Origin of the sequence: Microbispora sitophila (assembly GCF_014892245.1) — a bacterium.
GTDB lineage: Bacteria > Actinomycetota > Actinomycetes > Streptosporangiales > Streptosporangiaceae > Microbispora > Microbispora siamensis.
The window spans coordinates 1-55,177 of the sequence record NZ_JADBGC010000020.1 but is presented as its reverse complement, the minus strand read 5'-3'; the positions used below and the strand labels follow the sequence as shown (position 1 = coordinate 55,177).

The following is a 55,177-nucleotide window of genomic DNA, read 5'->3' as shown; positions in this document are numbered from 1 at the left end:
TACGCCGCGCACGAGGCCGCGTCGTAGCCCGTCAGCCCGGCGGCGAGCAGTGCGCCCGCGATGCCCGACAGGACGTCGCCCGTGCCGCCCGTGGCCAGCCAGGGCGTGCCCGTGGTGTTGACCCGCACCGGCCTGTCCTCCTCCGCCACGAGCGTGGTCGAGCCCTTGAGCAGCACCGTCGCCCCCAGCTCGGCGGCGGCCCTGCGTACGTGTTCGAGCCGCCCTGCCTCGATGCGCTCGCGCGGCACGCCGAGCAGCCGCGACAGCTCCCCCGCGTGCGGTGTGAGCACGGTGGGGGCGGCCCGGCGCAGCAGCGTGCGGTCCTTGGCGACCAGCGTCAGCCCGTCGGCGTCCACCAGTACGGGCACCCCGGTGGACAGCACCGCGCGGGCCACCGCGTGGGCCTCAGGGCCCGTGCCGAGCCCGGGGCCGAGCACCCACGCCTGCACCCGCCCGACCTCGTCCAGCGAGCTCTTCAGCACCAGCGACGGGTCGAGCACGGTCGTGACGGCCTCCGGCCAGCGGGCCCTGACCAGCCGCACCGGCTCGGCGGAGCTCGCGAAGCGGACCATCCCCGCACCGGCGCGCACCGCGCCGCCGACCGAGAGCACGGCGGCTCCGGTGTACCTGTCGCTGCCCGCGGCGATCCCGACCACGCCCCGCCGGTACTTGTCGCTCTCCGCGCCCGGCCGGGGCAGCAGGTCGGCCACGTCGTCGCCGGTCAGCGCGGCCACCTCGGGGTCCGGCAGGAAGGGCCCGAGGCCGATGTCCACCAGCTCGACCGAACCCGCGCGGGCGGCGCCGGGATCGACAAGCAGACCGGCCTTGTACGCGCCGAACGTCACCGTCAGGTGCGCGCGGACCGCCGGTCCCTCGACCCGTCCGCTGCTCGCGTCCACCCCGCTCGGCACGTCGACGGCGACGACCAGGCCGCCGGTCTCGGCGGTCAGCTCCGCGAGCGTCGCGTACGGCTCCCGCAACGCCCCGCTGCCCCCGATGCCGACGAGGCCGTCCATGACGAGGTCGGCGTCGGCCAGCACTGCACGTGCCCGCGCGGCGTCGTACGGATGCGCCCGGCCGCCCGCCTGCCGCAACGCGGCCAGTCCGCCCTCGTGGGTGCGTGAACCGGCGAGGACCGCCTCCACCCGCGCTCCCCTGCGGGCCAGGCGGGCTCCGGCGTACAGGGCGTCGCCGCCGTTGTCGCCACTGCCGATGAGCAGCGCCACGCGCGAGCCGTACACCCTGCCGCAGGAGCCGGCGAGCAGATGCGCGCAGACCGCGGCGAGCCCGGCGGCGGCCCTGTCCATCAGCGTCCCCTCGGGGAGCCTCGCCATCAGCGCCAGCTCGGCGGAGCGGATCTGGTCGGAGGTGTAGGCGGTCCGCATGCGTCCGACGGTAGCCTGCCGCGTCGGCGATGGCGATCACCGGACACCGGGCATCGGCGGGGAAATACCGCCGCGGCACAATCGGCGGTCTTTCCCACTGTCAGGCCATGCCGCCCGGGGCTTACAGGCCGTGCCGCCCAGCCCATGCGGTGATCGCCGCGGCGATGGCCTCGGGCCGGTCCTCCGGCGCGTGGTGGCCGGCCGGGCCGCAGTGCTCGACCTCCAGGCCCGCGATGTTCGCCGCGCACCAGGCGGCCATCTCCGGCCCGATGAGCAGGGTCGGCGAGGAGTCGAAGGTGAGCAGCAGCTTGGGAACGTCGTGGCTGCTCGCGAGCCATCCTCCGTACGCGCCGACGCGCTCGGCGACGTCGGCGGGCTCACTGTCGAGCGGCATCGAACGCGCCCACTCCAGCAGCGGGCGGCGGCTCTCGCGGGTGGGGTACGGCTCCAGGTAGGGCCGCATGTCCTCCTCGCCGAGCGGCGTCAGCACACCTCCGGTGAAGGCGGTCTCCACCATGAAGTTCCGGTCGAGCACGAGCGGCTCGCCCTCGGGACCCCGGATGGTCTCCGCGCGGGTGCGCGGCGCCTCGCCGAGCTCGCTCCACGACATCGTACGGACGATCGTCTCGAAGAAGGCGATGCCGCGGACGCGGCCGGGGTGGCGGGCCGCCCAGTCGAAGGCGAGCGCCCCGCCCCAGTCGTGCCCGACGAGCACCACGTCCTCCAGCCCCAGCCGGTCGAACCAGGCGTCGAGATAACGGGCGTGGTCGGCGAACCGGTACGGCACGCCGGGCTTGCCCGAGCGGCCCATGCCGATGAGGTCGGGGGCGAGCAGGCGGGCGCCGGCGCGGATCCCGGGCAGGACCTTGCGCCACAGATGGGACGAGGCGGGGTTGCCGTGCAGGAAGACGAAGGGAGCACCGCTGCCGGTCTCCTCGTAGTACATGGCCGAGTCGAGCACGTCGATCGAAGGCATGGAGAGCCCTTTCGTTCGTCAGACTAACGTTAGTGGCACGAACAGATTAAAACGTTAGTTGGACTAACGCAATCGGTAGGATGGCGGCATGAGCAGCAGCGAGCCCGGCATGGCCTCTCCCTCGGCCCCCCACATGGACGGGAGGACCGGAGCCGCCCGGTTGCGGAGCCTGCCGACCCGGCTTCTGTCACTGGCGGCGACGCACTCCGACCGCCTCGTCAACGAGGGGCTCGCCGCCGCCGACGCCCGCAAGTGGCACTACGCGGTGCTCGCGACGCTGGAGGAGTCGGGCCCGGCCAGCCAGGCGGAACTGAGCCGCCGCACCGGCATCTACCGCAGCGACCTGGTCTCCGTCATCAACGAGCTGACCGATCGGGGTCTGGTGGAGCGCGCGCCCGACCCCGCCGACCGGCGCCGCAACGTCATCACGATGACCGAGCGGGGGCGCGCTCGCTTCGCCCGGCTCGACGAACTGCTCACCGGGCTCGAAGACGAGGTGCTGGCGCCGCTGAGCCGGGCCGAGCGCGACCAGCTCGCCGGGCTGCTCGCCCGCCTCGTGGACCACCACGCGCGCCGGGACGGGTGACTCCCCGGGACCCCCGTTGAGGGCTCCCGCTCAGGACTCGGCGACGACGTAGGCGACGGCCATGCCGCCGTCGTGCGACAGGGAGACGTGCCATCTGCGTACACCGAGGTCGCGGGCCACTTCGGCGGCCCGGCCCGTGATCCTCAGCTCGGGCCGGCCGTGTCCGCCGCGCACGACCTCCGCGTCGAGGTGCCGCAGGCCCGGTGGAGCTCCGAGGGCCTTGGCCACGGCCTCCTTCGCGGCGAACCGCGCGGCCAGCGACTCCAGCGACAGCGCGCACTCGGCATCGGTGAACAGGCGCCTGCGCAGCGCGGGCGTGCGCTCCAGGGCCGCGCCCAGGCGCGCCACCTCGACCACGTCCACCCCGATGCCCACGATCACACCGCCAGCGTACGGCGCGACCAGGGACATGAAGCCAACGTTCTTCCCCGTCGCACACCGAAGTAATCCATCGATTTTTGTCCACAGGCTGTGCACGACCCCGGGTGGGGGCGCGGAAACGCCATGGCTACGCTTGCCGTCGTGGCAGATGGGGACGCGTACGTCGAGCTGAGCCGGGAGCAGTGGCGTGACCTGCGCAAGAACACACCGCTCACGCTCACCGAGGCGGAGCTGGAGGAACTGCGCGGCGTCCACGATCCGATCGACCTGTCCGAGGTCACCGACATCTACCTGCCACTCACCCGGCTGCTGAACCTGCACTTCACCGGTTCGCGGCAGCGCGGCGCGGCCGTCGGCGCGTTCCTCGGGGAGCAGGACGCGCCCCCGCCGTACGTGCTGGGCATCGCGGGCAGCGTCGCGGTCGGCAAGTCGACCACGGCGCGGCTGCTGCACACGCTGCTCGCCCGCTGGCCCGAGCACCCCCGGGTCGACCTGATCACCACCGACAGCTTCCTGTACCCCAACAAGGTGCTGGAAGAGCGCGGGATCATGCATCGCAAGGGCTTCCCGGAGAGCTACGACCGGCGGGCGCTGGTGAGTTTCGTGGCCGACGTGAAGGCGGGCCGCCCCGCGGTCGAGGCGCCGGTCTACAGCCACCTGGAGTACGACATCGTACCGGGCGCGGCGCAGACGGTGGACCGGCCGGACATCCTCATCGTCGAGGGGCTCAACGTCCTGCAGCCCGCGCCGCCGGACGCCCTGGCGGTCTACGACTACTTCGACTTCTCCATCTACGTGGACGCCCGGATGGAGGACATCCGCACCTGGTACGTGGAGCGCTTCCACAAGCTGCGCCGTACGGCCTTCTCCGACCCGAAGTCCTACTTCCGGCACATCGCGGCGCTGTCGGACGAGGAGGCGACCACGTTCGCCGAGAACGTGTGGCGCGAGATCAACGAACGCAACCTGGTGGAGAACATCGCCCCCACCCGCCGCCGGGCCGGCCTGATCCTGCACAAGGGCTCCGACCACTCCGTCAGACGGGTGCGGCTGCGCAGAACCTAGGATGCAGCCGTGCTGCATCTGCGGGTCATCGCCCCGTTCCGGCGGACCGACCAGGTCATCGAGGTGCTCGACCGTACGCCGGGGGTCACGAACGTCGTGCTCCTGGCCAAGGCGGCCAGGCGGCCGGAGGGCGACGTCGTGCTCGCCGACGTCGCCAGGGAGGCGGCCAACACGGTCATCGGCCAACTCAAGGCGCTCGGCCTGGAGCGGGACGGCTCGATCACGGCCGAGGAGATCGAGCTGTCGATCTCCCGAGGCGCAACCGAGGCGGAGGAACGGGCGCCCGGCGAGGGCGACGACGCGGTGGTGTGGGACCACTTCGAACAGCGTGTGGCCCTCGACAGCCGCATCACGTGGGCGTTCCTGGCGTTCCTCGCCATCGCCACGCAGATCGCCGCGATCGGCGTGCTCATCCCCTCGCAGATCCTGATCGTCGGCGCGATGGTCCTCGGGCCGGAGTTCGGCGCGGTGGCGGCCGTCTCGTTCGGCCTGCTCCGCCGCCGGTGGCCGCTCGTCGGCGCCGCGGCCCGCACGCTCGCCGTGGGCTTCGCGTCCGCGATCGCCGTCACCCTGGCCTGTGCCCTCGTCTCGCGCGGCCTCGGCTGGATCTCCCCCGACAGCCTGCGGCACCACGACGAGGTGCGCTTCATCGTGACGCCCGACCGGTGGTCGTTCATCGTGGCGCTGCTCGCCGGCGCGGCCGGGGTGCTGTCGATCACGGCGGGCAAGTCCTCCGCGCTGGTGGGCGTCTTCATCTCCGTCACCACCGTCCCCGCGGCCGGCTACATGGCCGTGGCCCTGGCGCTGTGGCGCTGGGACGAGGTCGGCGGCTCTGCGCTGCAACTTCTCGTCAACATCGCCGGGATGGTCGTCGCCGGCACGCTGACGCTGTTCCTCCAGCGCTCGCTGTGGTCCCGGTACGGCGGCGGTCGGCGACGGGCGTGACGAGGCATACCTGAGGCGTAGGCGGGTTCCTCCATCAGACGGAGGCCCGGCGAACGTCCCGCCCAGTAGGGTCGGATCATGACAGCGAGCGCGACCCCATGCTTCGCGACCGAGGGGCTGACCAAGCGCTTCCCCCGCGTCACGGCGCTCGACGACCTCACGGTCGCGGCCGGAACCGGCGTGACCGGCCTGGTGGGCGCCAACGGCGCGGGCAAGTCGACGCTAATCAAGATCCTGCTCGGCCTGCTCCCCACGACCTCCGGACGCGCCTCGGTGCTCGGCCTCGACACGGCCACCCAGGGTCCGGAGATCCGGCGCGTCGTCGGCTACATGCCGGAGCACGACTGCCTGCCCCCGGACATGTCCGCGACCGAGTTCGTGGTGCACATGGCCCAGATGTCCGGGCTGCCGCGTACGGCCGCCCGCGAGCGCGCCGCCGACACCCTGCGCCACGTCGGGCTGGACGAGGAGCGCTACCGCCCGATGGGCGGCTACTCCACCGGCATGCGGCAGCGGGTCAAGCTCGCCCAGGCCCTCGTCCACGACCCGAAGCTGGTCTTCCTCGACGAGCCCACCAACGGACTCGACCCGCAGGGCCGCGACGACATGCTCGCGCTGATCCGGCGCGTCGGCACCGAGTTCGGCATCAACGTGCTGGTCACCTCCCACCTGCTCGGCGAGCTCGAGCGGGTGTGCGACCACGTCATCGTCATCGACGGCGGGCGCCTGCTGCGCTCCTCCGCGATCCGGGAGTTCACCCGGGCCGAGCAGACCATCGCGGTGGAGGTCGAGGAGGGGCAGCAGCGGCTGGCCGAACGCCTCACCGCCGGCGGCGAGACGGTCGCGGCGCAGGGCAGGCTGCTGACGGTCCAGGTGTCCGGGGACGACCCCGGCCGCACCTACGACGCCGTACGCGACGCCGTCTGCGACCTCGGCCTCAGCCTTCTGCGGCTGGAACAGCGCCGGGGCCGCATCGAGGACGTATTCAAGGAGTCCACAGCCAAGGAGCCGGTGGCATGACCCCAGAGCCGACCGCGGTCATCCACGACATCGGATACCGCCACTACGACGGCGTACGGCTGGGACGCGGGCGGGCGACGCTCGCCCTCGGCGTGCAGAGCCTGCGCGGCGTGTTCGGGCTCGGCCGCACGGTCCGCGCCAAGATCATGCCGCTGCTGCTGGCCGCGATCATGCTGATGCCGACGGTCGTGTCGATCGGCGTGATGGCCCTGGCCAAGCAGTTCATCATGCCCTATCCGGGATACGCCGTCTTCATGCAGGCGGTGATCGCGATCTTCCTGGCCGCCCAGTCGCCGTACCTGGTCGCGCCGGACCTGCGCTTCCGCGTGCTGCCGCTGTACCTGTCCCGCCCGCTGACCGTGACCGACTACGTCCTGGCGAAGCTGACCGCGCTCGCGATCGCACTATTCGGCCTGCTGGCGGTGCCGCTCACGATCCAGTTCGTCGGCGAACTGCTGGTGGACCTGCCCGGGCCGCCGCACACCGCCGACTACCTCGGCGCGCTGGGCGGCGCGGTCCTCTACGCGGTGCTGCTGTCCTCGGTGGGCATCGCCCTGGCGTCGTTCACCCCGCGCCGCGGTCTCGGCGTCGCCTCGGTGATCGCTTTCTACATGTTCACCGCCGCCGTCTCCGGCCTCTTCTACGCCGTGCTGACGGTGTCCGGCCGTGACTCCGTCGCGCCGTGGGCGCTGCTCCTCAACCCGTTCTTCCTCGTCGACAGCGTCCAGTCGGCGCTGTTCGGCACCGAGCCGTCCACCGGCGAGGGATACCCGCCGGGCATCGCGTCGTGCCTGATCCTGCTGGCCGTGATCGCCCTGGCCGTGACCGGCGTTCTCCTGCGCTACCGGAAGGCGGCGTCGTGACCACCACAAGCTCCCCCGTGACCACCCGCCAGGGCGTGCTCGAACTCGCCCAGGTGTCCCGCTGGTACGGCAACGTCGTGGCGGTCAACGACGTCACGATGACGATCGGGCCCGGCGTCACCGGCCTGCTCGGGCCGAACGGCGCGGGCAAGTCGACGCTGCTGCACATGATGGCCGGGTTCCTCGCGCCGTCCACCGGCACGGCGACCCTCGACGGCCTGCCCATCTGGCACAACCACGAGATCTATCGGCGGATCGGCCTGGTCCCCGAGAAGGAGGCCGTGTACGGCTTCCTCACCGGCTGGCAGTTCGTGCTGTCGTCGGCCCGGCTGCACGGCCTGCCCTCGCCCGACGACGCGGCCCGGCGAGCCCTCGACCTGGTGGAGATGACGGACGCCTCAGGCCGCCGCATCGAGACGTACTCGAAGGGCATGCGGCAGCGCGTCAAGGTCGCCGCCGCCCTCGTCCACGACCCTCAGGTGCTGCTCCTGGACGAGCCGTTCAACGGCATGGACCCCCGGCAGCGGCTCCACCTCATGGACCTCGTCCGCCGCATGGGCGACGACGGCCGGACCATCCTGTTCAGCTCGCACATCCTCGAAGAGGTCGAGCGGGTCGCCCACCACATCGAGGTGCTCGTCGCCGGGCGGCACGCCGCGTCGGGCGACTACCGCGAGATCCGGCGCCGCATGGCCGACCGGCCGCACCTGTTCCGGGTCAGGTCGAGCGACGACCGGCGCCTGGCCGCCGCCCTCATCGCCGACCCCTCCTCCAGCGCGGTCTCGCTGACCGAGCAGGGCGTGGAGGTCCAGGTGACCGACTACGCGCGCTTCACCGCGCTGCTGCCCCGGATGGCGCGCGACCTCGCCGTACACCTGTGGCAGGTCTCCCCCACCGACGAGGACCTGGAAAGCGTCTTCTCCTACCTGATCTCCCGGAGCGCGCGATGAACACGGTGGTGGCGGACATCACCTACCGGGCCATGCTCGGCCGCAAGCGGATCTGGCTGCTGGTGCTGCTGCCGGTGGCGCTGGTCGTGATCGCCGCGCTGCTGAGGCTGATCAACGGCCACGACGAGCAGACCGCCGTGACGCTGATGAAGAGCTTCGCGATCGGCACGATGCTGCCGCTGCTCGGGCTGATCGCCGGGACGGGCGTCATCGCCCCGGAGATCGAGGACGGCACGATCATCCACCTGCTGTCCAAGCCGATCTCGCGCCCGGTCATCGCGGTGACGAAGTTCGTGGTCGCGGCCTCCCTCGTCGCGGTGCTCGCGGCCGTCTCGACCTACGCCGCCGCCTACCTCCTGGCCGGCTCGGAGTCGGGCGTCGCGACCGGCTTCACTTTCGGGGCGCTGTTCGGCGGCGTCGCGTACGCCGCGGTGTTCCTGCTGCTGGGCGTGCTCACCCGCCACGCGGTCGCGGTCGGCGTCATCTACGCCCTCGTGTGGGAGGGCGTGATCGGCGGCTACGTGCCCGGCGCCCGGAAGTTCTCCATCCAGCAGTGGGCCCAATCGCTCGCCGACCAGGTCTCCTCCTCGCCCTTCTTCTCCACCGAGGTGACGCTCGGCTTCGCCGTGCCGGCGATGGTCATCGTCACGGTCGGCGCCGTCATCTGGACCGGCCAGCGCCTGCGCTCCCTCTCCCTGACCGGCGACGACTAGTTCTGGACGTTCTAGAGGTTGAAGCCGCCCGACACCTCGATGTCCTGAGCGGTGACCCAGCGGCTCTCGTCGGAGACCAGCGTGGCGATCAGCGCGCCGACGTCGCCGGGTTCGCCGACCCGGCCGAGCGCGGTCCTCGCGGCGAGGGCCGGGACGACCTCGGGGAACCGGGTGAAGGCGTCGTCGCCGAGGCGGGTGCGCGTCGGACCCGGTGAGACGGCGTTGACGCGGATGCCCCGCGTGCTGAACTCCTTGGCCATGTACCGGGTCAGCACAACCAGGCCGCCCTTCATCGACGCGTAGGCCGAGTAGCCGGGCTCCAGCCCGGCCTTCGCCACCGAGCTGCTGCTCGTGTTGACGATGGCCCCGCCGTCCGCCATCAGGGGCAGCAGCCGCTGCGTGAGGAAGTACGGTCCCTTGAGCAGGACCCGCATGAGCCTGTCGAACGTCTCCTCGGTCGTGTCCTCGATCAACGACGCCGCTGCGGCGCCGGCGTTGTTCACCAGGTAGTCGAAGGTGTCGCGCTGCCACGTGTCGCGCAGCACGTCGGCCACCGTGTCGCGGAAGGCCGCGAAGGTGCCGGTCTCTCCGACGTCCAGCGGCAGTGCGACGGCGCTGCCGCCCTCCTTCTCGATGGCGGCGACCGTCTCCAGTCCTCCTCGCGAATTGTTGCCGTAGGTCAGGATGACTCCGGTTCCGCGTTTGGCGATCTCGATGGCGGCGCTCCGGCCGATGCCGGAGCTGGCGCCCGTGACGATGGCGACCTTCATTGTTCTTCTCCTGTGGTGTGGTCGTGCGTGTCAGCGAGTGAACTCGGCGGACTCCGGGGACAGGACTCGGGCGAGCCAGTCGGTGCGCGTCCGGCGGGCCGTGGCCGAGATCCGCGCCTGCGGATACAAGGCGTCGAATCCGTGGAAGCCGCCCGCCCAGACATGCAGCTCCGCCTGACCGCCGGCCGCCCAGATGCGGTTGGCGTAGTCGGCGTCCTCGTCGCGGAAGACCTCGGCGGAGCCGGTGTCGATGTAGGTGACCGGCAGGCCCGACAGATCGTCCGCCAGCGCGGGCGAGACGTACGGGGGCACCTCGTCGCCGGTGAGGTCACCGAGGACGGAGCGCCATCCGAACTCGTTCATCTCGCGGGTCCAGACGCCGGGCTCGCCGGAGAACTGACGGCTGGACGTGCTGGTGTTGCGGTGGTCGAGCATGGGGCAGATCAGCATCTGCGCGGCGATCGGCGGGGTGCCGCGGTCGCGGGCCAGCAGGGTGACGCCGGCGGCGAGGCCGCCGCCGGCGCTGGCGCCCGCGACGACGATCCGGGCGGGGTCGATGCCGAGTTCGGCGGAGTGCTCGGCGATCCAGAGCAGGCCTCGGTAACAGTCATTGACCAGGGCGGTGCCGGTGGCCTCCGGCGCGAGCCGATACTCCACGGAGACCACGACCGCGCCGAACCGGTCCAGCCACTCCAGCGGGATGTCGATCTGCGAGAAGCGGTCGCCCATGACCATTCCGCCGCCGTGCATCCAGTAGACGCAGGGCGCGGCGGTGGCGTTCTCGGGGCTGAAGACCGACAGGGGGATCGGGGCGCCGTCCGCGGCGGGCACGGTGACCTCGCGCCGGTCGACCTGCCGGTGTGCGAGGAGGGAGTCGACGGGGGCCGACGGGAGCCGGCGCAGCTGCGCGAGTACTTCCGGGGTGAGCTGGGACATGAGGGGCATGTCGGCCAGCAGTTCACGCAGTTCGGGGTCCAGGCCGGGTCGTGCCGGGGTCATGGTCGCTGCCTTTCGTGGGGTGACGGTGGGGCGGGAGAGGGCCGCTGGGTGATCGGCGGGGTCAGAAGGCGGCCTTGCCCCGCACCGGGACGTGGTCGGCGTACTCGGACTCCTTGGCCAGCAGTCCGCCGATCCGCGCCACGATGGCCTGGGCGGCCTCGCCGGCGAAGATCCGGTGGTGGTCCTCCTCGCCGGTCCAGCCCTCGATGACGTGGACGACGTCGGGGTCGGACGCGGAACGGGAGACCAGGTAGACGACGCAGTGCTCGCTCGCACCCGGGTTGCCCTCGTCCAGGCCGGTCAGCAGCACGTCGACCAGCCGGTCGCCCATTCCGGGCCTGGCGGTCAGGGTGGCGGCGAAGCCGTAGTTGACGGTCATGGAGGCCTTCTCCTTCGGTGGTGGAATGCCGTGATTCCATTCAACCGAGTTGACCTGCGGAAACGTTAGAACGATGCTCTCCCGTGCTTGCACGATCCTCTCGCGTACAGGAGCCCGAGCTCGCAATCGTGCTGCAATGGCCGCATGTGCCTCGAAGAGCTCCGCGCCCTGCTGGCCCGGCATGCCCGGCCCGACGCGACCACCGCCATCGACGGCGTCCTGATCTCGAAGGTCGACCGGTCGGATCCGCCCGCGCCCTCGATGTCGGGCACCGTGCTGGCGGTCATCGCCCAGGGCGCCAAACGCCTCGCACTGGGCGACCGGATCTTCGAGTACGGCGCCGGGCAGTACCTGGTGGCGTCGGTCGACCTGCCGGTCACCGGGCAGTTCACCCAGGCGGACCCCGAGCGGCCGGCGCTGGGCTTCGGCCTCATCCTGGAACCGTCCGCCGTCGCCGAGTTGCTGCTGCAGGCCGGGCCCGGAGACACTCCCCCCACCAGTGGAGGCGCGGCGCCGGGCATCGTCGTCAGCGACGCTCCGGCTCCGCTGCTCGACGCGGTGGTCCGGTTGCTGCGCCTGCTCGACCAGCCCCGCGACCGGGCCGTGCTGGCCCCGCTGGTCAAGCGCGAGATCCTGTGGCGCGTGATCACCGGCGAGCAGGGCGCGACGGTTCGCCAGCTCGGCCTCGCCGACAGCGGCCTCAGCCACATCTCCCGGGCCGTGCGCTGGATCCGCGAGCACTACGCGCGGCCCTTCCGGGTGGAGGACCTGGCACGCCTGTCCGGCATGAGCGTCTCCGCCTTCTACCGCAACTTCCAGGCGGTGACCGCGATGAGCCCCATCCAGTTCCAGAAGCAGATCCGGCTGCAGGAGGCCCGGCTGCTGCTCGCCACCCATCCGGGCGACGTCACCGGAGTCGGCCACCGCGTCGGCTACGACAACCCGTCACAGTTCAGCCGGGAGTACCGCCGCCAGTTCGGCGCACCCCCCAGCCAGGACGCCGCCCGTCTGCGCCACGGCGTGCACGGCCCCGCAGGCGTCCTCCCCTGACCTGACCCGTCGCGGCACAACGACGTACGGACGGCCGCCGCGATCGGTGGGGCCGTCCGTACGCCGATGAGACGTCAGAATGGGCAGGTGCTGCGATACTCCTCGACGAGCAGGCCGCTGCTCGGGCCGGGGCAGAGGAACGTGCCGTAGCGGGTGTCGTCGTCGACGAACCGCTTCATCCAGGCCACGGCGTACTTGCCGATTGTGGTGTTGGTCGTGTTGGGCGCGAAGTGGGTGGCGTTGTTCAGCTCCAGGTACGCCTTGTCGAGCGACGAGGGCAGGCTGGTGTAGAAGGGGACCGCGTGCGAGGCGACCGGCGCGACCGTGTCGTTGTCCGCACCGATGATCAGCGTGGGGGTCTGCACGCCCGACCAGGTCTTGTCGAGATTCCACGGCGTCAGCGGGACCGCGGCCCGCAGGGACGGCCGGTCGGCCACGGCCTCCAACGTGCCGCCGCCGCCCATCGAGTGGCCCATGACGCCGAGCCTGGTCGCGTCCACCCGGCCGCGGACCGAGCTGCGCTGGGTCAGGTAGTCGAGCGCGGCCAGCAGTTGCCGGCCCCGGCTGTCGGGCTGGTCGAGCCGCGTCAGCGTGTCGATGTTGAACACCACGAAGCCGTGCGAGGCGAGCCGGGCGGCCAGCCAGGCGAGGCTCGACTTGTCGGCCGTGTAGCCGGGGGCGATGGCCACGCCGCCGAAGGTCCCCTCGGACGTGGTGGTCGGGTAGTAGATGGTCCCGCCGCCGAAGCCGCTCACCGACAGCGACGACACGTCGATCTGCGCGGTCGCGTACGGCCCGCGCGACGCCTCGAGCAGGGCGTCGGTGGGGTCGGGGCCGTGTACGGCGGCGTGGGCGGCGGGAGCGGCGAGGCCGCCGGCCAGTGCGAGCAGCACGACGAGCGCCAGCGTCGTGACCGCGGAGGACATGCGTCGCAGCAGTGGGGTTGGGGGGTGTGTCGGCACGTCGGTGCACTCCCTGGGGGTAGGAGTGGGACCGGCCACGCGGGCCGGTTCCCGCGAACGGTTTGACCGCCGACACTGTCGCGCCGTCGACCCCGGACGCGCATCGGTGAAATCACCGGTGCCTGCGACTCACCGGCCTCATGACAGCAGGCGGGTCAGTTCGACCCGGGAGCGCACGCCGAGCCTGGCGAAGATGTTCCTCAGGTGGTGCTCCACGGTGCGCGGGCTGATGAACAGCCGGGCCGCCACCTCGCGGTTCGTCGCGCCCTCCGCCACGAGGGTGGCGATCTGGAACTGCTGCGCCGTGAGCAGCCGGCCGGCCTCGGAGCGGGAGCCCGAAGGCCGCACCGACTCCCCGGCCGCGCGCAACTCCGCGCGGGCGTGCTCGCTCCACAGGCGGGCGCCGTACCGCTCGAACGTCTCCAGCGCGCCGTGCAGATGCTCGCGAGCCGCGCCGGGGCGGCGCGACCGGCGGAGCACGCCGCCGTACAGCAGCCGCGTACGCGCGGTCTCGAACGCGCACGCCCCCTGACGGTGCAGTTCCAGCGCCTGCGTGAAGCGCTCCCCGGCCTCGGCCGGGGGCGCGAGCAGCGCGTGGCACCGGGCCGCCAGCGCCAGCCGGTCGGGGTCGCGGGTGCTGTCGGCCCAGCGGTCCAGCATGACCAGCGCGTCCCGCGCCTGCGCGAGCTCCCCGGTGCGTACGGCGCTCTCGACGAGCAGCGGCGTCGCCATCACCCGTACGACGAGGGGGTCACCGGTGCGGGCCACCGTGCGCAGGCGGTTCACGGCGTCGGCGTGGCGGTTCGCCGCGACGTCCAGATGGGCCAAGGCCAGCGTGCCGAGCGCCTCGGCCACGCTGACACCGTGGGCGGCGGCCAGCTCGACGGCCCGCGCCGCCCGCAGAGCGCAGGTCTCCTCGTCGCCCGCGACGGCGGCGGTGAACGCGAGCCAGGCGAGGTGCTGCGCGCCGCTGGTGGCCCGGCCCGTCTCCTGCGCCAGGCGCAGGCCGTCCATGGCGTTGACCGCCAACGCGTCGTAACGGCCGCTCCACAGCTGGGCCTGGATCAGGATCTCCAACATCTGCGGCATGCTGGCGACCGCGCCGTGGGCACGCGCCAGCTCGACCGCCCGGGACGCCAGCGTGAGCGCGTCGGCGCCGTTGCCGAGCAGGAGGTTCGCGACGCCGCCCCATACGAGCACCGAGGGGCTGCCGGCCGAGGGCGTCACCATCACCCCGGTGGCGACGCGGCGCAGCGACGCGGTCGCCTCGCGGTGCCGGCCACGGAACGTCGCGGCCATGCCCGCCAGATACTCCAGCGCCAGGCGCGTGACGTGGTCGTCGTCGGGCCGCCGCAACGTCTCGGCCCGCCGCGCGATCGCCAGGAACCGGCGATTGTCCCCCGCCAGGTAGCTCGCCTCGCCCGCTCGGACCAGCGCGCGTACGGCCTGCTCGCGGTCGGTGCGCAGCAGCCGCTCGGCGGCGGCGAGCAGCGTGTCGCAGGCGCTGTCGGTCTTGCCCGCGCGCAGCTCCAGGCTGCCCCTGACCAGTTCGGCCCGGGCGCGCACCTCGGCGCCGACCGCGAGCGTGTCGATCCGGGACAGCAGCGACCTCGCCCGCTGCGGCTGTCCCGCCTGCCAGGCGTAACGGGCGGCGGCGGCCAGCCGTGCGGCCTTGGCCTCGCCCTGCCCGGTGAGCTCGGCCGCCCGTTCGAGGACGCGGAACGGTTCGGGGAAGGCCGCCGCCTTCGGCGCCGCCGCGAGCGCCCGTACGAGGTCCTCGGCGAGCCTGTCGGGGGGACCGTCGAGGGCGGCGGCGCGGTGCCACGCTCGCCGCAGCCGCTGGTGCTCCCCGACGGAAACACCGTCGAGAAGGCTCGCCAGCAGGCGATGGGCGGCCCTCCGCCGGGCGAGGGACGCCTCGGCGTACGCCACGTGCCGCAGGATCGGGTCGGCGAGGTCGAAGCCGCCGTCCGGCGATTCGACGACGACGCCCGCGGTCTCCGCCGCCTCCAGGGCCGCCAGCCCGGACCGCGACTCCGCCGCGCGCACCAGCGTGACCGCGTCGATGCCGGGATCGGCCGCGACCAGCAGGACGAGGTCGGCGGTGTCGGCGGGCAGGCCGCGGAGCCGGTCGGCGTACGCCCGCCACAACCGCCCGCCGCGCGGTGGCGTCTCCGGCGGCGGCGCCGAGCCCTTGCGGTGCGCGTCGGTCAGCGAACCGGCGAGTTCGGCCAGCGCGAGGGGGTTGCCCCGGGCCGCCCGGACCAGCGCCGCGCGCAGGTCCCCCGGCAGACCCTCGGGGACGAGGTCGTCGAGCACCTGCCGGGACGCCCGCTCGTCGAGCGGGGCGAGCGGCAGCGGCGGCAGGTCGCCGGGGGCGGTGCCGGGCTCCGCGGAGGCGAGCAGCACGGCGACGGGGACCGCGAGGGCTCGGCGGGCCACGAAACAGATCGCCTCCCGGCTGGGGGCGTCGAGCCACTGGAGGTCGTCGGCGCACACCAGCACCGGGCGCCCGGCGGTCTGCAGGAGCCGCAGCAGCGCGGCGGGCAGCGCCAGGCCACCCGCGCCGGCGCCGGTCCGCAGCGCCTCGGCGAGCATCCCTGAGCCGGCCGCCGGCACCGAATCGGCGTGCAGCGCCGCATCGGCCGCGTCCAGCCGGTCCGCTATCGGGCGGAGCAGGGCGTGCAGCCCGGCGTACGGCAGGTGGGTCTCGCCTCTGACACCTTGGGTGCGGAGCACGAGGAACCCCTGCTCGTCCGGAGCGCCGGTGACCGCGTGCGCGGCGGCGAGGTCGAGCAGCGCGGTCTTGCCCGCGCCCGGTCCGCCGAGGAGGAGCAGGCATCCGCCCGCGCCGGCCCGGGCCCGGTCCACGAGCGCGCGCAGCGCGTCCGACTCCTTGTCACGACCCCTTAACGCCCCCGACCGAGCACCGGTCAAATAAGACATGCATCAGTGTTACGCGCGCATTACGCAAATGAGAAGGGCTTCCAATAAGGAACCCCGCCGGGCACGCACCCGGCGGGGTCCTCAGAAGTGGTGACGCGTGGAGCGTCAGACGCAGACCGTGCGGACGACCTCCGCGAGGCGGTCCGCCACGGCTTTGGCCTGGTCGTGCGACTCGGCCTCGACCATGACCCGGATCATGGGCTCGGTGCCGCTCGGACGGATCAGCACGCGGCCGGTCTCCCCGAGCTCGGCCTCCGCCTCGGCCACCGCCGCCCGCAGTTCGGGGGCGGACGCCTTCGCCTTCGCCACGTCCCTGACGTTGACGAGCACCTGCGGCAGCTTCGTCATCACCGACGCGAGGTCGGCGAGGGAGCGGCCCTGCCGGGCCACCTCGGCCATCAGGTGGAGCGAGGTGAGCAGGCCGTCCCCGGTCGTGGCGTGATCCAGCATGATCACGTGACCGGACTGCTCGCCGCCGAGCGTGTAGCCGCCGTCCTGCATCGCCTCCAGGACGTACCGGTCGCCGACCGCGGTCTCCACCACGGACAGGCCGGCCTCCCGCAGGGCGAGCTTGAACCCCAGGTTGGACATGACCGTCGCGACGACCGTGTCCTTGGCGAGGCGGCCGTCGGAGTGCATCGACAGGGCCAGGATCGCCATGATCTGGTCGCCGTCGACCTCCTCGCCCGCGCCGGTCACGGCGAGGCAGCGGTCGGCGTCGCCGTCGTAGGCGATGCCCAGGTCGGCGCCGCTTTCGACGACGGCCTTCCGCAGAACGCCCAGATGGGTCGAGCCCACGCCGTCGTTGATGTTCAACCCGTCGGGGGCGGCGCCGATCGTCTCCACGGCCGCGCCGGCGCGCAGCAGCGCCTCCGGGGCGACCATGTGCGCCGCGCCGTGCGCGCAGTCGACGACGACCCGCAGCCCGTCGAGGCGGTGGGGCAGGGTGGTCAGCAGGTGGGAGACGTATCGGTCGGCCTCGCCGTACGCCTCGCGGACGCGGCCGACCGACGGACCGACCGGACGGTCCCACTTCTCCCCAAGCCGTTGCTCGATCTCGTTCTCCACCGCGTCCGGCAGCTTGTAGCCGCCGCGGGTGAAGAACTTGATGCCGTTGTCCGGCGCGGGGTTGTGCGACGCGGAGAGCATGACGCCGAGGTCGGCTCCCAGCGCGTTCGTCAGATACGCGACCGCCGGGGTGGGCAGGACGCCGAGCCGCAGGACGTCCACGCCCGACGACGCGAGGCCGGCGACCACGGCGGCCTCCAGGAACTCTCCTGAAGCCCGCGGGTCCCGGCCTACGACGGCGATCGGGCGGCCGCGCCGCCCGACACTGGCGTGGAACGCCCCGGCGTCGCCGAGCACGTGCGCGGCGGCCACGGACAGGTCCATGGCCAGTTCCGCGGTGAGGTCGCGCCCGGCGACCCCACGTACCCCGTCGGTGCCGAAGAGGCGCCCCCGTGAGGAGGCGCCTACGGGCTCCCGCGACATTAACGCTTGCTGTACTGCGGAGCCTTGCGGGCCTTCTTGAGGCCGTACTTCTTCCGCTCCGTGGCGCGGGCGTCACGGGTGAGGAAGCCGGCCTTCTTCAGCGGCGGGCGGTTGACCTCGGCGTCCAGAGCGGCGAGCGCGCGGGACAGGCCCATGCGCAGCGCGCCGGCCTGGCCGGTCACGCCACCGCCGTCGATGCGGGCGATGACGTCGAACGCGTCCTCGGCGCCGAGCACGACGAACGGCTCGCTGATCAGCTGCTGGTGGACCTTGTTCGGGAAGTAGCTCTCCAGCGAGCGGCCGTTGATCGTCCACTTGCCGGTGCCCGGCACGATGCGGACACGGGCGATGGCCTCCTTGCGGCGGCCGGTGCCGTACGAGTTGCCCGTGGTGACGGGCTTGCGCACGGCGCCCTCGCCGGCGGGGGCCGACTCGGTGGTGTACTCGGAGGGGAACTCCTCCGCGGAGTAGTCTTCCGGCTCGCCCTCGACGAGCGTCTCGATACCGGTGGGCTCGGCCACGGTTCTCCTCTTAACTTTCCTGGCTCGCGATTACTGGGCGATCTGGGTGATCTGGAAGGGCACCGGCTGCTGGGCCTGGTGCGGGTGCTCGGCGCCGGCGTAGACCTTGAGCTTCTTGGCCATCTTCCGGCCCAGGGCGTTCTTGGGAAGCATGCCACGGACGGCCTTCTCGACGGCCCGGTCCGGACGCTTCTCCATGAGCTCCCCGTAGCTGACGGAGCGCAGACCGCCGGGGTACCCCGAGTGGCGGTACGCCTTCTTCTGCTCGAGCTTGTTGCCGCTCAGGGCGATCTTGTCGGCGTTGATGACGATGACGAAGTCACCCGTGTCGACATGCGGAGCGAAGATCGGCTTGTGCTTCCCGCGGAGCAGGGTCGCCACCTGGCTGGCCAGCCGGCCGAGTACGACGTCGGTCGCGTCGATGACGTACCACTGACGTTCGACGTCGTTGGGCTTCGGTGAGAACGTGCGCACGGCAGTGCCTTCTGTCGGAATGTGAACTCTCGGTAGGTTGCGCAGGCACGGCGACAACCTCCGTCTCCACATGTACGGGAGAAGACGCCGGACGCGCCGTGCACCGGTCTGCGGACAGACCGATCCACACACAACGAACTAGCAGACTACCGACCCGATGCCGCCTGGTCAAAACAGCCAAGGCGGCAGGTCATTGGAACGACTCATTTGAACGTTCATCAAATCCATACCCAATGGCCTCTTCTTCCCCATGGCGCGGATCCCTATATTTGGCTGCGGTATGTGGCAGACCCCTCACAAAAATCACACCTTCCGTGGCCCCCTACGGGGGACTCAGATGGGTCTGCTGGCGTGCGCCGTGGCCATCCTGCTCACCGGCGTCGTGATCGGCAGGATGAGCGCCAGATCGAGTGAGGTCGACGACGTCTACCTGCGCAAGTCGGAGCCGTCCCCGTCGCCGAGCGCGAGCGCGGCGGGCGCGGTGCCGCGCGACCGGCCCACCCTCGACCACGTGCTGCGCACCGTGGCTCCGGTCGTCCCCCGGGATGTGCCGCAGCGTCGGCCCCGGAAGGAAAAGCCGCCCTCCAACCTGATCGACGGCTCCGACAGCGGCTCGCGGCACACCGTTCTCACACCCGGGACGGACGGCGGCGACGACGCGTACGACGCCGACTCGATGCGATCCGCCTCGATGGAGGCCGAGGTCGTGCGCCTGGTCAACGCCGAGCGCCGCAGGCACGGCTGCCGGCCCCTGCGCGTGGACCCCCGCCTGGTGGAGTCCGCCCGCGCGCACTCGGACGAAATGGCGTCGAGCAGGCTGTTCCGGCACAGTTCCCCCGGGGGCGCCTCTCCCTGGGACCGCATGGGCGCGGCGGGCTACTCCGACGGCGGAGCCGAGACGATCGCCAGGGGCTACCAGACCGCCGAGGCGGTCGTACGCGGCTGGATGGCCGGGCGGAGCGACCGCGCCACGCTGCTCGACTGCCGCCTGGTCGCGACCGGGGTCGGCGTGAGCACGGGCGCGGGCGGCCCGTGGTGGACCGAGGACTTCGGGTATTCCTGACCCTTCCTCATCTGTCCAAATAGCCGACTAATCTCAGCGCCATGGGTTATCCCGGCGACCAGCAACCACCTCCGCCGCATCATCCCCCGGATCCACGCAGGCGGGACCTGCCGCCGTACTCCGGCGGGGACGACTCGCCCCTCGCCGGCCGTCGTGACGCGCCTCCGTACGGCGGAAGCCAGCCGCCATACCAGCGCGAGCAGTCGCCATATGAACGTGACCAGGCGCCCTACCAGCGTGAACCGTCGCCGTACGCCCGCGAGCAATCCCCGTACGAACGCGAGCAATCGCCGTACGAACGCGAGCAGGCGCCCTACCAGCCCTACCAGCCCTACCAGCAGCAGCCCGAGCAGCCGCCGTACGCCGGGCGCGGGCCGTACGAGCAGGACAGCCCCCACCGGGTGGAGCAGCTCGCGTCGGGCCCGTACGCGTCCCCCGCCGGCGGTCAGGCTGGTGGCGACTGGGACGCGCGGCGGCAGCCGACGACGCCGCGGGTGCCTCCGCCACCGGAGCCCGTGTGGGATCCGGACGCGAAGGGCCCCCTGTGGCGTCGCCCCTGGGTTCTCGGCCTCGCCCTGCTGGCCCTGATCGGGGTGCTGTTCGCCGGCCTGTTGTACGCCGCGCGTAACGACAGGCCGCCGGTCGCCGCCCCGACGCCCACCACCCGCCCCGCGCCGCTCGTCTCCGAGGGCCCTCTCGGCAAATTCGGCTACACCGCCTCGCGGGCGACCGACAAAAGCCCGCTGTCACTGCGGGAGCTGTTCGCGAAGAGCAAATTCGTCAAGAGCAAGCGATCGTACGTCCGCACGGTTTCGCGCAAGGAGAAGAAGTGCGCGGACGGCGTCACCGGGGACAAAATCACGAAGGCGCTCAAGGCGGGCGGATGCACGCAGTTGCTGCGGGCGAGCTTCGCGGACGCCAAGGGCACGGTCATCGGCACCGTAGGCGTCGCCAACCTCAGGACCTCCGCCGCGGCGAAGAAGGTCGCCTCCGCCGGAGGCGGCGGCGAACGCAAGGACTACCTCAAGCCGCTGCCGGGCAAGGACGAGGCCACCAAGCACCTCGGCACCGGCGAGGCGTACGCGGGCGGGTGGACCCACGGCCACTACGCGGTGCTGCTGTGGTTCCAGTTCAAGGACGGCCACAAACCAGCCAAGAACGAGCTGAAACGGCTCTACCAGACCGCGGTGGACGTCACCGACGCGACGGTTTTCCCTGCCCTCGACACCCGTTCGCTGAACGGTGGCCCCAGCTGAGGCCGGGCGTTCAACTGAGGTGGGAGCCGGTGGGCGACCCGGGGCGGCACGGACCGAAACGCCCATAGGGGCACGCCGATCGCGCCCGCGCCGTTACGCTTCGGGCTATGCGTGGCAAGGATTCCGGTTCCGAGCACGAACACGAAACGGCGTGGGCCCGCCACGAGGCGGACGCCGAGGGCTCGGCGACACCTCCGACGCCACCACCGAGCTTCGGCCAGACCCCGCCGCCCGGGTTCGGCCGGCCCCCGGCGGACGACGGCACGGCCTGGGCCCCGGACGCCGCCGGTGTGGCGGACCGGCCTCCGGCCGTGCCCTACCCGACCAGGTATGGGCCACCAGGCGGTCTCGGGGCGCCTGAACAGTCCGACGACCCGGAGAGCACGAACAGGTTCAGGGCCGTTCCGGCGTACGGCCCTCCGCCCGCCGCCCCCGGCCTACCGGGAAACGCCGGTGTGCCCGGGAATGCCGGTGCATCGGGGGAACCCGGTAACCTTCCCGCGCCGCGCCGCCCCGGCGACGAGGCCCTTGGCCTGCCCGCGCCCGGTGAGCCGCATCCCGGCCCCGGAACCAGCCCCGGAACAAGCAGCCACGGCGCCACACCGCCGCAGCCCGCGTACGGCGCGGGGACGCCCTCCTGGCAGCAGTCGGAGGGCCAGGGAGTCCACTCCTGGCAGCAGCCCGGCCACGGCGACCAGCAGCATCCCGGGTACGGCCCGCCCGCATGGCAGCCCCCGGCTCCGGCCTTGCCCCCGTGGCAGCCTCCGGCCGAGAACGCCGATCCGCGGCCGCCCGCGCCGGGCCCGGCCCCGTGGCAGCCCGAGGGTCAGGGCGTCCAGGCCTGGCAGCCCCCGGCCGATCCGAACGCGGTGCGCTGGGAGCAGCCGCCGGGTCCGGACGCCCCGTCCTGGCAGCCCGCGCAGCCGCCCTGGTATCCCGCCCAGAGCGCGGGCGGCCCCGCGTACCCGCAGACTCCCCCGCCTCCGGGCCCGCAGCAGCCCGCGTACGGCTACGGCGCGCCCGGAGCGGGCACCGGGCCTCAGCCGCCCGCGTACGGCCCCGGGACGCACCCCTGGCAGCCGCCGGTGGAGGGGGCCAACCCGGCGTGGCAGCCTCCGGCCGACACGGGAGCGCAGCCGTGGCCCGCGCAGGGCCCCGGAGCGCCGGCCTGGGAACCACCGCCCCCACCTGGCTCACCTGCCGGCTCGGCGCCGCAGTCGTGGCACCAGGAGCACCCCTCTGCGGGCGCGGGAGCCCCGCAGATGTGGCCGGCCCCCGTCAGTGATCCCGCTGCCCAGCCCGGCCCCCACCCCGGCGCACAGCCCGGCGGCGTCACCTCCTGGCCCTACTCGGGCAACGAGTCGCAGTGGCCGCAGGGCCCCGCACAGGCAGGGACGGGTGACACCGGCCCCGCCTCCTGGCCGCCCCCGCGAGGCGGCGAACCGGCCGCGCCCGGCGCCTTCGGCACGTCCCCCTCGCCGTACGACGAGGGGGGTCACGGCGGGTCGTGGCAGGGCCCTGCCGGGTCCGCCGCCTGGTCCCAGCCCGGCGGCCCTCCCGCGGCACCGGCCTCGTACGGGCCGGATCAGCAGCACGCCGGTGGTCCCTGGGCCGCCCAGCCCGGCGAGGCGGCGCCCGGCGTGCCGTCCTTCCCCGAGTGGGGGCCCGCCCCCGCCGGGGGGCAGCCGTCCGGCGGGGAGGCCTGGCCACAGGCGCCGGTGCCCCACCAGGGGTACCCACCCGCCGCCCCGCCGCAGTACGGAGCCCAGTACGGCTCTCAGCACGTGCCGCAGGACGGGCCGCAGTATGGGCCGCAGTATGGGCCGCCGCCGGAAGCGCTACCCGGACAGGAGCACGCCTCCGGCGGCCACCAGCCCGGGGCGTACCTGGGAGCACCGCCCCAGCCCGGTCCGGCAATCCCGGCCGGGCAGCCGGAGGCCTACGCGGAGGAAGCCACGTCCCCGGAGGCGATCCGGCCCGGAGAGCCCGGCGACGTGCCCGTGTGGCCGCCGCGGCTGCCGGGCGAGCCGTACCCGCAGGGGGAGATGCCCGCGGGCACCTCCTGGCCCCCGACGAACGCCTATCAGGACGAACCCGGCACGGCGCAGGCGTCCGAGGGCCCGACCGGCGACCGGGCGGGCACGAGCGAGTCGGGCGGCACGCCCGGCGACGCGATCGCTCCCACCGGCACGCCCGACCCCACCCCCGCACCGGACCACACCGGCACGCCCGCGAACACGGCGCATCACGCCGACGTGCCTGCCGACGAGCGAGCACTGCCCGCCGGCGGTTCGCCCGCCGAAGGACCGGGACAGACGGACGAGCCCGCAGAGGCGGCGGATGTGCTCGCGCAGGACGCTCCCACGGGGAGCGTCCCGCCCGCGGACGCGCCGGCGTCGTATCCTCCCGCGCCGGGTCGCGCCGGGCCGCCCGGGGGCTTCGGCGTCGAGATCGCCCATGCGGCGACCCCGGTCGAAGGGTTCCCGATGCCCGACACACCGTACGAACCCGGCCAGGCTCTCGCGCACGCAGAACAGAGCACTCCGCACAGCGAACCGCAGTACGCGTCCTTCGACAGGACGACACAGCCGCTGCATCCGCCACAGCCCGAGGAGGCGTTCCCGGCGCCCACGCGGACACTGGGCGCTCCTGGTCAGGCGCAGGACAGCCCACCGTCCGGGACACCACTGGGGAGACAGGACGAGACGCAGGATCAGGCGGCGTCTCAGTCACCGTCCCAGTCGCCGTCCGCGACGTTCCCCTCGGATGTCCCGCCATCCGCCGTGCCCCCGGGTGCGGCGTCATCCGACACGCCGCCCACGGGCCCGTCCGCGAGCGACGGCGCCCCCAGGGCGGGCTCCCCCGACCCCGATTCAGGACAGATGGCACCAAAATCTCCCACGACCGGTTCGCCCTCGCAGCCGAGCGGTGAGACCCCGTTCGCGTTCACGCCGGTGACACCAGCCAAGGCGGGCAAGCCGGCGCCTCCACCCGGATTCGGGCCGAGTCCCTCCGCCCCCGGCGGCCTCTCCCCGGAGGGCAACCTCCCGGCGACGCTTGGCCCCGCCGGCCCTCCCCCCTCCGGCGGGAAGGTCAAGCGGATCCTGATGGCCGCCGGTGCGGTGGTCGTCGTGGGCGCCATCGGCACCGCGGCCTACTTCGCCTACTCCGGCGAGCCGGATGGCGACCAGGCCGCCCCTACGCCGCCGGCCACCACCGCGCCCCCCTCCTCCGACGAGCCGACGCCGAGTTCCACGGTCGCCTCCGCCATCCTCGACTCGGAGCAGACCGACCCCAAGACCCTCAAGCAGGAAGAGGCGTTCCCGGCCGAGAAGGTGACGCTGGCGGGGCGGACGTACCGCCGGGTCAAGGTCGACGTGACCGACGACTGCGGGAAGGCGGCGGCGGGCGCGTTCGCGCAGGCCCTCACCGAGCAGCAGTGCCGCAGGGTGCTCAGGGCCACCTACGTGGACGGCAAGCGCCAGTACGCGGTGACCACGGGCATCGCCGTGCTGCCCGGTAAGACCGAGGCCCTCGCCGTGGACCAGGCCAAGGATCTCAACGCGAACGTCTGGTTCCGCGGCCTCGACGGCGACCAGAAGAGCCGGGCGGACAAGGTGTCGATTTCCGGTGGCTACGCGGCCGGCATGGTGTGGGGACGCTACATCGTGTTCAGCTACGCCACCTACGCCGACGGGCACACGCCGGACGCGAACGACAAGAACCTCGCGCCGATCAGCGGCGCCTTCCGCGACAACATGGCGAAGGTGATCGAGAAGCGCGCCTCACGCTGACAGACCCGGCACGCGGCCGCACGCCCGGACATCGCCAGACAGCACGACCACGGCACCGCGTCTCGGCCGCGGCGGCTGTTTGACCTTGTCGTAACGTCAACGTCTCTAATGGGCTCATGCGAATCGGTGAGCTCGCGACACTGGTCGGGGTGTCGACCCGGACCGTGCGCCATTACCACCACCTGGGCCTGCTGCCCGAGCCGGCACGGCTGTCCAACGGCTACCGGGAGTATCAGCTGCGCGACGCGGTGATCCTCGCCCGCGTCCGGCGGCTGGCCGAGCTCGGCCTGTCGCTGGACGAGATACGCGACGTGCTGGCCGACGACCGGGGCAGGGATCTGCGCGAGGTGCTCCTCGAACTGGACGCCGACCTGGCCAGGCAGCAGGAGGCGGTCGGCGCCAGGCGGGCCCGGCTGGCCGCGCTGCTGGCCGAGGGCGAACTGTCTTCCGACGCGATGGTGTCCCCCGGGATGGCAGCGGTGCTGCGCGATCTTCCCGCCCCGGGCTCGGCGTTCGCCGCGCTCGACCGCGAACTGCTGGCGCTGGCGGGCACCCTGGCCGAAGCGCCCGATCGCGACGGCATGGCCGACCTGATGCGCCCGCTGACCGAGCCCGGTGCGCTGGCCCGCGGACACGCTCTCTACGAGCGGCTTGACGGGCTCGCGGACGCGGACCCTGACGATCCTCGCGTCGCCGCACTCGCCGCGGACCTCGCCGCTCACATCCCCGACGAGATGGCGAGGCTGATGGTCGACAGCTTCGCCTCGGTTCCCGATCATCCGAGCCTGCCCGGAGCCAAGTCAGGCGGGCATCCGGAAGGCAGGCGATGGCTGGACGTACTGTGCGGCGAGGTTTCCCCCGCCCAGGCCGAGGTGCTCCGGAGGCTCGTGGCCATCGTGCGGGAGCGGACGTGGTGATGGCCGGGATCGCGCGGGCCGCGATGTACGCCGTGCTGCCTGCCGAGCTCCTGCTCACGGTCCTGGTCGTGTCGGGAATGCCGCTGCCCGGCCCGCTGCTCGCGATGGCCGAGCTCACCGTCACGGCGGTGTTCGTCCTGGTCACGGTGACCGCGTACCGCCTGTTCCGGATCGAACGCCGGAACGGCGCGGACCGCTGGGCGGCGCTGCGGGCGACGGTCGATCTCCTGGTGCCCCTGCGGGTGCGCACAATCATGGAGTTCGAGCTGAAGGGCATGGTCAGCCTTGTCCTGTGGATCGCACGCCGCCGCGTCGGCGTGCCGCCCGGCGCCACCGCCCTGACGTACTCCCGCGAACAGGCACCGGTGCTGCTGGTCTTGCTGTTCCTGATGACCGTGGAGACGATCGGCGTCGACCTGCTGCTGATCGGGATGGACGTACCGGACGCGGTGCGGCTCCCGGTCCTGGCGGCCGACGTCTACGGGATCGTCTACTGCCTGATGCTCGGCGCGGCCTGTGCCACCCGGCCCCATGTCGTCACCGGGAAGGAGCTGCGCATCCGGTACGGCGTGTACTTCGACCTGCGCGTTCCCCGAGACCTGATCGCGTCGGTACGGCTGTCGCGCTCCTACGACGAGCGCGCCATGGTCCGGGTGGCGGACGGGCGGCTCAGCGTGGCCGTGTCGCACCAGACTAACGTGACCGTCGAACTGGTCGAGCCGGTCACGGTGGTCCGCCCTCTCGGCAGCCGTGCCGAGGCCTCCGTCATCCGTTTGTTCGCCGACGATCCACGCGCGGCGCTGGACGCCCTTCGCGACCCCGCCGAGGCACAGGGGATCGCGGAAAGGGCCTGAGGGGGGTCACCCGGTTCCATGCGTCGGCCTTCCCGCCCCCGCCTCCGCCACCCGGGTGCGTGGTCAGGGCCGGCTGAGCGTGCGGACCCGGCGGGTGGCGGCGGCCCGCCGCGCCAGTTCCTCCGGCTCGGGGTAGCGCACCTCCTCAAGCGTGAGACCGTGCGCGGGCGCGACGTGCACGCCCGAGTCGCGTACGGCTCTCGCCAGCACCTCGCCGGGCCACTCTACGGACCGCCTGCCCTCCCCCACGGTCAGCAGCGAGCCGACCAGCGCCCGGACCATCGAGTGGCAGAAGGCGTCGGCGACCACGGTCGCGAGGAGGATCCCGTCATCGCCCCTGACCCACTCGAGCCGCTGCAGCTCGCGGATCGTGGTCGCGCCCTCGCGCCTGCGGCAGAAGGCGGCGAAGTCGTGCTCGCCGAGCAGACGGGCGGCCGCCGCGTTCAGCAGGTCCACGTCCAGCGGCCGGGCGTACCACAGCACCTCGCGCCGCCGCAGCGGGTCCACCCCGCCGGGGGCGTCGCCGACGCGGTAGCCGTACCGGCGCGACAGAGCGGAGAACCGGGCGTCGAAGCCTTCGGGCGCCACGCTGACGGCGTGCACCCGCACGTCCGGGGGCAGCACCCCGGCCAGCCGCCTCGTCAGCGCAGCGAGCCACTCAGCCCCCCGCTCCTCCCACGCCTCATCGGGGTCCGCGGGGACGGGGGCACGTGCGGACGAGGCGGCGGCCAGTGCGGCGAGCGGGAGGTCGACGTGCGCCACCTGTCCCCTCGCATGGACGCCGGCGTCGGTGCGGCCCGCGACGGTGAGCGACGGCGGGGCGTCCAGGCGCAGGATCCGGCCCAGCGCGTCCTCGATCTCCCCCTGCACGGTCCGCCGCCCGGGCTGGCGCGCCCAGCCCGAGAAGTCCGTGCCGTCGTAGCCCAGGTCCAGTCTCAGCCGCAGTTCTCGCTCCACGCCATCCCTCGTACGGTGCCTCGTACGGTGCACAAACGAAGAGCGGGCCCAGCATCCCCGGAAGGGAAACTGAGCCCGCTCACAGAGCCTGGGATCAGGCCTCGTCCTTCTTGTCGCCCTCGGCCGGCTGGGCGGCGGCCTCGGGAGCCTCCGCCGTCTCGGCGGCGGTGCCCTCAACAGCCTCGTCCTGCGCGGCCGGCGTCTCCTCGACCTCGGCCGGAGCGGCCTCGGCGGCGGGCGCGGCCGGAGCCGTGCGGGAGACCCTGACCGGGTTCAGCTGCTCGGTGACCAGCTCGATGACCGCCATCGGAGCGGCGTCGCCCTTACGCGGGCCGAGCTTGGTGATCCGGGTGTAGCCACCGGGACGCTCGGCGTACGTCGGGGCGATCTCGGTGAAGAGGTGGTGGACGACGCCCTTGTCGCGGACGACCGTCAGCACCTGGCGACGGTTGTGGATGTCGCCCTTCTTCGCCTTGGTGATCAGCTTCTCCGCGAGCGGGCGGAGACGCCTGGCCTTGGCCTCGGTGGTGGTGATCCGGCCGTTCTGGAACAGCGAGGTGGCGAGGTTCGCCAGGATCAGCCGCTCGTGGGCCGGGCTGCCGCCGAGGCGGGCGCCCTTGGTGGGCTTGGGCATTTCATGCTCCTCATGGATAACCCGCTCCGGCCGTGTCAGGTACCGGGGTCGGGCCGACCGGCGTACCGGTCGTGACTTGTCATCGCCGTCTCATGCCGCCCTCGGCGGGCGGCACGAGACGGTGTGGTGCGGGTGCCGCTCAGTACTGCTCGGTCTCGATGAACCCGCCGTCCTCGTCGTCGTACCCGCCGCCGGCGACGGCGGAGGGGTCGAACCCGGGCGGCGAGTCCTTGAGAGCCAGGCCCATCTCGTGCAGCTTCTGCTTGACCTCTTCGATCGACTTGGCGCCGAAGTTGCGGATGTCCAGCAGGTCCTGCTCGCTGCGGGCGACGAGCTCACCCACGGTGTGGATGCCCTCGCGCTTGAGGCAGTTGTACGAACGGACGGTGAGGTTGAGCTCCTCGATCGGCAGCGCCAGGTCGGCCGCGAGAGCCGCGTCCGTCGGCGACGGGCCGATGTCGATGCCCTCGGCCTCGACGTTGAGCTCACGGGCCAGGCCGAACAGCTCGACCAGGGTCTTGCCGGCCGAGGCCACCGCGTCGCGGGGCTTCATGGACGGCTTGGTCTCGACGTCGAGGATCAGGCGGTCGAAGTCCGTGCGCTGCTCGACACGGGTGGCCTCGACCTTGTAGGTGACCTTGAGGACCGGGGAGTAGATCGAGTCGATCGGAATCCGGCCGATCTCCTGGCCAGGCTGCTTGTTCTGGGCGGCGGAGACGTAGCCGCGGCCGCGCTCGACGGTCAGCTCCATCTCCAGCTTCGCCTTGCCGTTCAGCGTGGCGATGTGCAGGTCGGGGTTGTGCACCTCGACACCGGCCGGAGGCGCGATGTCGGCGGCGGTGACCTCACCCGGGCCCTGCTTGCGCAGGTACATCACCACGGGCTCGTCGTGCTCGGAGGAGACGACCAGCGACTTGAGGTTCAGGATGATGTCGGTGACGTCTTCCTTGACCCCGGGCACGGTCGAGAACTCGTGGAGCACGCCCTCGATGCGGATGCTGGTGACCGCCGCCCCCGGGATGGAGGACAGCAGCGTGCGCCGCAGCGAGTTGCCGATGGTGTAGCCGAAGCCCGGCTCGAGCGGCTCGATGATGAACCTGGACCGGTGCTCCTCGAGCGACTCCTCCTGGAGGCTCGGGCGCTGTGCGATGAGCATCAGGATCTCCTGGATCCGGGACGGCCCCGTCACGGTGGACGAAGGGTCCCTGGGTTACGGCGACGCCCGCTATTTGACGCCGCTCGCCTACAACCATGATGCCGTACGGCCGGGAGTGTACCGGCCGTACGGCGTCATGAACTGCCGGGGCCCTACTACTTGGAGTAGAGCTCGACGATCAGCTGCTCCTGGACCAGCGTGTCGATCTGCTGGCGGACCGGGAGCTGGTGCACGAGGATGCGCATGCTCTCGGTGGAGACTCCCAGCCAGGCCGGGACGGTCTTGTCGCCGGCGCTCGCGCGGGCCACCTCGTACGGAAGCAGGTTGCGCGACTTCTCGCGGACCTCGATGATGTCGTGCTCGCGCACGCGGTACGACGGGATGTCGACCTTCTTGCCGTTCACGAGGAAGTGGCCGTGGCGCACCTGCTGGCGGGCCGCGTCACGCGACTCGGCGAAGCCGGCGCGGTAGACCACGTTGTCGAGACGGCTCTCCAGGATCTGGAGCAGGTTCTCACCCGTCTTGCCCGCCTTGCGGTTGGCTTCCTCGTAGTAGTTGTGGAACTGCTTCTCGAGGACGCCGTAGATGCGGCGGGTCTTCTGCTTCTCACGAAGCTGGAGCTGGTACTCCGACTCCTTCGGACGGCCGCGGCCGTGCTCACCCGGCGGGTACGGGCGGATCTCGATGGGGCACTTGGCGGACTCGCACTTCTTGCCCTTGAGGAAGAGCTTGGTCTTCTCACGACGGCAGAGCTTGCAGTCCGGACCCGTGTAACGAGCCATTTCTTTCTACTCTCCTGAGCTCAGACGCGACGGCGCTTGGGCGGACGGCAGCCGTTGTGCGGGACCGGGGTCACGTCCTGGATGGACCCGACCTCGAGGCCGGTCGCCTGCAGCGAACGGATCGCGGTCTCACGGCCGGAACCGGGGCCCTTGACGAAGACGTCGACCTTGCGCATGCCGTGCTCCATGGCCCGGCGGGCGGCGTTCTCGGCAGCCATCTGCGCGGCGAACGGGGTGGACTTACGGGAGCCCTTGAACCCGACGTGGCCGGCGCTGGCCCAGGAGATCACGTTCCCGTTCGGGTCGGTGATCGAAACGATCGTGTTGTTGAACGTGCTCTTGATGTGGGCGTGCCCGTGAGCGACGTTCTTCTTTTCCTTGCGGCGCACCTTCTTCGGTGCGCCCTGGCGGCTCTTCGGCGGCATTGAAGCGCTAACTCCTGGAAATGTGGCTGCTAAGGACTACTTCTTGCCCGGCTTCTTCTTGCCGGCGACGGTCTTCTTCTTGCCCTTGCGGGTGCGCGCGTTCGTCTGCGTCCGCTGACCGTGGACAGGCAGCCCCTTGCGGTGCCGGATGCCCTGGTAGCAGCCGATCTCGATCTTGCGTCGGATGTCGGCCTGAATCTCGCGGCGGAGGTCACCCTCGATCTTGTAGTTCGCTTCGATGTAGTCACGCATCGGAACGAGCTCGGCGTCCGTGAGCTGGTGGACGCGCAGGTCGGGGCTGATGCCGGTCGCTTCCAGGATCTCCTGGGCGCGAGTGCGGCCGATTCCGAAAATGTAGGTGAGAGCGATCTCCAGCCGCTTGTCGCGGGGGAGGTCGACGCCAACCAGGCGGGCCATGGTCGGGCATTCTCCTTCAGTGTGGCGGAGGTCTTGCACCACACTTCCCCTCCCATGCCCGGGCGAGGGCCCCGGCCTCCGACCGGGGGTCTCCCGCGTGGTACGGCTCTCGCCGCCTGCGCGGGTGTGTGACGCGATTTCGTTGTTCCGGCCCGCACGCTGGTCGAGCCCGCCACGAGGCGGACTCAGCAGGGGCCTGGTGGCGACGTACTGAGAACTGGGCTCAGCCCTGGCGCTGCTTGTGGCGCAGGTTGTCGCAGATCACCATGACGCGACCGTGCCGGCGAATCACCTTGCACTTGTCGCAGATCTTCTTGACGCTCGGCTTGACCTTCATAGTCCTTATTCGTTCCGCATACGGCCCGTCCCGCTGGCGGGCGGGCTACTTGTACCGGTAGACGATCCGTCCACGACTCAGGTCGTAGGGGCTCAACTCCACGACCACCCGGTCGTCGGGCAGGATCCTGATGTAGTGCATTCGCATCCGCCCGCTGATGTGGGCCAGGACCTTGTGACCGTTGTCGAGCTGCACCCGGAACATGGCGTTCGGGAGCGACTCAATAACAGTGCCCTCAATCTCGATGGCGCCGTCTTTCTTGGCCATGGCCCTCGCGTTTCACTGATCGGATCGTCTGAGGCTTCGGAACACTAAGCAGCCGCGACCTTCGGGCGCTTCCAGAGAGCGGCGACCAGCCAGGCCGCCTAGGCGCAAAGGTCATAGTGAACCGACAAAGGAGTGTACGACAACCCGGGCCGAATTGCGAAACGACGGCAGGGGTCCCGACACAACCAGATCACAGACTACCCCCGGCGGGGGCGTCCGGCCAATTCGGCGCCGGCCCGCTCCCTCAGGCCGACTCCGGGGGAAGCCGCCGCACCCGCCCGCCCTGCACCGCCGAAATGCCGGGACGGGCGGGTGCGGCCTGATCACCGCGGGGGCACGGCCCGAGCGGGGCCGTACGTCGCGACACCGGACGTCTACCCGCCCGCGGCTCCCGCCACGGCGGCCCTCCGGTAAAGAACACTCAGGTGTCGCGCCGGGACTGACCGGCCGTTCCGGCCATCGTGTTGATGAGGAGGATGACGCCCCAGGGGCCCATGACCCACATGGGCCAGGGATAGACGAAGTGGCCCGAACTGATGCCGACGATGAGCCAGATCATCCAGTTCACGGCGCTGGCGCCCGCCCAGGCGGTCCAGGCGGCCTTCAGGCCGGCCCGCGCCTTGTCGTCACGCCGGGCCGGACGAGGCCGTCGTACGGACTCGGTGGAGGCGGGCAGCCGGTGCAGGTCGATCTCGGGCAGGTCGGAGGTGAGCTTGGCCAGTTCCCCGTACGTACGACTCTGGTAGACCTGCTCCAGCCGCTCGTTGAACTCGTCGATGGTGAGCCTGCCCTCGGCCACGTGCTCGCGCAGTGCCGCGGCGACCCGGTCCCGGTCGCCGTCGGAGGCCCGCATCTCAGGCGCTGCCGCCATCACCATCTCCAGGCTGTTCGAGCGATACGACCATTATTGTTCACGCGCCGCCGGAGCGGGCGCGCTGGATCAGTAGGCGCTCTCCCCCGCGTCCGCGCCGACGCCGGGGAAGCGGGAGGCTCCGCCGTCGAGCGCCGTGAGAACCAGGGGGCCGTTCTCCGTCACCGCGACGCTGTGCTCGAAGTGGGCGGAGGCGCGGCCGTCGAGCGTCACGACCGTCCAGTCGTCGGCCAGCACCTTGGTGCGGTCGGTGCCGAGGTTCACCATCGGCTCGATCGCGAAGCACATGCCCACCTCGAAGCGGGGGCCGCGCCCCGGCCTGCCGTGGTTGGCCACCCAGGGGTCCATGTGCATCTCGGTGCCGATGCCGTGCCCGCCGTACTCCTGAGGGATGCCGTAGCGGCCCTGAGAACGCACGTACTGCTCGACCTGGTGACCGACGTCGGACAGGTGCCCGCCGACCCGCAGGGCGGCGATGCCCCGCCACATGGCCTCCTCGGTCACCCGCATGAGCTCGGTCAGCGCGGGGTCGACCTCGCCGATCCCGACGGTTATCGCCGAGTCGCCGTGCCACCCGTCGAGGATCGCGCCGCAGTCGATCGAGATGATGTCGCCCTCGCGGAGCGGGCGGCGGTCGGTGGGGATGCCGTGGACGACCTCGTCGTTCACGGAGGCGCAGATCGTGGCGGGGAAGCCCTGGTAGCCCTTGAACGACGGGATCGCGCCCTCGCCCCGGATGGCCTCCTCGGCGATGGCGTCGAGGTCGAGCGGCGTCATCCCGGGCCGGACGGAGGTCCGGAGCAGCTCCAGCGTCCGGGCGACGACAAGGCCGGCCGCGCGCATCTTCTCCAGTTGCTCGGCGCTCTTGATCTGAATTCCGTGCCGATTCTTCTTGAACACGTGACGCACCCCCTCCCGAAATTGTCCCATATAAGCCTGAACGCCACCCCATGGAGTGGAGTGGCGTTCCCGGCTGCGGTAATGAATCAGTCGGCGAACCGCCGCAGCGCCGACATCGCCCGCTGGGTGATCTCCTCGACCGGCCCGGTCGCGTCGACCCCCTGCAGGATTCCCTCATCGGCGTAGAACGAGATCAGCGGCGCCGTCTGCTCCTGATAGACCTCCAGGCGGCGCCTGATGGTCTCCTCACGATCGTCGTCCCGCTGGAAGAGCTCCCCGCCGCAGGCGTCGCAGACGCCCTCCACAGCGGGCGGGTCGAACACGACATGCCACACCTTGCCGCACGAACGGCACGTGCGGCGGCCCGCCAGGCGGCGTACGACCTCGTCGTCCTCGACGACCAGGTTGAGGACCACGTCGAGCGCCGTGCCGAACTCGGCCAGCATCTTCTTGAGGACCTCGGCCTGGGGCACGTTGCGGGGAAAACCGTCCAGGAGGAAGCCCTCCTGCGCGTCGTCCTCCGACAGCCGGTCGCGGACCATGGCCACGGTCACCTCGTCGGGAACGAGGTCGCCGCGGTCCATGTATTCCTTGGCGAGCTTGCCGAGCTCCGTGCCGCCGGAGACGTTGGCACGGAAGATGTCACCTGTCGAGATTTTCGGGATCGACAGGTGCGAAGCGATGAACTGGGCCTGCGTCCCCTTACCCGCTCCGGGGGGCCCAACCAGGACGAGGCGCACTATCTCAGGAAGCCCTCGTAGTTGCGCTGCTGAAGCTGGCTCTCGATCTGCTTGACCGTGTCCAGACCAACACCAACCATGATCAGAATGCTGGTCCCTCCGAACGGGAAGTTCTGGCTCGCTCCGGCCACCGCCAGCGCGATGATCGGGATGAGCGAGATCACACCCAGATACGGAGCGCCCGCGGCCGTGAGCCTGTTGAGCACGTAGCTCAGGTACTCAGCGGTCGGCCGGCCCGGGCGGATGCCCGGGATGAACCCACCGTACTTCTTCATGTTGTCAGCCACTTCAGGGGGGTTGAAAGTGATGGACACGTAGAAGTAGGTGAAGAAGACGATCAGCAGGAAGAACGTGGCCATGTAGATGGGGTGGTCGCCCCTGATCATGTTCTGCGCCAGCCACTCGATCACCGCGTTGGGCTTCTGGCTGTTGCCGAACAGCGTCACCAGAAGCTGCGGCAGGTACAGCAGAGACGAGGCGAAGATGACCGGGATGATGCCGGCCTGGTTCACCTTGAGGGGGATGTAGGTCGAGGTGCCGCCGTACATCCGGCGGCCGACCATCCGCTTGGCGTACTGCACCGGGATGCGGCGCTGCGCCTGCTCGATGAACACGACGACGCCGATCATCACGACGCCGACGACCATCACGACGACGAACTTGAACGGGCTCTGCCGGAAGATGTTCACGAGCTCCGACGGGAACACCGCGATGACCTGAGTGAAGATCAGGATCGACATGCCGTTGCCGACGCCGCGGTCGGTCACCAGCTCGCCCAGCCACATGATCACGGCGGTGCCTGCGGTCATCGTGACGACCATGGTGATCAGCGGGAAGACGTCCTGGCTGAGCAGGATCTCCTGGTTGCAGTTCTGGAAGAGCTGCCCGGTGCGGGCCAGCGCGACGAACGCGGTCGACTGCAGCACCGCCAGCCCGATGGTCAGGTAACGGGTGTACTGCGTGATCTTCGCCGTGCCCGCCTGGCCCTCCTTCTTGAGGGCCTCCAGCCGGGGGATCACCACCGTCAGCAGCTGCAGGATGATGCTCGCGGTGATGTACGGCATGATGCCGAGCGCGAACACTGAAAGTTTCAACAGGGCGCCGCCGCTGAAGAGCTGCACCATCCCGTAGATGTTGGCAGCGTCTCCCGCCTGGGCCTGCTCCAGACACAGGGCCACGTTCTTGGCGTTGACCCCCGGAGTGGGAAGCACCGAGCCAAGCCGGAACAGCACGATGATGCCCAGTGTGAAGAGCAGCTTCTTGCGCAGGTCAGGCGTCCGGAACGCCCGGGTAATCGCGGTCAGCACGGTCCCTCCTGCGCGCCAGTGACGCGGTAACGGTCGGCGATGGCCCGCATGGCGTCCATCGACATGTCTTCCTGCCAGAGTGCTTGGTCGGACACGGGTGGAGCCCCGTGCCAGGCGAACTCTAACGCACTACGGGCGCGGAGGCTCATAACGAACCTCCGCGCCTCGTGGAGCGTCATGCCTACAGCTCGGAAACCGAGCCACCGGCCGCGGCGATCTTCTCCTTCGCACTGGCGGAGAAGGCGTGCGCCTGCACGTTCAACGCCACGGAGATCTCGCCGGTGCCCAGCACCTTCACGGGCTGGTTCTTGCGGACCGCACCCTTGGTCACCAGGTCGTCGAGCGTGACCTCGCCGCCCTGGGGGAACAGCTCCCCGAGCCTGTCCAGGTTGACGACCTGGTAGGTCGTCTTGAACAGGGCGTTGGAGAAGCCCTTCAGCTTCGGCAGCCGCCGCTGGAGCGGGACCTGGCCGCCTTCGAAGCCCGGCATCACGGCCGTACGGGCCCTGGTGCCCTTGGTGCCACGGCCGGCCGTCTTGCCCTTGGAGCCCTCGCCACGGCCCTTGCGGGTCTTGGCCTTGTTGGAGCCGGGGGCCGGACGGAGGTCGTGGATCTTGAGCGGAGCGTTCTCGGTCATGACTAGTCGACCTCCTCAACCTCGACGAGGTGCGACACCTTGGCGACCATGCCCCGGATCTCCGGGCGGTCCTCCTTGACGACGACGTCGCCGATTCGCTTCAGACCCAGCGAGCGCAGCGAGTCACGCTGGTTCTGCTGACCACCGATCTTGGACCGGGTCTGGGTGATCTTCAGGCGAGCCATCGCTAGCTCACCGCCTTCGCGGCCGCCGCGGCCTCGGCCAGGCCCTCGGCGCGAGCCTTCAGCATCGCCTTGGGCGCGACGTCCTCGATCGGCAGGCCACGACGGGCGGCGATCTCCTCGGGCCGGCTGAGACCCTTCAGAGCGGCCACGGTGGCGTGCACGATGTTGATCGGGTTGTCCGAGCCGAGCGACTTGGACAGCACGTCGTGGATCCCGGCGCACTCCAGGACCGCGCGAACCGGGCCACCCGCGATGACACCCGTACCGGGCGAGGCCGGACGCAGGAGGACGACGCCGGCGGCGTCCTCGCCCTGCACCGGGTGCGGGATGGTGCCCTGGATGCGCGGAACCTTGAAGAAGTGCTTCTTGGCCTCCTCGACACCCTTGGCGATCGCCGCGGGCACCTCCTTGGCCTTGCCGTAGCCGACCCCGACGAGACCGTTGCCGTCGCCGACGATGACCAGCGCGGTGAAGCTGAAGCGCCGACCACCCTGGACGACCTTGGCCACTCGGTTGATCTTTACGACGCGCTCGATGTACGAGACGCCCTTGTCTGCGGCGCCACCGCGGCGGTCCTCACGACGGTCACGCCGCTCGCCACCGCCGCCGGCACCGCGACGCGGAGCTGCAGCCATCAGTGGTTCCTCTTCTCGTTGCTCTTGGGACGGGTCGTCAGTCGCGACCCCCGGACCGGAGTCATCAGAACTCCAGCCCGCCTTCACGGGCGCTGTCCGCGAGAGCGGCGATGCGCCCCGCGTAGCGGTTGCCACCGCGGTCGAACACGACAGCGGTGATCCCGGCGGTCTTGGCCCGCTGAGCGAGAAGCTCGCCGACCTTCTTCGCCTTCTCGGTCTTGTCACCCTCGGCGCCGCGCAGCGAGACGTCCATGGTGGACGCGCTCACCAGCGTGTGGCCCTGAGTGTCGTCGACGATCTGCACGAACAGGTGACGCGTGGACCGGTTGACGACCAGGCGCGGACGCTCGGCCGTGCCGAAGACGTTCTTGCGGACACGGCGGTGCCGGCGAGCCCGGGAGACCGTGCGGGCGGCCGTGTGCTTGCCGAACGCAGTCTTTCCAGCCATGCCTACTTACCAGCCTTTCCGACCTTGCGGCGGACAACCTCGCCCTGGTAGCGCACGCCCTTGCCCTTGTACGGGTCCGGCTTGCGCAGCTTCCTGATGTTGGCGGCGACCTCGCCGACCCTCTGCTTGTCGATGCCGTCCACGTGGAACAGGGTCGGCTTCTCGACGCGGAAGCTGACGCCCTCGGGGGCCTTGACGATCACCGGGTGGCTGAAGCCCAGCGAGAACTCCAGCTCCGTCGGGCCCTTGGCCTGGACGCGGTAACCGACGCCGACGATCTCGAGCGTCTTCGTGTAGCCCTGCGTGACACCCGCCACCATGTTGGCGATGAGCGTGCGGGACAGACCGTGCAGCGCACGGACCTTGTTCTCGTCGTTCGGGCGGGTGACGGCGATGGTGCCGTCCTCGCCACGCGAGACCTCGATGGGCTCGGCGACCGTGTGAGTGAGCGTGCCCTTGGGCCCCTTGACCTGGACTTCCCGGCCGTCGATCGTGATGTCGACACCCGCCGGTACGGGGATGGGCAGCCGTCCGATTCGCGACATGCTGAGTGCCTCCCCTCGTTACCAGACGTAGGCGAGGACTTCCCCGCCCACTCCACGCTTGCTCGCCTGCCGGTCCGTCATGAGGCCGCCGGACGTCGAGATGATCGCGACGCCAAGACCGCCCAGAACGCGGGGCAGGTTGTCCTTCTTTGCATAGACCCGCAGACCGGGCTTCGACACCCGGCGCAGGCCTGCGATGGCGCGCTCGCGGCTGGGGCCGAACTTCAGCTCCATCACGAGGTTCTTGCCAACCTTCGCGTCCTCGACGCTCCAGCCCTGGATGTAGCCCTCCTGCTGGAGGATTTCCGCGATGTGCGCCTTGATCTTGGAGTAAGGCATGCTCACGGTGTCGTGATAGGCCGAGTTCGCGTTACGCAGACGCGTCAGCATGTCTGCGATCGGGTCGGTCATCGTCATGGCCGGTGGCCTTCCTCACCGCGGTTTCCCCGATGGGACCTTCGGTGTGGTCGTGGGCGCTGCGGTCAGCGCCCGGTTGATATGACTTCTGTACAGCTGGCCCGCGGAGGGCTTACCAGCTCGACTTGGTGATGCCGGGCAGCTCGCCCCGGTGCGCCATCTCGCGGAAGCACACGCGGCACAGCCCGAACTTGCGGTAGACAGCGCGGGGACGGCCGCAGCGGGAGCACCGAGTGTACGCCCGGACCTCGAACTTCTGCTTGCGCGCTGCCTTGACCTTCAGCGACGTCTTCGCCATGATCAGGCCTCCTTGAAGGGGAATCCGAGGAGCTTCAGCAGCGCCCGGCCCTGCTCGTCGTTCTTCGCGGTGGTCACGACCGTGATGTCCATGCCCCGCTGCCGGTCCACCCTGTCCTGGTCGACCTCGTGGAACATGACCTGCTCGGTGAGGCCGAAGGTGTAGTTGCCGTTGCCGTCGAACTGCTTCGGCGACAGGCCGCGGAAGTCCCGGATACGCGGCAGCGCCAGGGACAGCAGGCGGTCGAGGAACTCCCACATGCGGTCGCCGCGCAGCGTCACGTGCGCGCCGATCGGCATGCCCTCACGCAGCTTGAACTGCGCGATGGACTTGCGGGCGCGGGCGACGGCCGGCTTCTGGCCGGTGATGGCGGTCAGGTCGCGCACGGCGCCCTCGATGAGCTTCGAGTCGCGGGCGGCCTCGCCGACACCCATGTTCACCTTGATCTTGGTGATCGTGGGTACCTGCATGATGTTCTCGATGCCGAACTCCTCGCGCAGCTTCGCGATGATCTCCTCGCGGTAGCGCTGCTTGAGGCGCGGAACGGTGCGCTCTTCAGTGGTGGCGGTCATCAGCTGTCCTCACCCGTCGCCTCGGCGTCGCCCTTCTCGGCGGCCTTCTTCTCGGGCTTCTTCTCGTCATCCTTGAGCTTCTTGACGTTGCTCACGTGGATGGGAGCCTCCATGGTCTGCACGCCGCCTTCCTTGGCGCCGCGCGGGCCCTGGTTGGTGACCTTGGAGTGCTTCTTGATCATGTTGACGCCCTCGACCACCACGCGCTCGTCACGCGGGTAGGCGGCGATGATCCGGCCCTTGGCGCCCTTGTCCTTGCCGGCGATGACCTGGACGAGGTCACCCTTCTTCACGTGCAGCTTCGGCATCACAGCACCTCCGGCGCGAGCGAGATGATGCGCATGAACTTCTTGTCGCGCAGTTCACGGCCCACCGGGCCGAAGATGCGGGTGCCCCGGGGGTCGCCGCTGTCCTTGATGATGACCGCGGCGTTCTCGTCGAAGCGGATGTAGGAGCCGTCGGGGCGGCGGCGCTCCTTCACGGTGCGCACCACGACAGCCTTGACAACGTCGCCTTTCTTAACGCCTCCGCCGGGAATGGCGTCCTTCACCGTGCCCACGATGATGTCGCCGATTCCCGCGTAGCGCCGACCCGAGCCACCGAGCACGCGGATGCAAAGAATCTCCTTGGCACCCGTGTTGTCGGCGACCTTGAGCCGCGACTCCTGCTGGATCACGTCTACTCCTGTGTGTCGTGCCGGTTCTCACCCTCGTGGTGAGCCTGGCCGAACCTGATGTGGTCTTTTTCCCTCGGCGACAGCCGTACGACCGCCGCCGCGGGCGGACGGGACCGATGCCCGGCCCCGCCCCTTGGACGCCATCATGGGGGGCGGTCTCCCACCCCCCACGAGGCGCGTCTGTGGTGTTACTTGGCCTTCTCGAGGATCTCGACGACCCGCCACCGCTTGGTGGCCGAGAGCGGCCGGGTCTCCATCAGGAGGACACGGTCGCCGACGCCGCAGGCGTTCTGCTCGTCGTGGGCCTTGTACTTCGTCGTACGGCGGATGACCTTGCCGTACAGCGGGTGCTTGACGCGGTCCTCGACGGCGACGACGACGGTCTTGTCCATCTTGTCGCTGACGACCAGGCCCTCACGGGTCTTGCGGTAGTTCCGCTGCGTCTCGGTGGTCGGGGTCTCGGTTGCTTCAGACATCGCTCGGCTCCTTCTCGACCGTGACGATTCCGAGCTCGCGCTCGCGCATCACGGTGTAGATGCGGGCGATCTCGCGGCGGACGGCGCGCAGCCGCCCGTGGCTCTCCAGCTGACCCGTCGCCGCCTGGAAGCGGAGGTTGAACAGCTCCTCCTTGGCTTCCTTCAGCTTCTGGACCAGCACCTCCTGGTCCTCGACACGCAGCTCCGCGGCGGTCAGACCCTTAGCCATCACGCCTCACCCACTTCACGCTTGACGAAACGGCACTTCATGGGGAGCTTGTGCATCGCGCGCCGCATGGCCTCGCGGGCCACGGGCTCGGCGACACCGGACAGCTCGAACATGACACGGCCGGGCTTGACATTGGCGATCCACCACTCCGGAGAACCCTTACCGGAACCCATACGGGTCTCGGCCGGCTTCTTCGTCAGGGGGCGGTCCGGGAAGATGTTGATCCACACCTTGCCGCCACGGCGGATGTGCCGGGTCATGGCGATACGCGCGGCCTCGATCTGGCGGTTGGTCACGTAGGAGTGCTCAAGCGCCTGAATGCCGAACTCGCCGAAGACGACCCGGGTGCCGCCCTTGGCGGCGCCGCTGCGGTCGGGCCGGTGCTGCTTGCGGTGCTTGACCCTGCGCGGGATCAGCATGGTCAGCTCCCTTCAGCACCCGGCTGCTCCGCCGGGCCGGTCTCGGGGGCGGCCTGCGCGGCCGCCTCAGTCCTGGGTGCACGGTCGTTACGGCCCGCGCCGCCACGACGGGGACGGTCGCCGCCACGACGCGGACGCTCGCCCGCGCCACCGCGACGGTCGTCACGCTCACGGCGCTGGCCCGCGCGGGCGCCGGCCGCGGCCGCCTCCCGCTCGGAACGGCTGGTCGGGGCCTCGCCCTTGTAGATCCACACCTTCACACCGATGCGGCCGAAGGTGGTGCGGGCCTCGTAGAAGCCGAAGTCCACGTCGGCGCGGAGCGTGTGCAGGGGCACGCGGCCCTCGCGGTAGAACTCCGAGCGCGACATCTCGGCGCCGCCCAGACGGCCGGAGCACTGGACACGGATGCCCTTGGCCCCGCTCTTCATGGCGGACTGCATGGCCTTGCGCATGGCCCGGCGGAACGAGACGCGGCTGGACAGCTGCTCGGCCACGCCCTGCGCGACGAGCTGCGCGTCGATCTCGGGGTTCTTCACCTCGAGGATGTTCAGCTGGACCTGCTTCTTGGTCAGCTTCTCCAGGTCGCCGCGGATGCGGTCGGCCTCGGCGCCGCGGCGGCCGATGACGATGCCCGGCCGGGCGGTGTGGATGTCGACCTGGACGCGGTCGGTCGTGCGCTCGATCTCGACCTTGGAGATGCCGGCCCGCTCCATGCCCTTCTGCAGCATGCGACGGATCGCCACGTCCTCGGCGACGTACGACTTGTACAGCTTGTCGGCGTACCACCGGCTCTTGAAGTCGGTCGTGATGCCGAGGCGGAACCCGTGCGGGTTAACCTTCTGGCCCACTAGCGGGTCCTTCCCTTCGGCTCGCGGGACTCCACGATCACAGTGATGTGGCTGGTCCGCTTGTTGATCCGATAGGCACGACCCTGGGCACGCGGGCGGAAGCGCTTGAGCGTCGGGCCCTCGTCGACCCACGCCCGGCTCACGAAGAGCGTGTCCCGGTCGAGCTTGAAGTTGTGCTCAGCGTTCGCGATCGCGCTCGAGAGCACCTTGTAAACGGTCTCGCTCGCCGCCTGGGGAGCGAACTGCAGCACGGCCTGCGCCTCCGAAGCGGGCAGCCCGCGAATGAGGTCCACCACGCGGCGGGCCTTCCGGGGCGTGTGGCGCGCGTACCGCGCCTGTGCCCTGGCTTCCATCGCTTTCTCCTCTAACTGCTGGCTTGAAGGCGCTTACCGCCGGCTGCGGCGGTCTTCCTTGACGTGGCTGCGGAACGTCCGCGTGGGGGCGAACTCACCGAGCTTGTGACCGATCATCGACTCGGTGATGAACACCGGGACGTGCTTGCGGCCGTCGTGCACGGCGATCGTGTGGCCGATCATGTCGGGCACGATCATGGAGCGCCGCGACCACGTCTTGATGACGTTCTTGGTGCCCTTCTCGTTCTGGGCGTCCACCTTCTTCTGAAGGTGATCGTCCACGAAGGGACCCTTCTTAAGACTACGTGGCATTTCGGCTGCTCCTACCGCTTCTTCCTCTTGCTCCGACGACGGATGATCAGCCGGTCGCTGGGCTTGTTCGGCTGCCGGGTGCGGCCCTCGGGCTTGCCCTTCGGGTTCACCGGGTGGCGACCACCGGAGGTCTTGCCCTCACCACCGCCGTGCGGGTGGTCGACCGGGTTCATGGCGACACCGCGGACCGTGGGGCGCTTGCCCTTCCAGCGGTTGCGGCCGGCCTTGCCGATGCTGATGTTGGCCTGCTCGGCGTTGCCCACCTGACCCACAGAGGCCCGGCAGCGCACGTCGACCTGACGCATTTCTCCGGACGGCATACGCAGCGTGGCGTACATGCCCTCCTTGGCGAGCAGCTGGATCTGCGCGCCGGCGCTACGGCCGAGCTTGGCGCCGCCACCGGGACGCAGCTCCACCGCGTGGATGAAGGTACCGGTCGGGATGTTGCGCAGCGGCAGGCAGTTGCCCGGCTTGATGTCGGCCGTGGGGCCGTTCTCGACCTGGTCCCCCTGCTTGAGGCCGACCGGGGCGAGGATGTAGCGCTTCTCGCCGTCGGCGTAGTGCAGCAGCGCGATGCGGGAGGTGCGGTTGGGGTCGTACTCGATGTGCGCGACCTTGGCCGGGATCCCGTCCTTGTCGTGGCGGCGGAAGTCGATGATCCGGTAGGCGCGCTTGTGCCCGCCTCCCTGGTGCCGGGCGGTCACCCGGCCGTGGACGTTACGGCCGCCCTTGCTGTGCAGGGGGGCAAGCAGCGACTTCTCCGGAGTGCTGCGCGTGATCTCGGCGAAGTCCGAGACGCTCGCGCCGCGACGACCCGGAGTCGTCGGCTTGTATTTACGGATGCCCATCTCTTTCGTTCATCCTTCGTCGGTTCGTACCGGTCGGGGTCCGCCTCTCGGCGGTCCCCCCGGTGCTTACTCAATGGGGCGAGTCCCTCGCTCGGTGGCGAGGGGCCCCTCTCCCCGCTGCGGCAGGTGCTAGCCGATCTGACCGAAGATGTCGATCCGCTCGCCCTCGGCCAGGCTCACGATCGCGCGCTTGGTGTCCGGGCGCTGGCCGTAGCCGTGCCGGGTCCGCTTGCGCTTGCCCTGGCGGTTGATCGTGTTCACGCCGGTCACCTTGACGCCGAAGATCTGCTCGACGGCGATCTTCACCTGCGTCTTGTTGGCACCCTTGCGCACCAGGAACGTGTACTTGTTGTGCTCATCGATCAGGCCGTAGCTCTTCTCGGAGACGATCGGCTTGAGGATGATGTCGCGCGGGTCGGCGATCTTCTGCATCAGGCCTCTTCCTTCCCGCTGTTCGCCAGCCGGGCCACGACCTGGTCGTAGGCCTCACGGGTGAAGACCACGTCGTCGTGGCACAGCACGTCGTAGGTGTTCAGCTGTCCCGCGTCCAGCAGGTGGACCTCGGGCGCGTTGCGCAGGCTGAGCCAGGTGAGCTCGTCGTTCTCGTCGACCACGACGAGGACGCTGCGGGCCTGCGTGATCTTGCGCAGGGCCTCGAGGGCGGCCTTGGTCTTGGGCGTCTCACCGGTGACCAGGCTGCTCACCACGTGGACGCGGCCGCCGCCGGCGCGGTCGGACAGCGCGCCCTTCAGGGCCGCCGCCTTCATCTTCTTGGGCGTCCGCTGCTCGTAGGAGCGCGGCTGCGGGCCGTGGACGGTGCCACCGCCGGCGAACTGCGGAGCGCGGGTCGAACCCTGGCGGGCGCGGCCGGTGCCCTTCTGCCGGTACGGCTTCTTGCCGCCGCCGGAGACGTCACCGCGGGTCTTGGTCGCGTGGGTGCCCTGCCGGCGAGCGGCGAGCTGGGCGACGACCACCTGGTGGATCAGCGGGACGTTGACCTTGGCCCCGAAGACCTCCTCGGGAAGGTCGACGCTCCCCGTCTTGGCGCCGCTGGCGTCGAGGACGTCAATGGTCGTGGTCACTTCGCAGCAACCCCCTTCTTGGCAGCGGTGCGGAGGAGGACCAGGCTGCCGTTGGCGCCGGGGATCGCACCCTTGATCAGGATGAGGCCCTTCTCGGCGTCCACGGCGTGCACCTTGAGGCTCTGGACCGTCGTGCGGACGTTGCCCATCCGCCCGGCCATGCGCAGGCCCTTGAAAACGCGGCCCGGGGTGGCGCAGCCACCGATGGAGCCCGGGGAGCGGTGCTTGCGCTGGGTACCGTGCGAAGCGCCCAGACCACGGAAGTTGTGGCGCTTCATGACACCGGCGTAGCCCTTGCCCTTGCTCTTGCCCGTGACGTCGACGTACTGGCCGGCCTCGAAGGTGTCGGCGAGGATCTCCTGGCCGATCGTGTACTCGGAGGCGTCCTCGGTGCGAACCTCGGCGAAGTAGCGGCGCGGGGTGATGTCGTGCTTGCGCAGGTAGTCGCCCAGGGGCTTGTTCACCTTGCGCGGGTCGATCTGCCCGTAGCCGAGCTGGACAGCGGAGTAGCCGTCCTTCTCCGGAGTGCGGACCCGGGTCACCACGCACGGACCGGCCTCGACGACGGTGACCGGGATCACCCGGTTCGCCTCATCGAAGACCTGGGTCATGCCGAGCTTCTTGCCCAGGACGCCCTTGATCTGCTTAGCCATGTCAGTGCGTTCCTTAGAGCTTGATCGAGATGTCCACGCCGGCGGGAAGGTCGAGACGCATGAGCGAGTCGACCGTCTTCGGCGTCGGGTCGATGATGTCAATCAGCCGCTTGTGCGTACGCATCTCAAAGTGCTCGCGGCTGTCCTTGTACTTGTGCGGCGACCGGATGACGCAGTACACGTTCTTCTCGGTCGGCAGCGGCACCGGGCCAGCGACCTTGGCGCCGGTCCGCGTCACCGTCTCGACGATCTTCTTGGCCGAGCTGTCGATGACCTCGTGGTCATACGCCTTAAGCCGGATGCGGATCTTCTGTCCCGCCATAATGGCCTCGGTGTCCTTCGCTGTCGTCCTATAAAGCATCGCGCGGCCTGTTGCCGCAGGTCTGTTTCCACATGACCGACGCCCGGATCCCGTCCGGTGTTCCGTGATCTGGCAGTGGCTTCGGTCGAAGTGCGGCCGAAAGCACTGCGAGATCACGGTCTCGTCGTCCGTGGGGGACCGTCTCCGGCCCCTGCGCGGTGCGGCGGTCAGGCCCTGTGGACCCGACCGCCGCCCAGCGGTGCTACTACTTGATGACCTTCGTGACGCGACCGGCGCCGACGGTGCGGCCACCCTCGCGGATCGCGAACTTCAGGCCCTCTTCCATGGCGACCGGCTGGATGAGCTGGACGGTCATCTCGGTGTTGTCACCGGGCATGACCATCTCGGTGCCCTCCGGCAGGTTCACCACGCCCGTCACGTCAGTCGTACGGAAGTAGAACTGAGGACGGTAGTTGTTGAAGAACGGCGTGTGGCGGCCGCCCTCGTCCTTGGACAGGATGTAGACCTGCGCCTCGAACTCGGTGTGCGGGGTGGTCGTGCCCGGCTTGATGACACACTGACCGCGCTCGACCTCCTCGCGCTTGATGCCGCGCAGGAGCAGACCGACGTTGTCACCGGCCTGGCCCTCGTCGAGGAGCTTGCGGAACATCTCGACGCCGGTGACGGTCGTCGTGGTGCTCTTCTCCTTGATGCCGATGATGTCGACGGTCTCGTTGACCTTGACGACACCGCGCTCGATACGACCGGTGACGACGGTGCCGCGACCGGTGATCGAGAACACGTCCTCGATCGGCATGAGGAACGGCTTGTCGGTGTCACGAACCGGCTCGGGGACGTTCTCGTCCACGGCGTTCATGAGCTCGATGATCGAGTCGCCCCACTTCTCGTCGCCCTCGAGCGCCTTGAGCGCCGATACGCGCACGACCGGCAGGTCGTCGCCCGGGAACTCCTGGGCGGACAGCAGCTCGCGGACCTCGAGCTCGACGAGCTCCAGGATCTCCTCGTCGTCGACCATGTCGGCCTTGTTGAGGGCCACGACGATGTAGGGGACGCCGACCTGGCGGGCCAGGAGGACGTGCTCCTTCGTCTGCGGCATCGGGCCGTCGGTGGCCGCGACCACCAGGATCGCGCCGTCCATCTGGGCGGCACCGGTGATCATGTTCTTCACGTAGTCGGCGTGACCGGGGCAGTCCACGTGGGCGTAGTGGCGCTTCTCGGTCTGGTACTCGACGTGCGCGATGGAGATGGTGATTCCGCGAGCCTTCTCCTCGGGCGCCTTGTCGATCTTGTCGAACGGGGTCGCCTCGTTGAGCTGCGGGAAACGGTCGTGAAGCACCTTGGTGATCGCCGCGGTCAGAGTGGTCTTGCCGTGGTCGATGTGCCCAATGGTGCCGATGTTCACGTGCGGCTTGTTCCGCTCGAACTTGGCCTTGGCCACTGGTCTGTCTCCTTAGAGATTCTGACTTGACTTGCGTCTTCTACCCTCAGGCTCGGTACGGCGGGGCGCCCTCGGGCGCTCCGCCGTACCGCGAGCGGAACTATTCGCCCCGAGCCTTCGCGACGATCTCCTTGGCGATGCCCGGGGGCACCTCCGCGTAGGAGTCGAACTGCATGCTGTAGCTCGCCCGCCCCTGAGTACGGCTGCGCAGGTCACCCACGTAGCCGAACATCTCGGAAAGCGGAACGAGCGCCCTGATGACGCGGGCGCCGGACCGTTCGTCCATTGCCTGGATCTGTCCGCGACGACCGTTCAGGTCGCCGATGACGTCTCCCATGTAGTCCTCGGGCGTGGTGACCTCGACGGCCATCATCGGCTCGAGGAGTACGGCGTCTGCCTTGCGCGCGGCCTCCTTGAAGGCCATCGAGCCGGCAATCTTGAAGGCCATTTCCGACGAGTCGACCTCGTGGAAGGCGCCGTCCTGAAGCGTGACCTTGACGCCGACCATCGGGTAGCCGGCGAGCACGCCGAACTCGGCCGCCTCCTGCGCGCCCGCGTCCACCGACGGGATGTACTCCCGCGGGATGCGGCCACCGGTGACCTTGTTCTCGAACTCGTAACCGTCGTTGCCCTCGCCCAGCGGCTCCAGGTCGATGATCACACGCGCGAACTGGCCGGAACCACCGGTCTGCTTCTTGTGCGTGTACTCGACCTTCTCCACCTTGCGGCGGATGGTCTCGCGGTAGGCGACCTGCGGGCGGCCGACGTTCGCCTCGACCTTGAACTCGCGGCGCATCCGGTCGACGAGGATCTCCAGGTGAAGCTCGCCCATGCCCCAGATGACCGTCTGGCCGGTCTCCTCGTCACGACGGACCTGGAAGGACGGGTCCTCCTCGGCCAGCCGCTGGATCGCGGTGCCCAGCTTCTCCTGGTCGCCCTTGGTCTTGGGCTCGATGGCCACGTTGATGACCGGCGCCGGGAAGGTCATCGACTCGAGGACGACCTGCTTGACCGGGTCCGAGAGGGTGTCACCGGTGGTGGTGTCCTTCAGGCCCATGACGGCCACGATCTGACCAGCGGTCGCGGTCGGGCGCTCCTCGCGCTTGTTCGCGTGCATCTGGTAGATCTTGCCGATCCGCTCCTTCTTGCCCTTGACCGAGTTCACCACGGTGGTGCCGGCCTCGAGCGTTCCGGAGTAGACGCGGATGTAGGTCAGCTTGCCCAGGTGCGGGTCGCTCATGATCTTGAACGCCAGGGCGGCGAAGGGCTCGTTCGGGTCCGCGTGGCGCTCGACGATCTCCTCCTCGTTGCCCACCGCGTGGCCCTTGAAGGCCGGGATGTCGGTGGGAGCCGGGAGGTAGGCGACGATCGCGTCGAGCAGGGGCTGCACGCCCTTGTTCTTGAACGCGGTGCCGCACAGGACCGGGTTGATCGCGCCGCTGATGGTCGCCCGGCGGATGGCCGCGACGAGCTGCTCCTCGCTGGGCTCGACACCCTCCAGGAAGAGCTCCATGAGCTCGTCGTCGTTCTCGGCGACGGTCTCGACGAGCTTGTCGCGCCACTCACGGGCGGCGTCGGCGTGGTCGGCCGGGATGTCGACGGTGTCGTACATCTCGCCCTTGGCCGCCTCGGCGCTCCAGAGCAGGCCCTTCATCTTCACCAGGTCGATGACGCCCTTGAAGTCGGCCTCGACGCCCCAGGGAAGCTGGATGACCGCCGGGGTGGAGCCCAGCCGGTTGATCATCATGTCGACACAGCGGTGGAACTCCGCGCCGACGCGGTCCATCTTGTTCACGAAGCAGATGCGGGGCACGCCGTAGCGGTCGGCCTGGCGCCAGACCGTCTCCGACTGCGGCTCCACGCCCGCGACACCGTCGAACACCGCGACCGCGCCGTCGAGAACACGCAGCGACCGCTCGACCTCGATGGTGAAGTCCACGTGTCCGGGCGTGTCGATGATGTTGATCGTGTGATCAAGCCAGCTACAGGTGGTCGCGGCGGAGGTGATGGTGATGCCGCGCTCCTGCTCCTGCTCCATCCAGTCCATGGTGGCAGCGCCCTCATGGACCTCACCGATCTTGTAGTTGATGCCGGTGTAGAACAGGATGCGCTCAGTCGTCGTGGTCTTGCCCGCGTCGATATGGGCCATGATCCCGATGTTGCGGACCCTGGCCAGGTCAAGAGCGGTCGTGGTGGCCACTTCTTCGCGTCCTTAACTCGTCGTCGGTGCTCACTACCAGCGGTAGTGGGCGAAGGCCTTGTTGGACTCGGCCATCTTGTGCGTGTCCTCACGCCGCTTGACGCTGGCGCCGAGGCCGTTGCTCGCGTCGAGCAGCTCGTTCATGAGCCGCTCGGTCATGGTCTTCTCGCGGCGCGCCCGGGAGTACTGGACGATCCACCGCAGCGCCAGCGTGGTGCTGCGCGAGGCCTTGACCTCGACCGGCACCTGGTAGGTGGCGCCACCGACGCGGCGGCTCTTCACCTCGAGCGTCGGGCGGACGTTGTCGAGAGCGCGCTTGAGCGTGACGACCGGGTCGTTGCCGGTCTTGTCCTTGCAGCCCTCGAGGGCGCCGTAGACGATCGACTGCGCGAGGGAGCGCTTGCCGTCCAGGAGAACCTTGTTGATGAGCGCGGTGACCAGCGGCGAGTTGTGCACCGGGTCAGCGACCAGCTGGCGGCGGCCAGGGGAACCCTTGCGCGGCATGTCAGCTCTTCTCCTTCTTAGCGCCGTAACGGCTGCGGGCCTGCTTGCGGTTGCGGACCGCCTGGGTGTCCAGCGAACCACGGATGATCTTGTAGCGAACACCCGGCAGGTCCTTCACACGACCACCACGCACGAGCACCATCGAGTGCTCCTGGAGGTTGTGGCCCACCCCGGGGATGTAAGCCGTGACCTCGATGCCGTTGGTGAGCCGAACACGGGCCACCTTGCGCAGCGCCGAGTTGGGCTTCTTGGGGGTCGTCGTGTAAACGCGGGTGCAAACGCCGCGCCGCTGCGGGCTCCCCTTGAGGGCAGGAGTCTTGGTCTTGCTGACCTTGTCCTGCCGGCCCTTTCGGACCAACTGCTGAATGGTGGGCACCGCGTCTCCGTTTCGTGCCTAGCCGGTGATACGTAGGACCCGATCGAGGTGGCGATGCCGCCTCTCACAGGCTTGCAGGTACTGCCGGTGTCATGACCTGCTGGTTTTCCATCCCCTTCGACCCCCGCGCTCGGGCGTGTCGCGCTCTTGTCGCATCACACCCGGGCGGACCCGGTCGATCTGGAGGAGTCACACGGCGCCCCCACACGCCCCCCTCGTCGGGAAGCGGCATTTGAGCGCACGCATGCGAGCCCACAGACGGGCACGAAGGTAAAGCCTACCCGCCCCGGTACAACACGTCAAAACAGAGGAGGACGCCCCGGAGGGACGTGCCCCGCTGTCTCGACGTGCCGCTGCGCCGACGGCCCAGGACGGACCGCCGAAGGACTCGGCCCCCCATCATACCGTCCCCACGAGAGGCTTCTCACGCTTTCCGCACCGCCCCCGCCCTGCGTCGCGCGGCCCGGCCGCCCGGTCAGCCGGACAAACCGGGAAGCCGGCCAAACGGAAAGCGGCCCGGGGCGTGATGCCCCGGGCCGCTTCCGTACGTCCCCGCCGCGGCGATCGGCTCACCGCGGCGACCTGTCAACGGCCGTACTGACCGAAGTCGTACTCCTCCAGCGGGACGGCCTCGCCGCTGCCGGAGCCGAAGGTGTAGTCCGCAGCCGAGCCGTCGTAGCCGCCGACCGTGTACATCGCGGCCTTGGCCTCCTCGGTCGGCTCCACCCGGATGTTGCGGTACTGGGGCATGCCCGTACCGGCCGGGATGAGCTTACCGATGATGACGTTCTCCTTGAGGCCGAGCAGCGAGTCCGACTTGGCGTGGATCGCCGCGTCGGTGAGGACTCGCGTCGTCTCCTGGAAGGACGCCGCCGACAGCCAGGACTCGGTGGCCAGCGAGGCCTTGGTGATGCCCATCAGGACCGGACGGCCGGAGGCCGGCTGGCCGCCCTCCGCCACGGTCTGACGGTTCATCGCCTCGAAGCGCGGCCGCTCGACCAGCTCACCGGGCAGCAGCTCGGTGTCGCCGGACTCCAGCACGTTCACGCGCTTGAGCATCTGCCGGACGATGACCTCGATGTGCTTGTCGTGGATCGACACACCCTGCGAGCGGTAGACCTGCTGCACCTCGTCCACCAGGTGGAGCTGGACGGCACGCGGGCCGAGGATGCGCAGGACCTCGTTCGGGTTGCGCGCACCGGCGACCAGGAGCTGGCCGACGTCCACGTGCTGCCCCTCCGAGACCAGCAGGCGCGACCGCATCGACACCGGGTAGGCGACCTCGTCGGAGCCGTCGTCCGGAGTGATCACGATCTTGCGCGTCTTGTCGGTCTCGTCGATCCGGACGCGGCCGGCGACCTCGCTGATCGGGGCGACACCCTTGGGGATGCGCGCCTCGAACAGCTCCTGGACACGCGGCAGACCGTGGGTGATGTCGGCGCCCGCCACACCACCGGTGTGGAAGGTACGCATGGTCAGCTGGGTGCCGGGCTCACCGATCGACTGGGCCGCGATGATGCCGACGGCCTCGCCGACGTCCACGAGCTTGCCGGTGGCCAGCGAACGGCCGTAGCAGGTCGCGCAGACACCGATCTTGGCCTCGCAGACGAGCGTGCTGCGGGTCCTGACCGTCTCGATGCCGGCGTTGACCAGCGCCGTCACCACGTCGTCGTTGATGTCGACGCCCGCCGAGGCGATCAGCTTGCCGTCCACCTCGACGTCCTCGGCCAGGATGCGGCCGTGCACGTTGCTCTCGGCGTTCTCGGCCTTGACCAGGTTGCCCTGGGAGTCGCGCTCGCCGACGTGCAGCGGGACGGCCCGGTCGGTGCCGCAGTCGATCTCGCGCACGATGACGTCCTGCGCGACGTCGACCAGACGACGGGTCAGGTAACCCGAGTCGGCGGTCCGCAGAGCGGTGTCCGCCAGACCCTTCCGCTGACCGTGGGTCGAGATGAAGTACTCCAGCACCGACAGGCCCTCGCGGAAGGAGGACTTGATCGGCCGCGGGATCGTCTCACCCTTGGTGTTGGACACCAGGCCGCGGATGCCGGCGATCTGCCGGACCTGCATGCGGTTACCGCGGGCGCCCGAGTTGACCATCATCCAGACCGGGTTGGTCGCCGGGAACGCGTTGACCATGTCGGTCTCGACGTCCGCCGTCGCGTGGGTCCAGATCTCGATGAGCTCCTGACGGCGCTCCTCGTCGGTGATCAGACCGCGGTCGTACTCCCGCTGGACCTTGTCGGCCCGCCTCTCGTACGACTCCATGATCTCGGCCTTGTTCGGCGGCGCCACGACGTCCTCGATGGAGATCGTGACACCGGCGCGGGTCGCCCAGTAGAAGCCGGCGTCCTTCAGCGAGTCGAGCGCGTTGGCCACCTCCACCTTCGGGTACCGCTCGGCCAGCTCGTTGACGATCGCCGAGAGCTGCTTCTTGCCGACCTGGTAGTTCACAAAGGGGTAGTTGGCGGGCAGCGTCTGGTTGAACAGGCACCGGCCCAGCGTGGTCTCCAGCCGGATCGGGTCGCCGGACTCCCAGCCCTCGGGGGCCTCCCAGCCGCGCGGCGGCGGGACGTCCTTGAGCCGCACCTGGATCTTGGCCTGGATGTCCAGCTCGTGGCGGTCGAAGGCCATGAGGGCCTCCGACACCGTGGCGAACACCCGGCCCTCGCCCAGGCCGGCCTCCTTCTGGGTGGTCAGCCAGTACAGACCGATGACCATGTCCTGGGTGGGCATCGTCACCGGCTTGCCGTCCGCCGGCTTGAGGATGTTGTTGGTGGACAGCATCAGGATCCGGGCCTCGGCCTGGGCCTCGGCCGACAGCGGCAGGTGCACCGCCATCTGGTCGCCGTCGAAGTCCGCGTTGAACGCGGTGCAGACGAGCGGGTGGATCTGGATGGCCTTGCCCTCGACGAGCTGCGGCTCGAAGGCCTGGATGCCCAGGCGGTGCAGGGTGGGCGCGCGGTTGAGCAGCACCGGGTGCTCGGTGATGACCTCTTCCAGCACGTCCCACACGACCGGCTTGGACCGCTCGACCATCCGCTTGGCGGACTTGATGTTCTGCGCGTGGTTGAGATCGACCAGGCGCTTCATCACGAACGGCTTGAACAGCTCCAGCGCCATCTGCTTGGGCAGGCCGCACTGGTGGAGCTTGAGCTGCGGGCCGACGACGATGACCGAACGGCCGGAGTAGTCGACGCGCTTGCCGAGCAGGTTCTGCCGGAAACGACCCTGCTTACCCTTCAGCATGTCGCTGAGGGACTTCAACGGACGGTTGCCGGGGCCCGTGACCGGGCGGCCGCGGCGGCCGTTGTCGAACAGGGCGTCGACGGCCTCCTGGAGCATCCGCTTCTCGTTGTTCACGATGATCTCGGGCGCGCCGAGGTCGAGCAGACGCTTGAGGCGGTTGTTCCGGTTGATGACCCGGCGGTACAGGTCGTTCAGGTCCGAGGTGGCGAAGCGGCCACCGTCGAGCTGGACCATCGGCCGCAGGTCCGGCGGGATCACCGGGATGCAGTCGAGGACCATGCCGCTCGGCGAGTTGCGGGTGTTGAGGAACGCCGCGACGACCTTGAGCCGCTTGAGGGCGCGGGCCTTCTTCTGGCCCTTGCCGCTGCGGATGGTCTCCCGCAGGTTCTCCGCCTCGGCCTCCAGGTCGAAGCCGGTCAGCCGCTCCTGGATGGCCTGGGCGCCCATGCCGCCGCGGAAGTAGCGGCCGAACCGGTCGCGCATCTCGCGGTAGAGCAGCTCGTCGCCCTCCAGGTCCTGGACCTTGAGGTTCTTGAAGCGGCTCCAGACCTCCTCGAGCCGGTCCAGCTCGCGCTGGGCCCGGTCGCGGAGCTGGCGCATCTCACGGTCGGCGCCCTCACGCACCTTGCGGCGGGCGTCGCCCTTGGCGCCGGCGGCCTCCAGCTCGGCCAGGTCGGCCTCGAGCTTCTTCTGGCGGGCCTCGATGTCGGCGTCACGGCGCTGCTCGATGTGCTGCCGCTCGACGGAGATCTTCGCCTCCAGCGACGGCAGGTCGCGGTCACGCATCTCGGTGTCGACATGCGTGATCATGTACGCCGCGAAGTAGATGACCTTCTCCAGGTCCTTCGGGGCCAGGTCGAGCAGGTAACCGAGGCGCGACGGGACGCCCTTGAAGTACCAGATGTGGGTGACCGGAGCGGCCAGCTCGATGTGGCCCATCCGCTCGCGGCGCACCTTGGCGCGCGTGACCTCGACGCCACAGCGCTCACAGATGATGCCCTTGAAGCGGACGCGCTTGTACTTGCCGCAGTAGCACTCCCAGTCCCGGGTCGGACCGAAGATCTTCTCGCAGAAGAGCCCGTCCTTCTCCGGCTTGAGGGTCCGGTAGTTGATGGTCTCCGGCTTCTTCACCTCGCCGTGCGACCACTGCCTGATGTCGTCGGCGGTCGCGAGGCCGATGCGCAGCTCGTCGAAGAAGTTGACGTCGAGCACTAGATAATCCCCTTTTGAATCAGACCTCGTCGACGGTCATCGCGCCCTCGTGGGGACGCCGGGACAGGTCGATGCCGAGCTCCTCCGCCGCGCGGAAGACGTCCTCGTCGGTGTCCCTCATCTCGATCGACATGCCGTCGCTCGACAGAACCTCGACGTTCAGACAGAGCGACTGCATCTCCTTGATGAGGACCTTGAAGGACTCGGGAATGCCCGCCTCGGGGATGTTCTCGCCCTTGACGATGGCCTCGTAGACCTTCACCCGGCCCAGGACGTCGTCGGACTTGATCGTCAGCAGCTCCTGCAGCGCGTACGCCGCGCCGTAGGCCTCCAGGGCCCACACCTCCATCTCGCCGAAGCGCTGGCCGCCGAACTGCGCCTTACCACCCAGCGGCTGCTGGGTGATCATCGAGTACGGGCCGGTCGAGCGAGCGTGGATCTTGTCGTCGACCAGGTGCAGCAGCTTCAGGATGTAGATGTAACCCACCGAGATCGGGTGCGGGAACGGCTCGCCGGAGCGGCCGTCGAACAGCCGCGCCTTGCCGTTCTCCCCCACCATGCGGGAGCCGTCCCGGTTGAGCAGGGTGTTGTTGAGCAGGCCGACGATCTCCTCCTCGTGGGCGCCGTCGAACACCGGCGTGGCGACCTTGGTCCAGGGCTCGACCCTGTCCATGTCCTTCTCGCGCAGGCGCTCGGCCCAGGCTTCCTCGAGACCGGAGACGTCCCATCCGCGGGCGGCGATCCACCCGAGATGTGTCTCCAGCACCTGGCCGACGTTCATCCGGCCGGGCACGCCCAGCGGGTTGAGGACGATGTCGACCGGCGTGCCGTCCTCCAGGAACGGCATGTCCTCCACCGGCAGGATCTTGGAGATGACGCCCTTGTTGCCGTGACGGCCGGCGAGCTTGTCACCATCGGTGATCTTGCGCTTCTGCGCCACGTAGACACGCACCAGCTCGTTGACACCCGGAGGAAGCTCGTCGCCCTCCTCACGGCTGAACACCCGCACGCCGATGACCTTGCCGGACTCACCGTGCGGCACCTTCAGCGAGGTGTCGCGGACCTCACGCGCCTTCTCACCGAAGATCGC

At 70.0% G+C, this 55,177-nt stretch carries 63 protein-coding genes (1 of these 63 cut by a window edge); 13 read left to right on the top strand and 50 right to left on the bottom strand.

Going from position 1 to position 55,177, the window contains the following annotated elements; all coding sequences use genetic code 11:
• Both IL992_RS31730 and IL992_RS31725 read right to left on the bottom strand, forming a co-directional pair.
• Positions 1–1,385 carry the 5' portion of an NAD(P)H-hydrate dehydratase gene (locus IL992_RS31730; protein WP_193207008.1) on the bottom strand. It extends 118 nt beyond the left edge of the window, so 1,385 of the gene's 1,503 nt are visible here — the first part of the coding sequence; the start codon lies at positions 1,383–1,385; its stop codon lies off the left edge, out of view.
• 121 nt (positions 1,386–1,506) lie between these two features.
• The gene (locus IL992_RS31725; protein WP_193207007.1) at positions 1,507–2,361 is read right to left on the bottom strand and encodes a haloalkane dehalogenase; all 855 of its coding nucleotides are present in this window, start codon (positions 2,359–2,361) and stop codon (positions 1,507–1,509) included.
• Positions 2,362–2,449: 88 nt separating this feature from the next.
• Between IL992_RS31725 and IL992_RS31720 the strand changes: the two genes are divergently transcribed.
• Entirely contained in the window at positions 2,450–2,947 is a 498-nt protein-coding gene (locus tag IL992_RS31720) for a MarR family winged helix-turn-helix transcriptional regulator (RefSeq protein ID WP_226874126.1), read from the top strand.
• A gap of 30 nt (positions 2,948–2,977) precedes the next feature.
• On the opposite strand, the gene IL992_RS31715 is transcribed toward IL992_RS31720, so the two are convergent.
• Positions 2,978–3,358, bottom strand: a complete 381-nt coding sequence (locus IL992_RS31715) for a holo-ACP synthase (protein ID WP_226874125.1) — start codon at positions 3,356–3,358, stop codon at positions 2,978–2,980.
• Between the two features lie 93 nt (positions 3,359–3,451).
• On the opposite strand from IL992_RS31715, the gene coaA reads away from it, so the two are divergent.
• The 6 genes from coaA to IL992_RS31685 all read left to right on the top strand — a co-directional run bounded on the left by coaA (position 3,452) and on the right by IL992_RS31685 (position 8,884).
• Positions 3,452–4,393, top strand: a complete 942-nt coding sequence (gene coaA, locus IL992_RS31710; protein ID WP_193207006.1) for a type I pantothenate kinase — start codon at positions 3,452–3,454, stop codon at positions 4,391–4,393.
• Between the two features lie 9 nt (positions 4,394–4,402).
• Complete coding sequence (locus IL992_RS31705) at positions 4,403–5,338, top strand: DUF389 domain-containing protein (RefSeq protein ID WP_193207005.1); 936 nt, start codon at positions 4,403–4,405, stop codon at positions 5,336–5,338.
• Between the two features lie 78 nt (positions 5,339–5,416).
• A complete protein-coding gene (locus IL992_RS31700; protein WP_193207004.1) occupies positions 5,417–6,358 on the top strand; it encodes an ABC transporter ATP-binding protein in 942 nt (313 codons plus the stop codon).
• A complete protein-coding gene (locus IL992_RS31695) occupies positions 6,355–7,221 on the top strand; it encodes an ABC transporter permease (protein ID WP_193207003.1) in 867 nt (288 codons plus the stop codon). Before IL992_RS31700 ends, IL992_RS31695 begins: the two co-directional genes overlap by 4 nt.
• The gene (locus IL992_RS31690; RefSeq protein WP_319018957.1) at positions 7,218–8,171 is read left to right on the top strand and encodes an ABC transporter ATP-binding protein; all 954 of its coding nucleotides are present in this window, start codon (positions 7,218–7,220) and stop codon (positions 8,169–8,171) included. Before IL992_RS31695 ends, IL992_RS31690 begins: the two co-directional genes overlap by 4 nt.
• Positions 8,168–8,884: an ABC transporter permease subunit gene (locus IL992_RS31685; protein WP_193207002.1), complete on the top strand. Its 717-nt coding sequence runs from the start codon at positions 8,168–8,170 to the stop codon at positions 8,882–8,884. Before IL992_RS31690 ends, IL992_RS31685 begins: the two co-directional genes overlap by 4 nt.
• An 11-nt stretch (positions 8,885–8,895) precedes the next feature.
• On the opposite strand, the gene IL992_RS31680 is transcribed toward IL992_RS31685, so the two are convergent.
• The 3 genes from IL992_RS31680 to IL992_RS31670 form a co-directional block, all read right to left on the bottom strand.
• The gene (locus tag IL992_RS31680; protein ID WP_193207001.1) at positions 8,896–9,654 is read right to left on the bottom strand and encodes an SDR family NAD(P)-dependent oxidoreductase; all 759 of its coding nucleotides are present in this window, start codon (positions 9,652–9,654) and stop codon (positions 8,896–8,898) included.
• A 30-nt stretch (positions 9,655–9,684) separates the two neighbouring features.
• Positions 9,685–10,653, bottom strand: a complete 969-nt coding sequence (locus IL992_RS31675) for an alpha/beta hydrolase (RefSeq protein ID WP_193207000.1) — start codon at positions 10,651–10,653, stop codon at positions 9,685–9,687.
• 61 nt (positions 10,654–10,714) lie between these two features.
• Entirely contained in the window at positions 10,715–11,032 is a 318-nt protein-coding gene (locus tag IL992_RS31670; RefSeq protein ID WP_193206999.1) for a putative quinol monooxygenase, read from the bottom strand.
• A 144-nt stretch (positions 11,033–11,176) separates the two neighbouring features.
• On the opposite strand from IL992_RS31670, the gene IL992_RS31665 reads away from it, so the two are divergent.
• Positions 11,177–12,082, top strand: coding sequence for an AraC family transcriptional regulator (locus IL992_RS31665; RefSeq protein ID WP_193206998.1), 906 nt, complete (start codon positions 11,177–11,179; stop codon positions 12,080–12,082).
• A 74-nt stretch (positions 12,083–12,156) separates the two neighbouring features.
• On the opposite strand, the gene IL992_RS31660 is transcribed toward IL992_RS31665, so the two are convergent.
• The 5 genes from IL992_RS31660 to rplM all read right to left on the bottom strand — a co-directional run bounded on the left by IL992_RS31660 (position 12,157) and on the right by rplM (position 18,476).
• Entirely contained in the window at positions 12,157–13,008 is an 852-nt protein-coding gene (locus IL992_RS31660; RefSeq protein WP_193206997.1) for an alpha/beta hydrolase family protein, read from the bottom strand.
• Between the two features lie 174 nt (positions 13,009–13,182).
• A complete protein-coding gene (locus tag IL992_RS31655; RefSeq protein ID WP_193206996.1) occupies positions 13,183–15,990 on the bottom strand; it encodes a helix-turn-helix transcriptional regulator in 2,808 nt (935 codons plus the stop codon).
• A gap of 105 nt (positions 15,991–16,095) precedes the next feature.
• Entirely contained in the window at positions 16,096–17,481 is a 1,386-nt protein-coding gene (gene glmM / locus IL992_RS31650) for a phosphoglucosamine mutase (protein WP_193206995.1), read from the bottom strand.
• Positions 17,481–18,002 (bottom strand): 30S ribosomal protein S9, encoded by a 522-nt coding sequence (gene rpsI, locus IL992_RS31645; protein ID WP_193206994.1) that lies wholly within the window; start codon positions 18,000–18,002, stop codon positions 17,481–17,483. The genes glmM and rpsI overlap by 1 nt, the downstream gene beginning before the upstream one ends.
• A gap of 30 nt (positions 18,003–18,032) precedes the next feature.
• Positions 18,033–18,476, bottom strand: coding sequence for a 50S ribosomal protein L13 (gene rplM, locus IL992_RS31640; protein WP_079316251.1), 444 nt, complete (start codon positions 18,474–18,476; stop codon positions 18,033–18,035).
• 337 nt (positions 18,477–18,813) lie between these two features.
• On the opposite strand from rplM, the gene IL992_RS31635 reads away from it, so the two are divergent.
• The 5 genes from IL992_RS31635 (at position 18,814) to IL992_RS31615 (ending at position 26,360) form a co-directional block, all read left to right on the top strand.
• A complete protein-coding gene (locus IL992_RS31635; RefSeq protein WP_193206993.1) occupies positions 18,814–19,539 on the top strand; it encodes a CAP domain-containing protein in 726 nt (241 codons plus the stop codon).
• Between the two features lie 41 nt (positions 19,540–19,580).
• Positions 19,581–20,795 carry a hypothetical protein gene (locus IL992_RS31630; RefSeq protein WP_193206992.1) on the top strand — a complete coding sequence of 405 codons (1,215 nt, stop codon included), beginning with the start codon at positions 19,581–19,583 and terminating at the stop codon, positions 20,793–20,795.
• Positions 20,796–20,902: 107 nt separating this feature from the next.
• Positions 20,903–24,589 carry a hypothetical protein gene (locus tag IL992_RS31625; RefSeq protein WP_193206991.1) on the top strand — a complete coding sequence of 1,229 codons (3,687 nt, stop codon included), beginning with the start codon at positions 20,903–20,905 and terminating at the stop codon, positions 24,587–24,589.
• 116 nt (positions 24,590–24,705) lie between these two features.
• Entirely contained in the window at positions 24,706–25,506 is an 801-nt protein-coding gene (locus IL992_RS31620; protein ID WP_193206990.1) for a MerR family transcriptional regulator, read from the top strand.
• Positions 25,506–26,360: a hypothetical protein gene (locus IL992_RS31615; protein ID WP_193207098.1), complete on the top strand. Its 855-nt coding sequence runs from the start codon at positions 25,506–25,508 to the stop codon at positions 26,358–26,360. Before IL992_RS31620 ends, IL992_RS31615 begins: the two co-directional genes overlap by 1 nt.
• Positions 26,361–26,423: 63 nt before the next feature.
• Here the strand turns inward: IL992_RS31615 and truA are convergent, their stop codons facing one another.
• The 39 genes from truA to IL992_RS31420 all read right to left on the bottom strand — a co-directional run.
• Complete coding sequence (gene truA / locus IL992_RS31610) at positions 26,424–27,317, bottom strand: tRNA pseudouridine(38-40) synthase TruA (RefSeq protein ID WP_193206989.1); 894 nt, start codon at positions 27,315–27,317, stop codon at positions 26,424–26,426.
• Between the two features lie 94 nt (positions 27,318–27,411).
• Positions 27,412–27,951, bottom strand: coding sequence for a 50S ribosomal protein L17 (gene rplQ / locus IL992_RS31605; protein WP_193206988.1), 540 nt, complete (start codon positions 27,949–27,951; stop codon positions 27,412–27,414).
• 139 nt (positions 27,952–28,090) lie between these two features.
• The gene (locus IL992_RS31600; RefSeq protein ID WP_030508347.1) at positions 28,091–29,107 is read right to left on the bottom strand and encodes a DNA-directed RNA polymerase subunit alpha; all 1,017 of its coding nucleotides are present in this window, start codon (positions 29,105–29,107) and stop codon (positions 28,091–28,093) included.
• Between the two features lie 155 nt (positions 29,108–29,262).
• Positions 29,263–29,889: a 30S ribosomal protein S4 gene (gene rpsD / locus IL992_RS31595; RefSeq protein WP_193206987.1), complete on the bottom strand. Its 627-nt coding sequence runs from the start codon at positions 29,887–29,889 to the stop codon at positions 29,263–29,265.
• A 20-nt stretch (positions 29,890–29,909) separates the two neighbouring features.
• Entirely contained in the window at positions 29,910–30,314 is a 405-nt protein-coding gene (rpsK, locus tag IL992_RS31590) for a 30S ribosomal protein S11 (protein WP_020542285.1), read from the bottom strand.
• A 36-nt stretch (positions 30,315–30,350) separates the two neighbouring features.
• Positions 30,351–30,731: a 30S ribosomal protein S13 gene (gene rpsM, locus IL992_RS31585; protein ID WP_193206986.1), complete on the bottom strand. Its 381-nt coding sequence runs from the start codon at positions 30,729–30,731 to the stop codon at positions 30,351–30,353.
• A gap of 223 nt (positions 30,732–30,954) precedes the next feature.
• Positions 30,955–31,068, bottom strand: coding sequence for a 50S ribosomal protein L36 (gene rpmJ, locus IL992_RS31580; RefSeq protein WP_003956441.1), 114 nt, complete (start codon positions 31,066–31,068; stop codon positions 30,955–30,957).
• Between the two features lie 45 nt (positions 31,069–31,113).
• A complete protein-coding gene (gene infA / locus IL992_RS31575; protein ID WP_030508344.1) occupies positions 31,114–31,335 on the bottom strand; it encodes a translation initiation factor IF-1 in 222 nt (73 codons plus the stop codon).
• A gap of 421 nt (positions 31,336–31,756) precedes the next feature.
• Complete coding sequence (locus IL992_RS31570; RefSeq protein WP_193206985.1) at positions 31,757–32,206, bottom strand: DUF1707 SHOCT-like domain-containing protein; 450 nt, start codon at positions 32,204–32,206, stop codon at positions 31,757–31,759.
• Between the two features lie 69 nt (positions 32,207–32,275).
• Entirely contained in the window at positions 32,276–33,106 is an 831-nt protein-coding gene (gene map, locus IL992_RS31565; RefSeq protein WP_193206984.1) for a type I methionyl aminopeptidase, read from the bottom strand.
• 86 nt (positions 33,107–33,192) lie between these two features.
• Positions 33,193–33,846, bottom strand: coding sequence for an adenylate kinase (locus IL992_RS31560; RefSeq protein WP_193206983.1), 654 nt, complete (start codon positions 33,844–33,846; stop codon positions 33,193–33,195).
• On the bottom strand, positions 33,846–35,153 hold the full coding sequence (gene secY, locus IL992_RS31555) for a preprotein translocase subunit SecY (protein ID WP_193206982.1): 1,308 nt from the start codon (positions 35,151–35,153) through the stop codon (positions 33,846–33,848). The genes IL992_RS31560 and secY overlap by 1 nt, the downstream gene beginning before the upstream one ends.
• A 181-nt stretch (positions 35,154–35,334) precedes the next feature.
• Complete coding sequence (rplO, locus tag IL992_RS31550; RefSeq protein ID WP_193206981.1) at positions 35,335–35,790, bottom strand: 50S ribosomal protein L15; 456 nt, start codon at positions 35,788–35,790, stop codon at positions 35,335–35,337.
• 2 nt (positions 35,791–35,792) lie between these two features.
• Positions 35,793–35,975 carry a 50S ribosomal protein L30 gene (rpmD, locus tag IL992_RS31545; protein WP_079319858.1) on the bottom strand — a complete coding sequence of 61 codons (183 nt, stop codon included), beginning with the start codon at positions 35,973–35,975 and terminating at the stop codon, positions 35,793–35,795.
• A 2-nt stretch (positions 35,976–35,977) separates the two neighbouring features.
• Positions 35,978–36,610 carry a 30S ribosomal protein S5 gene (rpsE, locus tag IL992_RS31540; protein ID WP_079319859.1) on the bottom strand — a complete coding sequence of 211 codons (633 nt, stop codon included), beginning with the start codon at positions 36,608–36,610 and terminating at the stop codon, positions 35,978–35,980.
• A 64-nt stretch (positions 36,611–36,674) separates the two neighbouring features.
• Positions 36,675–37,058: a 50S ribosomal protein L18 gene (gene rplR, locus IL992_RS31535; RefSeq protein ID WP_079319860.1), complete on the bottom strand. Its 384-nt coding sequence runs from the start codon at positions 37,056–37,058 to the stop codon at positions 36,675–36,677.
• A gap of 2 nt (positions 37,059–37,060) precedes the next feature.
• A complete protein-coding gene (gene rplF, locus IL992_RS31530) occupies positions 37,061–37,603 on the bottom strand; it encodes a 50S ribosomal protein L6 (RefSeq protein WP_079319861.1) in 543 nt (180 codons plus the stop codon).
• An 18-nt stretch (positions 37,604–37,621) separates the two neighbouring features.
• A complete protein-coding gene (rpsH, locus tag IL992_RS31525) occupies positions 37,622–38,020 on the bottom strand; it encodes a 30S ribosomal protein S8 (protein ID WP_030508333.1) in 399 nt (132 codons plus the stop codon).
• Between the two features lie 112 nt (positions 38,021–38,132).
• Positions 38,133–38,318, bottom strand: coding sequence for a type Z 30S ribosomal protein S14 (locus tag IL992_RS31520; RefSeq protein WP_030451489.1), 186 nt, complete (start codon positions 38,316–38,318; stop codon positions 38,133–38,135).
• Between the two features lie 2 nt (positions 38,319–38,320).
• On the bottom strand, positions 38,321–38,890 hold the full coding sequence (rplE, locus tag IL992_RS31515) for a 50S ribosomal protein L5 (RefSeq protein ID WP_193206980.1): 570 nt from the start codon (positions 38,888–38,890) through the stop codon (positions 38,321–38,323).
• On the bottom strand, positions 38,890–39,189 hold the full coding sequence (gene rplX, locus IL992_RS31510) for a 50S ribosomal protein L24 (RefSeq protein WP_208761234.1): 300 nt from the start codon (positions 39,187–39,189) through the stop codon (positions 38,890–38,892). The genes rplE and rplX overlap by 1 nt, the downstream gene beginning before the upstream one ends.
• Before the next feature lie 8 nt (positions 39,190–39,197).
• Positions 39,198–39,566, bottom strand: a complete 369-nt coding sequence (rplN, locus tag IL992_RS31505) for a 50S ribosomal protein L14 (protein WP_030508330.1) — start codon at positions 39,564–39,566, stop codon at positions 39,198–39,200.
• A 188-nt stretch (positions 39,567–39,754) separates the two neighbouring features.
• The gene (rpsQ, locus tag IL992_RS31500; protein ID WP_079319862.1) at positions 39,755–40,042 is read right to left on the bottom strand and encodes a 30S ribosomal protein S17; all 288 of its coding nucleotides are present in this window, start codon (positions 40,040–40,042) and stop codon (positions 39,755–39,757) included.
• Positions 40,035–40,271, bottom strand: coding sequence for a 50S ribosomal protein L29 (gene rpmC / locus IL992_RS31495; protein WP_079319874.1), 237 nt, complete (start codon positions 40,269–40,271; stop codon positions 40,035–40,037). The genes rpsQ and rpmC overlap by 8 nt, the downstream gene beginning before the upstream one ends.
• Entirely contained in the window at positions 40,271–40,690 is a 420-nt protein-coding gene (rplP, locus tag IL992_RS31490; protein WP_030508327.1) for a 50S ribosomal protein L16, read from the bottom strand. The genes rpmC and rplP overlap by 1 nt, the downstream gene beginning before the upstream one ends.
• Positions 40,691–40,692: 2 nt before the next feature.
• A complete protein-coding gene (gene rpsC, locus IL992_RS31485; RefSeq protein WP_079319863.1) occupies positions 40,693–41,538 on the bottom strand; it encodes a 30S ribosomal protein S3 in 846 nt (281 codons plus the stop codon).
• Entirely contained in the window at positions 41,538–41,891 is a 354-nt protein-coding gene (gene rplV, locus IL992_RS31480; RefSeq protein WP_079319864.1) for a 50S ribosomal protein L22, read from the bottom strand. Before rplV ends, rpsC begins: the two co-directional genes overlap by 1 nt.
• A gap of 33 nt (positions 41,892–41,924) precedes the next feature.
• Positions 41,925–42,203, bottom strand: coding sequence for a 30S ribosomal protein S19 (gene rpsS, locus IL992_RS31475; protein WP_079319865.1), 279 nt, complete (start codon positions 42,201–42,203; stop codon positions 41,925–41,927).
• Positions 42,204–42,214: 11 nt separating this feature from the next.
• Positions 42,215–43,051, bottom strand: coding sequence for a 50S ribosomal protein L2 (gene rplB / locus IL992_RS31470; RefSeq protein WP_079319866.1), 837 nt, complete (start codon positions 43,049–43,051; stop codon positions 42,215–42,217).
• 129 nt (positions 43,052–43,180) lie between these two features.
• Positions 43,181–43,483 carry a 50S ribosomal protein L23 gene (gene rplW / locus IL992_RS31465; RefSeq protein WP_076432505.1) on the bottom strand — a complete coding sequence of 101 codons (303 nt, stop codon included), beginning with the start codon at positions 43,481–43,483 and terminating at the stop codon, positions 43,181–43,183.
• Positions 43,483–44,133, bottom strand: a complete 651-nt coding sequence (gene rplD / locus IL992_RS31460; protein ID WP_193206979.1) for a 50S ribosomal protein L4 — start codon at positions 44,131–44,133, stop codon at positions 43,483–43,485. Before rplD ends, rplW begins: the two co-directional genes overlap by 1 nt.
• Positions 44,130–44,786 carry a 50S ribosomal protein L3 gene (rplC, locus tag IL992_RS31455; RefSeq protein WP_193206978.1) on the bottom strand — a complete coding sequence of 219 codons (657 nt, stop codon included), beginning with the start codon at positions 44,784–44,786 and terminating at the stop codon, positions 44,130–44,132. Before rplC ends, rplD begins: the two co-directional genes overlap by 4 nt.
• A gap of 13 nt (positions 44,787–44,799) precedes the next feature.
• Positions 44,800–45,108: a 30S ribosomal protein S10 gene (rpsJ, locus tag IL992_RS31450; RefSeq protein WP_012887830.1), complete on the bottom strand. Its 309-nt coding sequence runs from the start codon at positions 45,106–45,108 to the stop codon at positions 44,800–44,802.
• Between the two features lie 244 nt (positions 45,109–45,352).
• Positions 45,353–46,546: an elongation factor Tu gene (tuf, locus tag IL992_RS31445; protein WP_079319869.1), complete on the bottom strand. Its 1,194-nt coding sequence runs from the start codon at positions 46,544–46,546 to the stop codon at positions 45,353–45,355.
• A gap of 100 nt (positions 46,547–46,646) precedes the next feature.
• Positions 46,647–48,695, bottom strand: coding sequence for an elongation factor G (gene fusA / locus IL992_RS31440; RefSeq protein WP_404804801.1), 2,049 nt, complete (start codon positions 48,693–48,695; stop codon positions 46,647–46,649).
• A gap of 84 nt (positions 48,696–48,779) precedes the next feature.
• Complete coding sequence (rpsG, locus tag IL992_RS31435; protein WP_079319871.1) at positions 48,780–49,250, bottom strand: 30S ribosomal protein S7; 471 nt, start codon at positions 49,248–49,250, stop codon at positions 48,780–48,782.
• A gap of 1 nt (position 49,251) precedes the next feature.
• A complete protein-coding gene (gene rpsL / locus IL992_RS31430; protein ID WP_030508316.1) occupies positions 49,252–49,626 on the bottom strand; it encodes a 30S ribosomal protein S12 in 375 nt (124 codons plus the stop codon).
• Positions 49,627–50,211: 585 nt separating this feature from the next.
• A complete protein-coding gene (locus IL992_RS31425) occupies positions 50,212–54,087 on the bottom strand; it encodes a DNA-directed RNA polymerase subunit beta' (protein WP_193206976.1) in 3,876 nt (1,291 codons plus the stop codon).
• A gap of 19 nt (positions 54,088–54,106) precedes the next feature.
• Positions 54,107–55,177 (bottom strand): DNA-directed RNA polymerase subunit beta (locus tag IL992_RS31420; protein ID WP_449843671.1); only part of this gene is annotated, 1,071 nt, incomplete at its 5' end.

Bases quoted from the DNA above. Each gene is read 5' to 3' on its own strand.
- rpmD (WP_079319858.1), bottom strand. From the start codon at position 35,975: ATGGCTCGCCTGAAGATCACCCAGACCCGGTCCAAGATCGGTGGTCAG.
- rpmJ (WP_003956441.1), bottom strand. From the start codon at position 31,068: ATGAAGGTCAAGCCGAGCGTCAAGAAGATCTGCGACAAGTGCAAGGTG.
- IL992_RS31720 (WP_226874126.1), top strand. From the start codon at position 2,450: ATGAGCAGCAGCGAGCCCGGCATGGCCTCTCCCTCGGCCCCCCACATG.
- IL992_RS31695 (WP_193207003.1), top strand. From the start codon at position 6,355: ATGACCCCAGAGCCGACCGCGGTCATCCACGACATCGGATACCGCCAC.
- IL992_RS31670 (WP_193206999.1), bottom strand. From the start codon at position 11,032: ATGACCGTCAACTACGGCTTCGCCGCCACCCTGACCGCCAGGCCCGGA.
- IL992_RS31635 (WP_193206993.1), top strand. From the start codon at position 18,814: ATGGGTCTGCTGGCGTGCGCCGTGGCCATCCTGCTCACCGGCGTCGTG.
- IL992_RS31630 (WP_193206992.1), top strand. From the start codon at position 19,581: ATGGGTTATCCCGGCGACCAGCAACCACCTCCGCCGCATCATCCCCCG.
- IL992_RS31520 (WP_030451489.1), bottom strand. From the start codon at position 38,318: ATGGCGAAGACGTCGCTGAAGGTCAAGGCAGCGCGCAAGCAGAAGTTC.
- rplC (WP_193206978.1), bottom strand. From the start codon at position 44,786: ATGGCTAAGCAGATCAAGGGCGTCCTGGGCAAGAAGCTCGGCATGACC.
- rpsK (WP_020542285.1), bottom strand. From the start codon at position 30,314: ATGCCGCCGAAGAGCCGCCAGGGCGCACCGAAGAAGGTGCGCCGCAAG.
- IL992_RS31600 (WP_030508347.1), bottom strand. From the start codon at position 29,107: ATGCTCATCGCACAGCGCCCGAGCCTCCAGGAGGAGTCGCTCGAGGAG.
- IL992_RS31665 (WP_193206998.1), top strand. From the start codon at position 11,177: ATGTGCCTCGAAGAGCTCCGCGCCCTGCTGGCCCGGCATGCCCGGCCC.
- IL992_RS31715 (WP_226874125.1), bottom strand. From the start codon at position 3,358: ATGTCCCTGGTCGCGCCGTACGCTGGCGGTGTGATCGTGGGCATCGGG.
- fusA (WP_404804801.1), bottom strand. From the start codon at position 48,695: ATGGCCCATATCGACGCGGGCAAGACCACGACGACTGAGCGCATCCTG.
- coaA (WP_193207006.1), top strand. From the start codon at position 3,452: ATGGCTACGCTTGCCGTCGTGGCAGATGGGGACGCGTACGTCGAGCTG.
- IL992_RS31685 (WP_193207002.1), top strand. From the start codon at position 8,168: ATGAACACGGTGGTGGCGGACATCACCTACCGGGCCATGCTCGGCCGC.
- rpsE (WP_079319859.1), bottom strand. From the start codon at position 36,610: ATGGCTGCAGCTCCGCGTCGCGGTGCCGGCGGCGGTGGCGAGCGGCGT.
- rpsQ (WP_079319862.1), bottom strand. From the start codon at position 40,042: ATGTCTGAAGCAACCGAGACCCCGACCACCGAGACGCAGCGGAACTAC.
- rplP (WP_030508327.1), bottom strand. From the start codon at position 40,690: ATGCTGATCCCGCGCAGGGTCAAGCACCGCAAGCAGCACCGGCCCGAC.
- IL992_RS31625 (WP_193206991.1), top strand. From the start codon at position 20,903: ATGCGTGGCAAGGATTCCGGTTCCGAGCACGAACACGAAACGGCGTGG.
- IL992_RS31615 (WP_193207098.1), top strand. From the start codon at position 25,506: ATGGCCGGGATCGCGCGGGCCGCGATGTACGCCGTGCTGCCTGCCGAG.
- IL992_RS31680 (WP_193207001.1), bottom strand. From the start codon at position 9,654: ATGAAGGTCGCCATCGTCACGGGCGCCAGCTCCGGCATCGGCCGGAGC.
- IL992_RS31675 (WP_193207000.1), bottom strand. From the start codon at position 10,653: ATGACCCCGGCACGACCCGGCCTGGACCCCGAACTGCGTGAACTGCTG.
- IL992_RS31655 (WP_193206996.1), bottom strand. From the start codon at position 15,990: ATGTCTTATTTGACCGGTGCTCGGTCGGGGGCGTTAAGGGGTCGTGAC.
- rplQ (WP_193206988.1), bottom strand. From the start codon at position 27,951: ATGCCCAAGCCCACCAAGGGCGCCCGCCTCGGCGGCAGCCCGGCCCAC.
- rpmC (WP_079319874.1), bottom strand. From the start codon at position 40,271: ATGGCTAAGGGTCTGACCGCCGCGGAGCTGCGTGTCGAGGACCAGGAG.
- rpsD (WP_193206987.1), bottom strand. From the start codon at position 29,889: ATGGCTCGTTACACGGGTCCGGACTGCAAGCTCTGCCGTCGTGAGAAG.
- rpsS (WP_079319865.1), bottom strand. From the start codon at position 42,203: ATGCCACGTAGTCTTAAGAAGGGTCCCTTCGTGGACGATCACCTTCAG.
- rplB (WP_079319866.1), bottom strand. From the start codon at position 43,051: ATGGGCATCCGTAAATACAAGCCGACGACTCCGGGTCGTCGCGGCGCG.
- rplW (WP_076432505.1), bottom strand. From the start codon at position 43,483: ATGCAGAAGATCGCCGACCCGCGCGACATCATCCTCAAGCCGATCGTC.
- rpsJ (WP_012887830.1), bottom strand. From the start codon at position 45,108: ATGGCGGGACAGAAGATCCGCATCCGGCTTAAGGCGTATGACCACGAG.
- infA (WP_030508344.1), bottom strand. From the start codon at position 31,335: ATGGCCAAGAAAGACGGCGCCATCGAGATTGAGGGCACTGTTATTGAG.
- IL992_RS31570 (WP_193206985.1), bottom strand. From the start codon at position 32,206: ATGGCGGCAGCGCCTGAGATGCGGGCCTCCGACGGCGACCGGGACCGG.
- rpsG (WP_079319871.1), bottom strand. From the start codon at position 49,250: ATGCCGCGCAAGGGTTCCCCTGGCCGCCGCCAGCTGGTCGCTGACCCG.
- rplV (WP_079319864.1), bottom strand. From the start codon at position 41,891: ATGGAAGCCAGGGCACAGGCGCGGTACGCGCGCCACACGCCCCGGAAG.
- rplE (WP_193206980.1), bottom strand. From the start codon at position 38,890: ATGACCGCCACCACTGAAGAGCGCACCGTTCCGCGCCTCAAGCAGCGC.
- rplO (WP_193206981.1), bottom strand. From the start codon at position 35,790: ATGACCGAGAACGCTCCGCTCAAGATCCACGACCTCCGTCCGGCCCCC.
- IL992_RS31660 (WP_193206997.1), bottom strand. From the start codon at position 13,008: ATGTCCTCCGCGGTCACGACGCTGGCGCTCGTCGTGCTGCTCGCACTG.
- rplF (WP_079319861.1), bottom strand. From the start codon at position 37,603: ATGTCGCGAATCGGACGGCTGCCCATCCCCGTACCGGCGGGTGTCGAC.
- glmM (WP_193206995.1), bottom strand. From the start codon at position 17,481: ATGTCGCGGGAGCCCGTAGGCGCCTCCTCACGGGGGCGCCTCTTCGGC.
- rpsM (WP_193206986.1), bottom strand. From the start codon at position 30,731: ATGGCCCGCCTGGTTGGCGTCGACCTCCCCCGCGACAAGCGGCTGGAG.
- rpsH (WP_030508333.1), bottom strand. From the start codon at position 38,020: ATGACGATGACCGACCCGATCGCAGACATGCTGACGCGTCTGCGTAAC.
- IL992_RS31725 (WP_193207007.1), bottom strand. From the start codon at position 2,361: ATGCCTTCGATCGACGTGCTCGACTCGGCCATGTACTACGAGGAGACC.
- rplR (WP_079319860.1), bottom strand. From the start codon at position 37,058: ATGGCTGGAAAGACTGCGTTCGGCAAGCACACGGCCGCCCGCACGGTC.
- IL992_RS31700 (WP_193207004.1), top strand. From the start codon at position 5,417: ATGACAGCGAGCGCGACCCCATGCTTCGCGACCGAGGGGCTGACCAAG.
- IL992_RS31620 (WP_193206990.1), top strand. From the start codon at position 24,706: ATGCGAATCGGTGAGCTCGCGACACTGGTCGGGGTGTCGACCCGGACC.